The following is a 55,055-nucleotide window of genomic DNA, read 5'->3' as shown; positions in this document are numbered from 1 at the left end:
TTCGGTGTCGTTTGCAGTCGCTAGCGCCTCTTCATAATCCTTCACGCGAATGACCGCAGCCACTGGCCCGAAGATCTCTTCGCGCGCAATCCGCATCGAGTTGGTCGCTTCGGTAAAGAGCGTCGGCTGCAGGAAGTAGCCTTCCGTGTCCTTGGTGACGCGCTCGCCACCAGCGGCAATCTTGGCACCCTCTCCTTTGCCGATCTCGATGTAATCGGTGTCCTGCTTGAGCTGGCCGGGATCGACCACCGGCCCGATTTCCGTATTTTTATCAAGGGCATCGCCCACGCGCAGGTTGCGCGTGCGCTCGGTAAGCGCCTCGACGAACTTGTCGTGGATGCCTTCCGTCACGATCACGCGGCTCGACGCCGTGCAGCGCTGGCCGGTCGAGAAAAATGCCGACTGCGCAACGCTTTCGACAGCGACCTTGAGATCGGCATCGTCGAGCACGATTGTTGGGTTTTTGCCGCCCATTTCGAGCTGGAACTTGCGGCCAACCTTGACCGAAGCCTCGGCAACGCGCTTGCCCGTCCCCACCGAACCGGTGAAGGAAATCGCGTTGACATCAGGGCTATCGAGCATGGTCTGGCCGACCACCGAACCCTTGCCCATCACGAGGTTGACGACGCCCTTGGGCAGGCCGGCGCGCACGAGAATATCGACGATCGCCCAGGTCGAACCCGGCACGAGGTCGGCCGGCTTGATGACGACCGTGTTGCCATAGGCCAGAGCCGGCGCCATTTTCCAGGATGGGATGGCGATCGGGAAATTCCACGGCGTGATGATGCCGATAACGCCAACGGGCTCACGAGTGATTTCGACCGTCAGACCCGGACGCGCGCTGGGGAGAATTTCCCCCGCAAGGCGCAGCGTTTCGCCGGCAAAGAAGTCAAAAATCTGCGCAGCGCGTGTCACTTCGCCAATGCCTTCAGGCAGCGTCTTGCCTTCTTCGCGGCTCAGCAACTCGCCCAGTTCCTGCTTGCGCGCGAGGATTTCCTGGCTTGCCTTGGAGAGGATTGCGTGGCGCTCAAGGATGCCCGAGCGCGACCAGGCCGGGAAGGCGGCCTTGGCGGCAGCAATGGCCTGTTTGGTTTCTTCGGCAGTGGCGCGCGCATACACGCCAACCACTTCGTTGATATTGGACGGATTGATGTTTTCGACACCATCGGCGCCGACCCACTCACCATTGATCAGGTTCTTGTGCAGTTCGCTCATATCGAGGCCTTTCGGGTTATTCAGGTTGTGCCGGCAGAAACGCGGCAGCTAGAGGAGGTCAGCGCGGGCAAGATCCCGCAGCAGATGGCTGGTGCCATAAGTCCAGGGCGGACACTTGGTGGAGAGGTTGACGGTATTGGTCAGCGTACCGAGCGAAGGCGTCGAAATGGAGACAATGTCCCAAATCTTGTGGGTAAAGCCCTTGCCCGCCCCGTCGCGATCCTTCACCGGCGCAAACATCGTGCCGAGGTAAAGCACCAGCCCGTCCGGGTATTGATGGTGGCTGCCGATCGTCGCTGCCACCAGCGATTCCGGCGTGCGCGAAATCTGCGCCATGTTCGACGCACCCTCAAGCACGAAACCATCCGTGCCTTCGACGCGCAGCGCGATCTCAGAATTCTTGACGGTCTCGAGCGTAAACTCGCCATCGAAGAGCCGCACGAGCGGCCCGAGCGAAGCCGAGGCATTGTTGTCCTTGGCCTTGCCCAATAGCAGTGCCGAGCGCCCTTCGACGTCGCGCAAATTGACGTCATTGCCGAGCGTCGCGCCGACGATTTCGCCCTTGCTCGTCACCAGCAGCGCCACTTCCGGCTCGGGGTTGTTCCAGCTCGAAATGGGATGCAGCCCGACCTCGGCACCAAAGCCGACCGAGCTCATGGTCTGGCTCTTGGTGAAAATCTCGGCGTCCGGCCCAATCCCCACTTCGAGATACTGGCTCCAAACGCCCTTATCGATCAGCGCCGCCTTGACCTTCATCGCCGGCTCCGAGCCCGGCACGAGCTGGGACAGATCGGTCCCGATCAGGTCGAGAATTTCCGTCCGCAGCGCATCGGCGCGCGACTTATCCCCGCGGGCCTGTTCTTCGATTACTCTCTCGAGCAGCGAAACGACGAACGTAACCCCCGAAGCCTTGATGGCCTGGAGATCGATGGGAGAAAGCAAAATCGGCAAATTTTCACTGGTCTGACCAGTGCGCGAATTTTCAACGATCGCATCGACAGCGCCGAGCGTCTTGCCGCTCGCCGCGCGAACATGCTCGGCCGCGCGGCCACTCTCGGCAATATCGCGCACCGTCGCCATGCCCTTAGTGGTAATATCAACCAGCTGACCATCGCGAACCGTGACGATCCTTGGCTCGGTAAATCCGGGGACTTTGGCACGCCCAAGCAGAATACCTTCGGGAATGATAGTCACGTTCATCGTGCCGCCCTCTGCTGAGATCATGGCTGTGACTACCCCGTCAGAACAGCAGGGCGCAACCCTTGAGAAACAAATAATCATACTTATTGGCAATGCCAAGGGGCGCGGCGGGTTTAAGCGATAGCTTTCGACCGACTGAACGGAAAGCTTTGGACAGGTTCAAGTCCCGTTCATCTGCGCCGCAATACTGACGCATTGGCTGGGGTATGGATGACCCCACCGAACACTCAGGAGTTTGCCATGCGTTTCGCGACTGCCCTTGCCCCCTTCGCCCTTTTTGCCGCTGCCGTCCCGGCCTATGCCGGCACCATCACCATCGAAGGTCGTGGCGAGGTCCGCGCAGCTCCGGACATGGCCCTCATCAATTCCGGCGTCACGACCCAGGCCGAAACCGCCCGCGCTGCGCTTGATGCCAATACGGCTGCCATGGCCGAGCTGATCTCGACCCTCAAGGAAGCCGGCATCGAGCCGCGCGATATCCAGACCTCGGGCTTCTCGGTCAATCCGAATTACGTCTATTCGGAAACCCGCGACGACATGGGCTACACCCTCCCGCCCAAGATCAATGGCTACCAGGTGTCCAACACGGTCACCGTTGCCGTCCGCGATCTCAAGGAACTCGGCAATATCCTCGATAAGGCCGTCAATGTCGGCGCCAACACCATCAATGGCGTGAACTTCTCCGTCGCCGACCCGACCGAGCTTTACAACGAAGCCCGCAAGCAGGCCTTCGCCGATGCCCGCGAAAAGGCCGAGCTCTATGCCACTGCCGCCGACGCGACGCTCGGCGAGCTCGAAGCCATCTCGGAAAGCCAGAATATCAACAGCCCGCTTCCGATGCCGATGTACGCCCGTGCTGATGTAGCACAGGCTGCCGTGCCAGTCGAAGCGGGCGAAATGACCTTCGAAATCGGCGTCAACGTTCAGTGGGAACTGGACAACAAGACCAACTAATATTCTCAAAGGCCTTGAACCGGCCACCTTGATCACCGACGTCCATCCTGAACCGGCGCCACCGGTTCAGGCTTTCGAGCCTTTGAGGCGTCGAGTTTTCCGGGCTCCTCTTTTTGCGGGGCTTGGACGGTGGGGGCGGCCCCAAACCGTAGTCACCCGCCCCCACCAGTCTATCCTGCCAGCACTTTCCAGAGCATGTTGAGCCCCACGACGACGAGGAAAGCGGCAAAGACATATTTAAGCGTCCGCTGGTCCATCCGGTGCGCCAGCGCCGCGCCCAAAGGCGCAAAGGCGGCGGCCGTCACCCCGACCAGCACCAGCGCAATGCCGTTGACATAGCCGAGGCTGAACGGCGGCAGTTCGGCCCTGCCCCATCCCGAAATGACGAAACCCAGCGTGCCCGAAAGCGCGATGGCTACACCGATTGCCGCCGACGTACCGACCGCAGCGTGCATCGTTTTGCCGAACGCCACCAGCGTCGGCACGGTCAGCGAGCCGCCGCCCACGCCCATCAGCGACGAGATATAGCCCACGATCGCCGCCGCGGTCCGGTGCACGGGCTTTGATTCCTTGAGGTGCCCCATCAGCCTCGTCTGGAATGAGAAGATGATATTGGCCGCGATGAGAAAGGCCATCACCGCAAAGACCACGCGCAACACGTCGCCCGAGTACAAGCCAGCCATCAGCCCGCCGATAAACGTGCCAGCCACAATGAACGGCGTCCAAAGCTTCAGCACCGCCATATCAAGCGCCCCACGTTTCTGGTGCGATCGCGCACTCATGATGCCCGTGGGGATAATGATAGCCAGCGACGTCCCGACCGCCACATGCTGCACCACGTCGGAATCATAGCCCATCAGCGACAGCGCCGTACTGAGCGCTGGCACGATCACGGCACCGCCGCCGATGCCGAGCAAACCCGCCGCAATGCCCGAAACGACGCCAGTCGCGAGCATGCTCAAAACGAAGGGCCAATAGCTGGCCAGTATTGCCCAATCCATGCTCATCCCCCCAAAATATGCAACACGACGTCCCGGCTATGGGGCCGGCGCCTGTGCTCAAAAAGATAGATGCCCTGCCAGGTGCCAAGCACCGCGCACCCATCGACAATGGGGATGGCAATCGAGGTCTGCGTCAGCGCCGATTTGATATGCGCCGGCATATCGTCCGGCCCCTCGAGCGTATGGACCAGCCAGTCCATGCCTTCCGGCACCAGCCGGCGGAAGTAACCCAGAAGGTCGACCTGCACATCCGGATCGGCATTTTCCTGGATCAGCAGCGAACAGGACGTATGGCGCACAAAGGCCGTCACCAGCCCCGATGCAATGCCCGCCTTTTCGATTGCTGCCTGCATCTGCCGGGTGAACTCGTAAAGAGCCTGCCCGTCGGTTCTGATTGTGAGATGTTCGATCGTCTGATGCATGCAAGCGGGCCTAGCACGAAGCGGCTGGGACCGCGAGCGCTCCCGCTTCGACCGGCTATTCCATGCCGCAATCCAGCCAAAATCTGCCACGCGCAACTTCATCATTCGATCTGCGGAACCGTCCGGAAACCTCCGGCGTTTGGGGCTTTGCGGGGATGCTGGGCCGCGGGATGAAGCTCGGCTGATCATTCAGCCTCCGTTCAGATAGCTCCCACGATGCTCAGCACAACGTGGCACACACGACGAAGGATAAAATAATGCGCCTCAGAAATTGGCTCTTCGCCGGCACCAGCATGACGCTGATCAGCATGGTCCCGAATGTGGGCTTTGCACAGGATGCGCCTGCCGAACTGCCCCAGGTCTGTATCGACCAGGGCTTTGCAACGCTGGAAGAATGTATCGCCGCTCAGCCCGCTGGTGCCGCCCCCGCTGCACCGGAAGAAGCTGCCCCGGCTCCTGAAGCTCCGGCTGAAGAAGCTGCGCCCCCCGCAGCAGAAGAACCCGCCCCCGCTCCGGAAGAGGCAGCCCCTGCCCCTGAGCCGCAGCCTGAAGCGGCACCCGAACCAGAACCGCAGCCCGAGGCTGCTCCCGAGCCGGAACCCCAGCCTGAGGCCGCTCCTGCCGAGCGCGCGCCAGCGCCGGAAGCTGCTCCTGAAGAGCCGGCACCTGCCGAAGTCGCACCTGAGCCAGAAGCTCAGACCATGCAGACCGAAGCCGAACCTGAAGCAGCACCAGAAGCTGCTCCAGAGCCCGCTCAGCGCCAGGTAGCCCCTGAAGCTGAACAGGCTCCCGAAGCTCAGCCTGAATCCCCTGTTGAAGCGCAGCAGCAGGCTCCGGAAGAAGTTGCTCCTGCCGCCGAAGAACGTGCGCCAGAACAGCCCGCTCCGGCTGCCGAAGAACGCGCCCCTGCTCCTGACATCGCCGCCCAGCTCACCGCTCAGGTCGATGCCTATAATGCTGCCGTTGCCGAACTGTCCGCAGGTGGCGATGCCGCCGGTGCCCAGTCGCGCATCGACGCAGCACTCGCCGAGATCAATTCGATCTGTTCCAACGCCGGCCTGCCCGATGTTGACTCGTGCCTTGCTCCGCTTGGCCTGAGCCTCAACCCGCTGCCCGACGTGCAGGACCTGACCCCAGCGGCTCCGGTCGAAGGCCAGCCTGCTGATCAGACTGCCCCTGCTGACGGCACGGTCGATCCCAACACAGCGCCTGCTGCCGAAGGTGAAGTCACTGTCGATGGCCAGCCTGCCGAAGTTATCGAAGATCTTCCAGAAGGCGTAACGCAGGACCAGATCGCTCCGGTTCTCGATAGCGCCAAGGATGTTGTGCTATCGCCCGATGGCCAGGCTCCTGCCGAGCCGGCAGTCGATGCGAATGCCGAAGCCACGACCGACGCCAACGCGTCGGCCCGCATGGCTGTGCCTGAAAATGATCAGGCCGCTCAGTCCGAAGAAATTCGCACCATGGCTGTCGACGCTGCTGCCATGTCGGCCACTGCCGAACAGGGTACCGAAGTCACGGCGACTGAGAACACGACGGTCAACCAGACCGTGGTGAACAACTACATCACCAACATCACCAATATCACCAACAACAATTCCGGCACGACGAACAACACGACAATCAATAACAACACGACGGTTGTGGACAATTCGCAGACCAATATCGGCCAGCAGAACAACATCACTGTTGTCGAGCAGGTGCCGGTGCGCGAAGCGACTGCCGGCGATCTGGTGACCCAGGTGATCCTGCAGGTTGGCACCCAGCTGATCGTCAATTCGATCGGCCAGGATACCGACCGCTTCTATGATCCGCAGCAGGACGAAGTTTACTACGAAAACCTCTCCAATGGCCGCGTCCGTGAAGTCGTATCACGCCCTGATGGCAGCCAGGTCGTAACTGTCCGCAACCGCAACGGCGACATTCTGCGTCGCTCGCGCATCACGCCCGATGGCCGTGAAATCGTCCTTGCATCGTTCGACGATCGCTATGACGAGCAGCTGCTGTCCTGGCGTGACCCGGGCCTTGACCTGCCCCCGCTGCGTCTCAACATCCCGGCCCGTGACTACGTGCTCGATGCCGCCTACGCAGATGAGAACGAAGTTTCTAGCTTCTTCCGTCAGCCGCCGGTGGAACAGGTTCAGCGCCTCTACTCGATCGACGAAGTCAAGCGTTCGGCTCGCGTTCGTGACAGCGTCCGCCGTCTCGAAGTCGGTAATCTGACCTTCGATACCGGTGCTGCCACCATCGATCGCAACCAGGTTGCTTCGCTCTCCAACGTTGCCAAGGGCATGCTGGATCTGCTGGCCGCCAACCCGGCCGAAACCTTCCTGATCGAAGGTCACACCGATGCCGTCGGTTCGGACATCTCGAACCTGCGCCTCTCGGATTTGCGTGCCGCAACCGTCGCCCGCATCCTGACGGACTTCTATGGCGTCCCAGCCGAAAACCTGGCCACCCAGGGTTATGGCGAGCGCTACCTGAAGATCCGCACGGAAACGGCCGAGCGCGAAAATCGCCGCGTCACCATCCGCCGCATCACCCCGCTTGTGACTGTGGCAAGCAACGGCTAAGCATCCCACTTACCGCGAAGGGGCCGGACGCAAGTCCGGCCCCTTTTTTATGGCTGCGTCATTGAGGCTGCTTGCCAGCCGTCATGGACTTGATATCCGTGCGCGGTCCTCCTGGAGCGCGCCATGAAACGCCTGGAAATCTTCGTTGAAAGCCTCATCCTCGCGTCGCGCTGGCTGCTGGTAGTCTTCTATATCGGCCTCGGGCTCGCCCTTGCCCTCTACGCTGCGACATTCGGCTTAAAACTCTGGGATTTTGCCACCCATCTCGTCGGCATGGACGAAACTGAGGTGATCCTCAAAATCCTCGGCCTTATCGATGCCGCGCTGATTGCAAGCCTCGTCGTGATGGTAATCATCTCGGGCTACGAGAATTTCGTCTCGCGCTTCGACAATGAGCGTGATGTGCACTGGCTGGGCCAGATCGATGCCGGATCGCTCAAGATCAAGGTAGCCTCGACCATCGTCGCCATCTCCTCGATCCACCTGCTCCAGATCTTCCTCAACGTGCCGCATTACACCAATGAGCAGATTTTCTGGTACACCGTGCTGCACTGCACCTTCATACTATCGGCGCTATTTCTCGCGCTGATCGACAAGATTTCGAAGAAAGATAGCAAGTCCAAAGAGCTCGATCTCTAATAGGCCATAGCAACCATCTGATCTTTCGAGGTCTTTTCAGCGCCACAATTGTTTTTGGTTTGTGATCACGGAATGGGGAACTGACTGCGAACTGCGGGCGTTCTTCACCCAGAATTTCACTTGCAAGGAGCAAATGATGGCTACCCCAGAACGTGATACTATCTATACCAACGACGGTAACCGCACTGTCTACACCCGCGAAAGCAATGGTACGGGTTGGTTTGTCGGCATCATCGTCGCCTTGGCTCTGCTCGCCATTGGCTATCTGGTCTTCTCGGCCAACTCGGGCCCGTCCACTTCGGTTGACGTGAACAGCACGACACCAGCCGTTGAGACCACCGCGCCGATGACTGAAGCTCCGGCCGCAACGCCTAGCGCTGCCCCAATGACCGAAGCTCCAGCCGCTACTCCTGCCCCGGCAACTGAAGCCGCTCCTGCTGTTGAAGCACCAGCTTCGACAACCACGACGACGGCCCCAGCCACGACGCCGGCCAACTAATAAAGCACCTAACGGCCTCGACCCCCTCCCCTTGAGGCCCTTCGAGCCCCGGTTCACGCAACCGGGGCTTTTTGCTGCCTGCGGCACAATGGCATCCGCGCCAAACTTGCAAGGCACATCGCTGATACCCATTTCCAGTCCAGCAACACGGGAGCGCCAATGTTCAATATCGATCAGATTATCAAAGCCATTCAGACCGATCCCAATAGCAAGCGCACCGCAGTGACAGGTGCGGCGGGCCTCGCGGCCGGCTTGCTGATGTCCGGCGGAAAGCCTACCAAGCTCCTAGGCAATGCGGCCAAGCTCGGCGCGCTCGCGGCCGTCGGGGGCCTCGCCTACAAGGCTTGGCAGTCCTATCAGGCCAACCAGACCAATCAGAGCGGTGGCGCCGCGCAACCCGTGCGCGAAGACGCCTTCATTCCGGCTCCAGGCAATGAGGCCGCGCAGGAAGAGCTCGGCAAAACTCTGGTGCGCGCGATGATCGCTGCGGCCAAGGCAGACGGCAAGATCGATGCCGAAGAGAAAGATGCCATTTTTGAACGCCTGAAGACCATGCCGCTTTCCGCAGAGGAAAAGGCCTGGGTCTTTGACGAACTCTCGACCCCGCTCGACATCAATGCCGTCGCCGGCCGCGCCGATACGCCTGAGCACGCGGCCGAAATCTATGCAGCCTCGCTTGTCGCCATCACGGCTGACACTCCGGCAGAGCAAGCCTACCTCGAAGCTCTTGCCGCCAAGCTGCGCTTGGATCCCGCTCTCGTCACCGAGATCCATAAGGCTGCAGGCGAAAAGGCTCCTCAGCCGGCACCAACCCCGCCGCAGCCTTGGGCCTACACACCCACGACGGTCAACCGCTGACCATCGAGATACCGCGCCTCCACGGGCGCGGTATCACCCATGTGCGTTCTTGATGCTCGACCGCAGCGCCGCCATGTCTTTCCGCAAGGAGAATGCCATGGAACTCGGACTTTATTCTTTCGCTGAAAACACCCCCGATCCCCTTAACGACGGACACGTCCAGTCGCCCGCCGAACGTCTGCGCGATCTGATCGAAGAGATCGAGCTCGCCGATCAATTGGGACTGGCTTTCTATGGCCTTGGCGAACATCACCGCCCCGATTATGTCGCGTCCTCGCCCGTCACCATCCTCGCCGCTGCGGCCGCACGCACAAAGTCGATCAAACTCTCGACCGCCGTCACGGTGCTCAGTTCGGAAGATCCCGTCCGCGTCTGGCAGCAGTTCGCAACGGTCGATCTCCTGAGCAATGGCCGTGCCGAGATCATGGCAGGCCGCGGCTCGTTCATCGAAAGCTTCCCGCTCTTCGGCTACGATCTCAACGACTACGACGATCTCTTCGAAGAAAAGCTCGAAATGCTGCTGACCCTGCGCAAGGGCGGCAAGGTCAACTGGGCCGGCAGCAAGCACACCCAGGCGATCAACAATATCGCTGTCTACCCCGAGCCCGTGCAGAGCCCACTACCGCTCTGGATCGCCGTCGGCGGCACACCGAATTCGGTGGCCCGTGCCGCCTATTATGGCCTCCCGCTCATGATCGCGATCATCGGTGGACGCCCGCGTCAGTTCGCGCCCTTGGTCGACCTCTATCGCGACACCGGCAGCAAGATGGGCCACGACGCCTCGCTCCTCAAAATTGGGGTCTCTGGCCACGGCTTCATCGCCGAAGACAGCCAATCGGCGCGCGATATTGCTTTTCCCGCCCACAGCGCCACCATGAGCCGCATCGGCGCCGAACGTGGCTGGCCGCCGACCACCCGCGCCCAGTTCGATGGCGGCGCAACGCCGGAAGGCGCCTACTACATGGGCTCGCCGCAGGAAGTGATCGACAAGATCCTGATGCAGCACGAGTGGTTCAAGCACGACCGCTTCGGCCTGCAACTCAGTGTCGGCACCCTGCCCCATGATAAGATCATGAAGGCAATCGAGCTTTACGGCACAGTCGTGAAGCCCGCCATCGACAAGGCGCTTGGCGCATAAAATGGACGCGGCGCTCTACGCAGAAATCGTCGAGCGCCGCCGTCAGTTTTCCTGGCCCGGTTACCAGAGCTATGCCGACGCTGGATTGGAAGGCGACTGGATCACGCCCTACCACCTGTCCTCAGCCAGCGTCACCGGTCCGGTGCTACTGACCTACAATTTCCTCGACGCCCCGACTGCCATAGCCGAACGCTGGCGCTTGCGCGAAACTGGCTATCTCGCCGAGATGCCGTTCAATCGTGTGCTGGATTTGGGACTGGCGCTGGCCGGCCTCAAGCGCAGCGAAATTTACGTCACCCACGCGTTCCACCTCCTCGCCCGCCAACGCTCGGAGCGTATTCCCAACGCAGCGCTGGACGCCTCGTTCGACGCCATCGCATGTCATGAGCTCGTGGATCGTCGGGTCATTGCCCTGGGTGACGCGGCCAGCCGCCAATGCAGCCGCCACGCCATTCCTCATCAGCGCACCCCGCATCTCAGCGCCCGAGGCCTCAGTTTTGCCGAGCGTGCCGAACAGCTTGCAGCCGCGCTTAAGTCTGCTCTCTAGCCGCGGCCGCGATAGGGCGGAACGCCCTGATCGGGCAACCAGACACCGTCGGGCACTGGCCCAGTCTGCCAGAACACATCAATGGGGATGCCGCCGCGCGGATACCAGTAGCCGCCGATCCGTAGCCAGCGTGGCTTGATCGCCGCGACGATCCGCATGGCCACATCGATCGTGCAACCTTCATGGAAGGCGCCGTGATTGCGGAACGAGGTCAGAAACAGTTTAAGCGACTTTGACTCCACCAGAAACTGATCGGGCACATAGTCGATGACCAGATGGGCGAAATCAGGCTGCCCCGTCACCGGACAGAGCGAGGTGAATTCCGGCGCCACATAGCGCGCGACATAATTCACATCCGGATGCGGATTGGGCACCGGGTCCAGCACAGCCTCGTCCGGATGCTGCGGCACCTCCACATCCTTGCCAAGCTGCAGGGTTTCCGAATTCATCTTACTTGCCCGAGCGCTTGATCGACTTGATCGCCAGCGGCGGCATGCCGGACTTTTCGGAGATGGCGCGGTCCTGCTCTTCGATCGCAGCCTTGGCTGGTTCGTCGCCATCAAGCCCACCCAGCAGATTGGCATCCACCTTGCGGTTTGAGCGCTGCGAGCCGTCTTCATAGACGATGTCGAACATCACGAATTCACTGCGGGCGGTTGGCTTCTTGGCCATGACGACAATCCTTCAAAAACAGGACCGCGAGCCGATTGGCCCGCGGTCATAACTAAAAATCCTGGCTCGGCTTAGCGGTAGATGCCGTCGCCTTGTTCGTCGATGATCTGGCGGCCTTTGTTGAGAGCCAGCGCGATAAGATCATCTTTCGATCCCATACGGTCGGCGCGAATGAACTTGTAGCTCTTCTGCTCGCCGCCGATTTCTTTCTCGATCGTCCCGGCCAACTGATATTCGCTGCCGACGCGCATCTCGATGGCCTTGATCAGATGCCCCTTGTAGCTTTCTTCGCCGAGGGACTTGTCGCCGGCTGGTGTCGCCTCGTCAGCGCCGCCACCACCAAAAAGCTTCTTCCAAAACGACATCGAAAACTCCCTTAACTTCGTCTCGGCGGCCGGGGCCGTACCAACTCGCCGCGCTTGTCCATCTCCTCCTGCAGCCATTGCGGTGAGATGTCAAAATAGTTTGGCCAGATGGGCGTGCCATTGGCGAGCTCCACCTTGGCAAAATAGGCCCGATCCCGCAGCGGCTCCGTCCCCTCTCCGCGCTCAGCCAGCATGGGCGCGGCGTTGAACACGCCATGCGTCCCATCGGAAAAAGTCACCGCCAGCTTGAACGGAACAGACGCGCGAATAGCCGTTATCTTGAGGCGAGGAGCAGCCATGAGCTGCTCCTAGTTGTCGAGGAAGCTCCGCAGCTTGCGGCTCCGGCTCGGGTGCTTGAGCTTGCGCAGGGCCTTCGCTTCGATCTGACGGATACGTTCGCGGGTCACCGAGAACTGCTGTCCGACTTCTTCGAGCGTGTGGTCGGTGTTCATGCCGATACCAAAACGCATACGAAGCACGCGCTCTTCACGCGGCGTCAGCGAAGCGAGAACGCGCGTCGTCGTTTCACGCAGGTTCGACTGGATCGCCGCATCGATCGGCTGGATCGCATTCACGTCCTGAATGAAATCGCCGAGGTTGGAATCTTCCTCGTCGCCGATCGGGGTTTCGAGCGAGATCGGTTCCTTGGCGATCTTGAGCACCTTGCGGACCTTGTCCAAGGGCATCTGCAGCTTTTCGCTGAGTTCCTCTGGCGTCGGTTCGCGGCCGATCTCGTGCAGCATCTGGCGCGAGGTCCGGACGATCTTGTTGATCGTCTCGATCATATGCACCGGGATACGGATGGTGCGCGCCTGATCGGCGATCGAGCGGGTGATCGCCTGACGGATCCACCAAGTCGCATAGGTCGAGAACTTGTAACCGCGACGATACTCGAATTTATCGACGGCCTTCATCAGGCCGATATTGCCTTCCTGAATAAGATCAAGGAATTGCAGGCCACGGTTCGTGTACTTCTTAGCGATCGAGATCACGAGGCGAAGGTTCGCTTCAACCATTTCCTTCTTGGCGATAGCAGCTTCGCGCTCGCCCTTTTGCACCTTATGCACGATGCGGCGATATTCAGCGATATCGAGACCGGTCTCGGTCGCAAGCGTCGCGATCTCGTAACGGATGTCACGAACGGTATCGACTTCGCGACGTGCGAATTCAGCCCAGCCCTTGCCATCGAAACCATCGAACGTCGTTTCCCAGGTCGGGTCCAGTTCGCGGCCATAATAGTTCTTGAGGAACACTTCGCGCTTGACGCCATAGCTCTCAGCCAGGCGCAGCAGACGACCTTCAAGACGCACGAGGCGCTTGTTGATGTCGTAAAGCTGTTCGACGAGGCTTTCGATACGGCTATTGTTGAGCGAAAGCGACTTCACGTCGGCAATCACTTCACCGCGCAGCACTTCAAGCTTCTTGCTTTCCGCGTCGGAAACCGTGGCGGTGCGATCTTCGGCATGCCGATCCTGCATGACGCGCATCTGGCCATAGGCCTCGGCGATACGATCGAACGTCTCGACGACCTGCGGCTTCAGTTCGGCTTCCATGGCCGACAGCGACAGCGCGTTGTCGAATTCGTCATCGTCGTCTTCTACCGGATCCTGCGGCGCCTGCGGCTCCTCAGGCACGTAGTCGTCGTCGCTATCCGAAGACGCAGCGCGGCGCGGCGCTGGCTTTGCAGCAGCCTTTACCGGCTCCTGCTCCACTCTCGGCGCCGGCACGGGGATTTCAGGCGCCGCTTGCTTGGCGTCGGGGCCAGCATAGGTCGCTTCGAGATCGATAATGTCGCGGAGCAGAATCTCGCCCTCGGCGAGCTGATCGCGCCAAATGATGATGGCCTGGAAGGTCAGCGGCGATTCGCAGAGGCCTTCGATCATGGTCTCCCGACCGGCCTCGATGCGCTTGGCGATGGCGATTTCGCCCTCGCGGCTCAGCAGCTCGACCGAACCCATTTCGCGCAAGTACATGCGTACCGGGTCGTCGGTACGATCCGAGCCAGATTTGGTGTTGGACGTATTGGCCAGAGCGGTGCCGCCGGAAGGCGCAACTTCGCTGCCGGTTTCTTCCTCGTCCTTCTCGACTTCGGTCTCTTCGACCTCGTCTTCGTCGACGACGTTGATGCCCATTTCCGAGAACATGGACATGAAGTCCTCGATCTGCTCGGAGCTGGTTTCGTCAGCCGGCAGAACGGCATTCAGTTCTTCATAGGTCACATAGCCGCGCTTCTTGGCGACCTTGATCAGCTTCTTGACCGCAGCATCGTTCTGGTCGATCAGAGGACTGTCATTGGAGGCCTCCGGAGCCCCGGATTCGGGCTTCTCGGTTTCCTTGCTGGCTTTGTTCGCTGCCTTGGTGGCCATATGCTACTCCTCGGGACCCGCGGGCATCTCGGGCGCCGGACTTGTCATAGGTGGTGACAGCTCAAGACAAGGTAAAGGTTTGGTCACCAAGGCGTTAACACCTCAGCATCATGATGGTTCGCTTCGGGACGACATGACGTAACCGCCATATGCGAAATCGCGCGTCTTCGCCGGTCTTTAGAGTTTTCTCTAAAAACTGCGAGTCGCGCGTCCAGATAGCGAACCAAATCCTTCGATCAATGCCTCTGTGCCATCGACAGTGGTAATCTGGTTCTTGATGTCTCGCAGCCTTTCAAAGGTTTCATCGCTCGGGTCTTCGCCCAGCGCCGCTTCGGCTGCGTTGAGTTCCCTATTTAGCTGAACTTTCTTGTTATGCAAGGCCAGCGCATGACTTAATCCTGTTTCTGCGTCAGTGAGCGCCGTATCCGACCCCACCTGCCAGACCCCCTGCCGCACCAGTGTCTCGGCCATTCTCGCCAGCGTCGGTCCATGCCCGCGCACGCCAAGCGCGTCCTGCAAATCAGGCGCCGAAATATCGTGATGCCGCACGACAAGGGCCAGTATGTCACTCAAAACCTTCTGGGCAGTCTGCGTTTCACAGTCGAGCGCAGCAAGGATTTCGAACTTGTCTTCGACGAGAGCCGGATGGTTGACCAGGGTCTGGATGATTGTCGCCTCGCGCGGCGTTGCTTCCATCCCGGTTGAACCGCGCATCAACCGCGAGTTCCTCAGCGTATCCGACACGACAAGACGCGGCGTCCCACGCGCGGGAAATCCGTAAGCGCCGCTCTGACCATAGTTCGGCCGCCCGGCGCGCTGCCCGTCCCAAGGCTTCCGGATCGGCGCAAAGAATGCTTTCAGCTTTTCATCAAACGCCTGCTGATAGTGAAAGCGGACAGTCTGGTCCTGGATCGAATTGGCCCGCTCCCGCAGCCGCGCTTGCAAAGCGGCGCGCTCTTCCGGCGCATCGGGCACCAATCCGCCGGTCTCGAGGCTCCAGAGCATATCGGAAAGGCTGCGCGCCTTCTCGATCACGTCGGCAAACGCCTGCCGGCCCTGCGCCTTGATCAGATCGTCGGGGTCCTGCCCCTCAGGCAGTGTCGCGATCTTCACCGTCTGCCCCGGTTTGAGATGCGGCATGACCAGATCCATGGCCCGCTCGGCAGCCTTCAAACCCGCCTTGTCGCCGTCAAAGCAGAGAACTGGCACCTCCGCCATCCGCCAGAGCAACTGCAGATGCTCCTCGGTCAGCGCGGTGCCAAGTGGCGCCACTGTCCCTTCGAAACCCGCAGAAACAGCGGCAATAACATCGAGATAGCCTTCCACCACGATAACCGTGGCTCCGTCCCGCGCCGCCGCCCGCGCCGATTGCCCATTGTAAAGCGTCTGCCGCTTGGAAAAGAGGCTCGTCTCCGGCGAGTTGAGATATTTTGCCGGCACATCGGCGCTCAGCGCCCGGCCACCAAAGGCGATGATCCGGCCTCGAAAATCCATGATCGGAAACATCACGCGGTTGCGGAACCGGTCATAGGTCAGCGGATCGTCGTCACGACTGGTAACTAGCCCCGCATCGAGCATCGCCTGCGCCGAGACACCATTCGCGGCGAGATGCTCCTTGAGTCCATTGCGGCTATCGGGCGCAAAGCCGATGCGAAAGCGCGTCTGGCTCGTCGGCGACACGCCGCGGTCAAAGAGATAGCCGCGAGCCCGCGCGCCGATATTATGCGCCAGCGCCGCCTCGAAATATTTGGTCGCGAGTTCCATGACCTCGACGAGGCCCTTTTGCGCGGCCTCGCGTTTTTCGCTGCGCTCATCGCGCGCCGGCATCGGCACACCGGCCATGCCGGCAAGCTTTTCGACCGCCTCGGGAAAGCTCATCCCGGCTTTTTCGGTCAGAAACCGGAAATGATCGCCCGTCGCGCCGCAGCCAAAGCAGTGATAGATGCCGCGCCGGTCATCGGCATGAAAGCTCGGGCTTTTCTCGGCGTGGAAGGGGCAACAGGCCCACATGTCGCCCTTGCCCGGCTGCGATTTGCGCTTGTCCCAAAGCACGTGTTCGCCCACAACCTGCGTAATCGGCAGGCGCTGGCGGATTTCATCCAGGAACGTATCGGTAAAGCGCATGGGTGTTACCTAAGCACTCCCAGGGCCGAAGTCACCTCACGACCTAGGAGCTTATCCACAGCCATGCCCAAGACGACGAAAATGCCGATGGCCGTATTGCTGGCGCTGACCCTTGGGCCGGCTATCGCCATCGGCGCGACGCTTTGGTTCGTGGCAGCAGCCATTCCAGAGTGCTCGGTCAACGAAACCGAGCGCCTGCCCTCGCCCGATGGTCAATTTGACCTCGTCATTTTCTCCAGGGACTGCGGCGACACCGACCAAAATACCCAGGCAGCGCTGGTGCCACCGGGCGAAGACGTGCCATTCGACGCCGCAAGCTTCTATTCCGTCGGCGCAGGCGCTGATCCTGATCCCCGCTGGCTCTCGGCCACCGCAATCGAGATCACTGTGCCGCCCAAGGCAACGATCTATCGGAATGACGCGACCGTGGCCGGCGTCTCGGTGACCTACAAGCCCGCAACCTAAACCTTGCTCGACTGATAAAGCCGCCAAGCCCAACCAAAGAGGCCAATGGCAAAAAAGATCAGCAGGATGCCGCCAAGCATCACGCCCACCGCTGCGGTCAAAACCGGAAACAGCAGGAAGACCAGCCCGAGCAGCACATAGGACGCCCCGGACAGCACCACCGGCCAGATCCGCGCATAGCTCTCACGCTCGCGGACCACGACGAATATCTGCATGGCGCCTACGAAAAGTGCGGCGAGCCCAACGATCGTGCCGAGGAAAGTTGCCGTAAAGATCGTCGCGATAAACGGCTGGATAAAGAACAACACACCGAGGATCAGTGACGCCGCATTGGCGATGATATCGAACCAATAATTGCCGCTCTTGCCACCACCAAACGTCAGGCTCCAGAGCCCCAAGGCGCCATCGACGATCAGCAAAACGCCGCCGAACAGCACCAGAACCGTGAGCGCATCGCCCGGGAAGATCAGAGCATAGAGCCCCGCAACCAGCATCAGCACGCCGCGCAATGCTGTCGCCGCAGCAAAACGCCTTTTGGTACCCGAAGAAACCGCCATTTCACTTGCCCTCCATGGGACTCAACAGCCCGCCAAAGAGAACGTTAGCGCCAGCTCTGCGGTCACGCCAGCACCATGGGTTGAGCTTTTCTGAAATGGCCCGCGCAAAATATAGATTGTGCCACTTTCGGGCCTATGGAAAGACACGCCCTCCACCGAGGCCGCCTCCCGGCGAATACTGCATGTCCCTGCCCCTTATCGCGCTTTTCCTCGCAGCCTTTGCTTTTGGCACTGCTGAGTTCGTCATCGCCGGCATTCTTCCCGAAGTCGCCACCGGTCTAGGCGTAACCGTGCCAGTGGCTGGTTATCTCATCTCCGGCTATGCGATCGGCATCGCCGTTGGCGGCCCACTTCTCGCCGTTGCCACCAAGAAGATGACGCGAAAGTCGCTGATCCTGCTGCTGGGCGGCATTTTTACCCTGGGCCAAGTGCTCTGTGCCATTGCTCCGAGTTTTGAACTGCTGATGGCCGCCCGTGTCATCGTCGCCGTGGTCCACGGCACGTATTTCGGCATCGCAGCGATCGTGGCGGTCAGCCTCGTGCCGCCGGAAAAACGCGGCTTCGCGGTCGCACTGATCCTCTCGGGCCTCACCGTTTCTAATATCCTCGGCGTACCCGGCGGCACGGCCATCGGCAATGTTCTGGGTTGGCGCGCCACGTTCTGGACGGTCGGAATTATCGGACTGCTGGCGACGTTGACCGTGGCCTTTTTCCTGCCGCGCGGTGCCGCCTCCGCCACCACCGCTGGGGACTTCGCGCGTGAATTCAAAGTGTTGGGCCGGCAGCAGATCGTCGCCTCACTGCTCATAGTTATCCTGGTGATGATCGGCCAATATAGCCTCTTCACCTACATCACCCCGCTCCTGACCAATATTACCGGTCTGCCCACGGCGACCGTCCCATGGCTCTTGCTGCTCTATGGTGTCGGCTCGACCATCGGCGTCTTTGTCGGTGGCAGATTGGCCGATTGGAAGCTCATGCCCTCGCTGATCGCCATCCTCACGCTACAGGCCGTAATGTTTGCGACGATCTTCTTCGTGAGCCCCTACGCCATCGTCATGGCCATCGCCACGATCCTGTGGGGCGGCGTCAACTTTGCCTTCGGTTCACCGGTGCAGTCGCGCGTGCTCGCCTGGGCTGCCGATGCACCGAACCTCGCTTCGGCCCTCATTCCCACCGGCTTCAACATCGGTATAGCCATTGGCGCCATTCTCGGCGCCAACGTGATCGCATCCGGCCCCGGCTACGCCTACCTGCCGCTCATTGGCGCCATCAGCTCGGCGCTCGCCGCTTTTGTCGCGATCGTCTCCAACATGCTCGATAAACGCCAGGGTCTTTTGCCGCCCGTCGCTATCGCCGCGGAATAGAGCTTGGGGAAAAATACAGTCGATAGAATTCAAACGGAAATGTAAGGGAGCGTTGTCAAATTTGACTTTATGACTGCCCGACCGTCGTGGGGTGCACCATGATCATCGACAATGCAACTCTACTGATCGGCATCGGCTTTTCGAGCGCCTCATTGCTGCTCGCGCTTTTGATCGGCTGGTTCAACTCTCGCAGCGAGACCTATCTCGTTCTTGGCGCCACCGGCATGGCGCTCATCGTCGTCGCCCTTATGCTTATGGGCCTGCGCAACGGCGCCTACACGCTCTTCTTCCAGCTTGTGCCCTTCGCGCTGATCCTGATCGGTTTCAGTTGCGTCTACGCGGGCGCCCGTCGCTTCAGAAACAGCAAGGCGTCCCTTTGGCCCGCCGCTGTGGTAGGCGCTCTTTCGGCCATTGCGACCGCGGTACCCCTTCTTCTTGGACTATCGGGCCTGGGCACACTGATGCTTAATGCCACGGCCGCCGTTCTTATGCTCCTATGTGCCTATGAGCATATCCGCAGCGACGACCAGCTTCGCTTTGCGCTTGCCGCAATCGGCACACTTTACGTCGTCACCGCCATCTCATTCGCCTGTTGCGCCCTCATGCTGGCCCTTGACGGCAATTGGGTACTCTCCGCGCCGCCAAAGAACTGGGCTGAAGACTTCAATTCCATCATGTCGCTGGTGGGACTGACGGGCATCGGTGCCATCACCCTGACCCTTCACCACGCGCGCGCCGCCCACCACCATCACCAGGCAGCAAACACCGATTCCCTGACCGGCGTGCTCAATCGCCGGGCGCTTTTCGATCGCTTCAGCAACGCGCCGCCCGGCCGCAACAGCGCCGTGTTGATGTTCGATCTCGATCATTTCAAGCAGATCAACGACCGGCTTGGCCACGCCGAAGGTGATCGCGTCCTAAAACTCTTTTCCGATGTATTGCAGCGCGAGCTCGGACCTCTCGATGTCATTTCCAGGATCGGCGGCGAAGAATTCTGCGCTGTTCTGATCGACGTCGATCAGGAAAAGGCCAAGGCAGTTGCCGAACGCGTGCGCAGTGTCTTTGCCGATTTGACGCTCGTCATCGAGCAAGGCCAGCTGCACGCCACCGTCAGCGTGGGCCTTGCCATGTTCGAGGGCGATGAAGACTTCCCCGCCCTCCTCAACCGCGCCGACGCGGCGCTTTACCAAGCCAAGCACAATGGGCGAAACCAAGTAAAACTCGCCGCGCTTCGGCTTGTCGCGTAACGCCAAAAAAATCTCAGAAAAATAGTCGATCGCCTGTCGGCAGAGGCGTCGTCCTCACATCCGCATGGAGTAAGCTTGTGCAAAGCGAGCTCTGAAGAGGCGGCACTAGGAGGATTTTATGACTGAAAGAACGCTCTACTATACGCACAACATCAACCCGCGCGTCGCGGTCGCCGTCGCGCGCCATCTCAAGTCACCAGTCGACTACATCCGCTACGAGCCGATGGGCGCCGACCGCGAGAAATTCTTGCCGCTCAATCCCAATTCGCTTGCCCCGCTGCTCGTCGAAGATGGCAAGCCGCTGTGGGAAGCCGATGCCATTTCGCTGCGCCTTTCCCGCCTTGCCGGTGGTGCCTTCTGGCCCGATGAATTCGCTGTCGAGATTATGATGTGGGTGAGTTGGAGCGCCCACCATTTCACCAATGCCGGTGCGGCCCTCGTCTGGCACAACCACACCGCAAAGTCGTTCATGGGCGATCCGGATCCGCAGGTCGTTGAAGATACGACGAATGATTTCAAGCGCTCCGCCGCGATCCTCGATTCAACGCTTGCGGACCGCGATTGGCTTGTCGGCGGCAAACTGACCTATGCCGATTTTCGCGTCGCCTCGGCCCTGCCCTATGCCGAGCGCGGCCTGATCCCGCTCGATCTCTTCCCCAACATCCGCGCCTGGCACGATCGCCTCAACGAGATCGAAGCCTGGCGCGAACCATTCGCCGGGCTTTCCTGAAACGAAAAGGGGCGCCTCTCGGCGCCCCACATTCCATCAACCCTGCGCTGCAAGAGCGCTTCGCACCTGCTGGCTCACCTTCCCGAAGTCGATTCGTCCGGGATAGTTCGCCTTGAGCTCGGCAATCACCTTGCCCATGTCCTTGGGACCTTCGGCGCCGCTGGAAGAAATGGCCGCCGTGATGGCCGCAGCGACTTCTTCCTCGGTCAGTGGCTTGGGCAGAAACTCGTTGAGAATATCGATCTCTTCCTTTTCCACCGTCGCGAGATCGGCGCGGCCGGCCTGGGCATAGATGGCAAAGCTCTCTTCGCGCTGCTTCACCATCTTCTGAATCATCGCGAGGACTTCGTCGTTGGTCGCCGGCCCCTTGCCATCGCCGCGATTGGCAATATCGCGGTCCTTGATGGCCGCATTGATGGCGCGCAGCGTCGCCGTACGCCGCTGATCCCGGGCTTTTAGTGCGGTTTTGAGGCCTTCGCTGATCGTTTCGCGCATCTTGGTGTGCTCCTTGCCATGCAGATTCTTGCCCCCATATAGGCATGAAACGCGGACTGCGCCACTTGCGCTCTCCGGCTTGGCCTTCTAAGAGGAGGCCTCAACCGACATCCCTCGCACCCACTGTAGCGGCTCACCCCGTTTGCCTGTGCGCGCGAACCGACGAACCAAGCATGGAGACCGACCGTGACCGGCTGGCAGCAATCCCCCGCGACCGCAGTTCTTATTCTGGCTGACGGCACGCGCCTTGAGGGCCATGGCATTGGTGCAGTTGGCCATGCCGCAGGCGAAGTGTGCTTCAATACGGCGATGACCGGCTACCAGGAAGTCCTCACCGACCCCTCCTATGCCGGCCAGATCATCACCTTCACCTTCCCCCATATCGGCAATGTCGGCACCAACGATGAAGACATCGAAACGGTGAACATGGCGGCGCTTTCGGGCGTCCGTGGCGTTGTCCTCAAGGCCGACATCACCAACCCATCGAACTACCGCGCTGCCGAAAAGCTCGACGCCTGGCTCAAGAAGCGCAACATTATCGGCATTGCCGGTGTCGACACCCGCGCCCTGACGGCTCGTATCCGTGAAAACGGCATGCCAAACGGCGTCATCGCCCATGAGCCGACCGGACAGTTCGACGAAGGCTCCATCAAGGCCGAACTCAACGCGTTTCCAGGCCTTGAAGGCCTCGACCTCGCCAAGGAAGTCACCACGGCCCAGACCTACCATTGGGACCAGACGAGCTGGCAATGGAACAAGGGCTACGGCACAGTCGAGAAGCCAGATTTCCACGTCGTCGCCATCGACTACGGTGCAAAGCGCAACATCCTGCGCTGCCTCGCCGACCAGGGCGCCAAAGTCACGGTCGTTCCCGCCACGGCGACAGCGGCCGACGTGCTCGCGCACAACCCCGACGCCATTTTCCTCTCTAACGGCCCCGGCGATCCGGCCGCCACCGGCAAATATGCCGTCCCGACCATTCAAAAGCTAATGGAAACGGGCAAGCCCATGTTCGGCATCTGCCTTGGCCACCAGCTCCTCGGCCTTGCCCTCGGCGGCACGACCAGCAAGATGCACCAGGGCCACCATGGCGCCAATCACCCGGTCAAGGATCTGACGACGGGCAAGGTGGAAATCACCTCGATGAACCATGGCTTTGCCGTGGACACCGAAAGCCTGCCGGCTGGCGTCACCCAGACTCACATTTCGCTGTTCGACAATTCCAATGCCGGCCTCGCCGTCGATGGCAAGCCAATCTTCTCGGTGCAGTACCACCCTGAAGCCAGCCCAGGACCACAGGACAGCCACTACCTCTTCACGCGCTTCCTCAATCTGGTGCGCAAGGAAAAGGGCTTGGCAGAGCTGCCCGAGCACAAGGCACCCGGCGAAGCCGCCTAAAGCATTGAAAAGGGCAGCGCCAAAAGCGCTGCCCATTTTAATTCTGGTTGCTGCGTACGACTTCGAGCTCGGTCAGCCCGCACACTTCAAAGCCCCGATCCCGCGCCATGATGCCAAACGCCTCGGCGCCAAGGTGCAGCTTGTACGGCGTCTCCGCGAAGCGCACGCCCGCCTCGATTACCCTCCGCTCGATCAGGACAAAGCTCTCCCCAACTCCATCCAACGGCAAGACCGCAAACGCCTTCTGATGCCCAAGATAAGTCCGGAAAGCCAGGTCCCGGCGCACCGCGCCATCTCTGCCGCCATCTTTATACAGCACCTTAAAGGGCGCCGCTTTTTCATAGCGGAACAACTGGTCATCGCCCGGCGCCCCGGTCTCGTCGACGACATTGGCTGAGACCACCGGCCGCTCTGCGCCCAGCATTCTCTGGATCGCATCAGGCGGAAAGTCCTGAATAGATCCATCGATCAGCAGCACCCAATCGGCCCCTGGCCCATGGCTGTCCAAAATGTCATTGTCCCGCGCCACGACGCTTGCATAATCTCCCGCGACGATCACCGCATTCAGCCCCTTCTTGGCCACCAGCGCGTCCAGACCTTGCACATCGGCACGATCCGGAACATGCAGGGTGATGGTCAAGCGATCGCGCGGATAGTCGAGGCGCATCAAGGCGTTCGCCAATCCCTCCGACAGGACACCATCTTCGAGCCGAACAGCCACGTGAACACTCGGCCGATCCGCCGAGGGACCGATATTCTGGTCGATATAGAGCTGCAGCGGATCGGGAATGACCACCTTGGCCAACGACGGATTGGCCAACTGCCGAAACTGCCATTTGGCCCGCGTCGGCGCCTGAAACAATGCATTGAACCGCTTGCTCCGCTTGTGCCAAGCCACCCAAGTCGTCATCCAGACATGCGACACCATTGGCTCCGCCCTCGAAACCACTGGAGCGACCGGCTCGAGCAAGGCGACGGCTTCGGCATCCGTCTTTGTCTTCCGCCCATCAACGAGCAATGGCGACCAAACCCTTGGCGACAGCAATGTTGGCCGCTCGTCACGCGGCAGTCGCAAAACCGCTGCCGTCACCATCGACGGACCCGTGGAATAAAACGTCTCCTGATCCACCAGCGACGGCATTCTCTCGATCATATCCAGCCAAAGCCGATGCTCCGGGACCGAGCCCATAAAGGCATTGGTGATCAGGAACGGCACGCCCTGATGATGGCGATCGGGAAAGATGTGTTCGAGCGGTTCAATCCCAAGGAAACACTCATGCTGCAGCAGTTCATCGATGGGCCGGAATGGCTCGACATCGAGATCAGCATAAACGCCACCCAGCGCTCCAAGCACGAGATAGCGAAACGCGTCCGCCCGCTGGATCATCTTGGGATAGGCATAATAAGTAGCGAGAAAATCCGGATATGTTTCTTCAACGAAACCCCGCATGGTCTCGTCGGTCCAAAGCCGAATGTCCCAATCCGGATGCAGGCTGCGCCACGCATCGTAATAGGTCTGCATCTGCCGTGGCAGTTCAGTGGATTTCCAGGTGAAGTGCAGAATTTTGGGGATCATGACGGCCCATGCGTAAAACTAGGCAGGGTTTACCCAACCCTGCCCTACGCGGCCACCACTATCTCACGCCTTGACGGTCAACCGGCTAAAGCCAATCCTCTCAGCCATCAGGCTAGTCATACGTATCTTCATTCGCGCCAGCGGACAGCGGCCCCTCGGCGCCCGGTAAATCCTCGTCGCGCGATCCCGTCGCAGCCTTCTTGTCCTTGTCAGGCAATGGTCGGCGGTCAGCCTCGGCGCGATTGGTGGCATCGGCTTGAGCGGTATTCGTTTCTTTAGGTTTGCTCATTTGCAATCTCCTTCAGTCTGAAGGAAATGCTTGAGCCACCCAAAGCGGTCCATCACGAATGCGCTCCTAGTTCATCCCCATTTGCTCAGCAGCGGACCGGCCTGACCGCCTACCGGATCGGTTTTCGGCAAGGCCGCCTGGGCGATCCGTTCATCCGCCCCCGGCCGCTCGCCAGGCTCGCCCTTCAATAAATCGGCACTCATCCCCGGCGGGTAAGCACCCACCACCAGAAAGTCTGCGCTCGATCCGAGATTTTTGTGCCCGACGCCCGCTGGAAGAACGATGACATCGCCAGCCACCACCTCGAACACCCGCCCCTCCGGCCCGCCAAATTGCAGCCGCGCCGAACCGCGTGCCACGCCAAGACACTCATGCGCCGTCGAATGGAAATGGTGAAAATCATAAACGCCATAGCGCCAGGCGATCGGCCAGCCATTCTGATCGAAGAGCGCCTCCATCGCCTCCGGCGACGGCTCGGCGACCGCCCGCCGATAGATGATCACCGGCAGGCTGTTGTTGGGAAATGTCCCATCATCGGCAAAATGCTCGATGGCGATGTCAGCAAGATTGCCCTGCATTCAAAACTCCTTGGCCGAGGACGCAACGCGTCTCCCGGCCAAGGGTTCGCTTAGATATTGCCCGAGAACGTATCGCACTGGTTCGGCTCGCCCGACCGATAGCCACGCTCGAACCAGGTGCGGCGCTGCGCTGACGTGCCGTGCGTAAACGTCTTGGGCACGGCATAGCCCTGCATCCGCTCCTGCAGCTTGTCGTCGCCGATCTGCTCGGCAGCGTTCAGCGCTTCGTCAATATCGCCAGATTCCAGGAGGTTCTGCTCGCCGGCAAAGTTCGCCCAAACGCCAGCGTAGCAGTCGGCCTGCAGTTCCACGCGCACCGAATAGGCATTGGCTTCTTCTTCGCTCATGCTCTGCCGACGCTCGTTGAAGTCAGGCAGCACGCCGGTCAGGTTCTGCACGTGATGCCCGATTTCATGGGCAAGCACATAGGCCTGCGCAAAATCGCCGGGCGCGCCAAACTGCTGGCGCAGCTCATCGTAGAAACTGAGATCGATATAGACCTTGGAATCGACCGGGCAGTAGAACGGACCCATCCGCGAATCCGCAGTGCCGCAACCGGAATCCGTCTGGTTGGTGTAAAGCACCACCTGCGGCTCGGTGTATGTCTCGCCCGCAGCGGCAAACACCTGGTTCCAGAGATCTTCGTTCTCCTTGACGACGACGCCGACGAAATCGGCCATCTCGTCCTGACCTTCGGCCGGCAATTGGCGTGATGTCGTGCTCGATGGCGCGGCGCCCGAACTGCCGCCCAGCATGTCCATCGGGTTCTGTCCCGTGACCAGCCAGACGATGCCGAGCAACACAACGATCCCAATGATGCCACCGATGCCGCCGCGCGAGCCACCGCCGCCACCCGTCGGCAGTCGGATGCCACCACCACGGCCGAATGGCGAGCTGCCAAAGCCGCCGGAACTACCCGCCTGCCCGCGTCTGTCTTCGATATTGCTGCTGCGCTCGCGCCCACGCCATTTCATGGAGATTGCCCCTTCACAACGCTGTTATTGCTACCAACAAGAGACAAGGGTGGGAACAGGTTGCATCCTGTCGTTCGCTGTCATCGCAATGTCATAAATTGACCGCCTGGTAAAACAATCCTAGCCTCCCTCCGCCGCCGTCACGGCACCGTCACCGAACGGAGGCAAGAGCAGGTCTCGCCCTTTTTTGGGAGCGGCCATAGCCGGTTAACCGGCAACCGGAGGTGCACTTCCGGAAACAATGGCAAATACTTGGAGAAGTCGATGAATTTTCACCCGAGGATATCCCGCCGTACCTTTCTCGCCGGTTCCGCCAGTCTAGGAGCCATCGCGGCGATGCACCCCTTTGCCGTCCATGCGCAAGCCAATCAGGCCCATCTGCGCATCATCGAGACCACCGATCTACACGTCGCGGCACTTGCTTATGACTACTATGCCGACGCGCCCAATGACACGATGGGCCTCGCACGCACCGCCAGCCTGATCGAAGCCATCCGCGCCGAAGCCGGCAATTCCATGCTGCTCGACAATGGCGACATCATCCAGGGCAATCCGATGGGCGACTACATCGCCTATGAAAAAGGCCTCGATGGCAACGTCCACCCGATTATCGCTGCAATGAACACGCTGGGCTATGAAGCCGCGACCCTTGGCAATCACGAATTCAACTACGGCCTCGAATTCCTCGACAAGGCTCTCGAAGGCGCCGAATTCCCCTTCGTCTCCGCCAACCTTGTCCGTGGCGATCTCGCTGCCGATCCGCTCAGCGACGACACGTACATCACGCCCTATCGCATCGTCGAAAAGGAACTGACTGACGGTTCCGGCGCTACCAAGACCATCAAGGTCGGCCTCATCGGCTTCCTCCCGCCCCAGATCATGACCTGGGACGCGACGCACCTTGAGGGCAAGGTCAACACGCGCGACATCGTCGAAACCGCCAAGGCCTACGTGCCGCGCATGAAGGAAGAAGGCGCCGACATCATCGTCGCCCTCTCCCATTCCGGCATCGCCGCCGACCAGACCACTGGCGCCGAAAACGCCTCGCTGCAGCTTGCTGGCGTCGAAGGCATCGACGTGGTCCTGACCGGCCACCAGCACCTCGTCTTCCCCGGCCCCGATTATGAAGGCATCGAAGGCGTCGACATCGAAGCCGGCACGCTCGCCGGCAAGCCGGCCGTCATGCCCGGCTTCTGGGGCAGCCACATGGGCCTCATCGACCTGCTGCTAGAGCAGGATGCCGATGGCAAATGGACCATCGCTTCGCACACCTCCGAGGCCCGCCCGATCTCCGAGCGCGTCGATGGCAAGGTGCAGCCGCTCGTCGAAGACGAAGCCGAAATCGTCAGCGCGGTTGGCGATGAACATCAGGAAACGCTCGACTACATCCGCCGCCCGGTCGGCGAAACCGCCGCCCCGCTCTATTCCTATTTCGCCCTCGTTGCCGATGATCCGTCCGTCCAGATCGTGAGCCAGGCCCAGACTTGGTATATCGAGCAGATGATGAAGGGCACAGAATGGGAAAGCCTGCCGATCCTCTCGGCGGCGGCTCCCTTCAAGTCGGGCGGCCGTGGCGGTCCCGACTATTACACCGACGTCCCTGTGGGCCCGGTCGCCATCAAGAACGTCGCCGATCTCTATCTCTATCCCAATACGATCCAGGCCGTCGTCATCACTGGCGCCGACGTCAAGAACTGGCTCGAACGCTCGGCAGGCATCTTCAACCAGATCGAAGCCGGCGCCAAAGATGCCGAACTGATCAATCTCGACTTCCCGTCCTACAATTTCGACGTCATCGACGGCGTCACCTACAAGATCGACCTCACCCAGCCCTCGAAATACTCTTCCGATGGCAAGGAAGAACCGAACCCCGATGCCAACCGCATCGTCGATCTGATGTATGACGGCAAGCCGGTCGATCCAGCTCAGAAGTTTGTCGTTGCGACCAACAACTATCGCGCTGGCGGCGGCGGCACCTTCCCGAACATCAATTCGGACGTGATCGTCTTCAAGGGCCCCGATACCAACCGCGACATCATCGTGCGCTACATCATCGAAAACGGCACGATCGATCCCAAGGCAGACAGCAACTGGTCCCTGGCGCCCATCGCTGACACCACCGTCCTCTTCGCCACCGGCCCCAAGGCCGCCGAACACGTCGATGATGTCACCGCGATCAAGATCGAAGCGACAGGCGAAACCAACGAAGACGGTTTCGGCATTTATCGCATCACGCTCTAAGCCAACAAAAAAGGGGAGCCGCTGGCTCCCCTTTCGCTATCGCACAGCGGCGTCGAGCCGCTCACGCAGCGCATCCAGCTCTTGCCGGAGCGCGTCGATGCTTTCGAGCGATCCACCGGTCCCTTCGACGACCGCCAGCGGGATGGCCAATGCCTTGGCCTCCATTCCGCGCCCCTCGTCCGTCAGCTTGATCCGGACTTGGCGCTCATCGACCTTATCGCGCTCGCGGCTCACCAGCCCCCGCGCCTCAAGCCGCTTCACCAAAGGGGTGATCGTGCCCGAATCGAGGAACAATCGCTCGCCCATGGTCTTTACCGTGATGTCGTCCTTCTCCCAGAGCACAAGGAAGACGAGATATTGCGGATAGGTGAGATCGAGCGCGTCGAGCCGCGGTTTATAGAACCGCGTGAAGGCGTGCCCGGCCGAATAAATGGCAAAGCACAGCATCTGGTCGATCGTCGGCATCTTTTTAATAACCATGCGCCCTCTCCAACTTCGATCCAACCTATCCCACAAATTTCTATTGCGCGCAATTTAATTGTGCTCTATTGAATTCAGTGTCACGAGATTTCAGCCCTCTCACAGGAGCAAAACATGTCGATCAAGTCTGCAGTCTATACCGCCCACGCCCACACCACCGGCGGCCGCACCGGCACCAGCAAGACCGATGACGGTCGTCTCGCCGTAACGCTCGACACCCCCAAGGCCATGGGCGGCAATGATGGCCCGGGCACCAATCCTGAGCAGCTCTTTGCAGCCGGCTATTCCGCCTGCTTCCTCGGCGCGCTGAAGGCCGTCGCCCGCGGCGAAAAAATCAAGGTTCCCGACGAAACCACGATCGACGCTTCCGTTTCGTTCGGCGAAAACGCCAATGAAGGCGCCAAGGGCTTCAACATTGCGGTCGAGCTCAAGGTCAACCTCCCCGGCTTTTCCAAGGAAGACGCAGAATCCTTGGTCCACAAGGCCCACGAAGTCTGCCCCTATTCCAACGCCACCCGCGGCAATGTCGACGTCACGCTGACTGTTGCCTAAAATACGAAGGGCGCCGCAAGGCGCCCTTTCTTTCTTCTTTCCGGCTGCAGCTAATTTTCAGAACAAAATGGCCAGCCCCATCATCGCCAGAATGACGATGAGACCGATGCCGAGCAGCATCAAAACGAAGATGATCTTGGCAAGGCCTGCCGCGCCAGCTGCGACGCCGGTAAAGCCCATGGCGCCCGATACGACGGCGACAACGATCAGAATAAGCAACAACTGCAACATGACGCTTCTCGCAGAATAGAACTCTGCAAAGAAGAACGCCGCGCACTGCGCGGCGTTCCAGCATGTTATCGTTCCTGAGCCGCAAAAGGCTCAGGAAAATAGAGACGCCACAGTCCTATGGCTTGAGGCTCATCGGTACTGGCGGCGCTGTCTTGATCACAGTGATCTTCACGCGCTCATTGGCCGCCATATAGGGATCGTTCGGGAAGAAGGGTTCATCCGTCGCCCGGCCGGACACCGACTTGATGCGATCATCGCTCAGCCCAAATTCACCCAACGTCGACCGCACGACATTGGCGCGATCGGCCGAAAGCTCCCAGGCGCCATAACGCGGATTTTCATAACGACCGCCAGCGGCCGTATATCCCGATATCGACATCTGCGCATTGAGCTGCTGCAGATAGGGCGCCATTGCAGCGATCGCTGCGCGCGTCGTTTCCAGCGGATATTTCGAACCCTCGGGGAACATGCGACGGCCCTGCTGGTCGACGATCTGGATATCGAGACCGTCTTCGGTCTCTTCGATCATCAGATTGTCCATGAACGGGGTCAGCTCAGGCATGGACTGCCAGGCCTGGCGAATGCTCGCTGCAGCCGAGTGGAATTCCTGCGAATCCACCGACTTGAGATTGAATTCGGAATCGCTCGTCGCCTGCAATTCGCTACCATTCTCTTTGGCCTGCCCGCCCACAGCCTTCTCGGCTTCACCCGTGGTGGCGTCAGACGGCGATGCCGGCTCCTTGGCCGTGATGTCGGAAGCCGAGCCGGACATGCTCGCGCCTTCATTGTCCATGGCCTGCCCGCCCATGACCCCGCCTGCCCCGCTCGAGGAAAGGCTGATCGATGGTGGCGAGAAGTAGTCGGCGAGACCCTGCTTTTGCTCCGCCGTCGTCATGTTGATGAGCCACATGAGGAGGAAGAAGGCCATCATGGCCGTCACGAAGTCGGCATAGGCGATTTTCCAAGCCCCGCCATGGTGGCCGTGACCACCCTTCTTGACCTTCTTGATGATGATTGGCTGTTCGAAATTGGCCATGGCCGCCCCGCAGAAAACTACTGCGCCGCCCCTCGGGGCGGCGCGTTACTCGAAAAAATCAGATCAGGTCGCAGCCGGGAGGGCCGCAGTAGCCTCTTCGACCTCGTTGAAGGTCGGACGCACATCGCTCATCAGAGCCTTGCGGGCAAATTCGACAGCCATCACCGGCGGCTGGCCGCTGATATGGGCCAGAAGGCCAACCTTCATGGAAAGGAAATACTTCGATTCAGCTTCAAAGATGCCGCGCAGCGACTGCGCCATCGGGCCAAAGAAACCGTAGGCGACGAACACGCCAAAGAAAGTACCGACGAGAGCGCCGCCGATGAGGTGGCCGAGAACTTCCGGCGGCTCGGTGATGGCGCCCATGGTCTTGATAACGCCGAGCACGGCGGCCACGATGCCGAGAGCCGGCGTACCGTCCGCCAGCGCCTGCATGGCGCCGACGAGCTGTTCCTGCTCCTGGTGATGGGTTTCGAGTTCCTCGTCCATCAGCGCTTCCATCTCATGAGCATTGTTCGTGCCCATGGTCACCATGCGCAGATAGTCGCACATGAATTCCACTGCGTGGTGGTTCTTGGCAAAGGTTGGGAAGCGATTGAACAGCTCGGAATCGTGCGGGTTTTCGATATGCGGCTCGATCGCCAGCACACCCTTGGCCTGGATCAGCTTGTAAAGGCTGAACTGCAGGCCAAGCAATTCTACGTAGGCCGCCTTGTTGTAGCGCGGTCCTTTGAACAGCGTACCGAAAATGCCGATGGTCGACTTCAACACCCGGCCACTATTGCCGATGATGTAGGCGCCGATCGCGGCACCCAGAATGATGACGAATTCGAAGGGCTGCCAGAGAACTTCGACGTGCCCGCCCATTGCGGCATAGCCGCCGAGAACGCAGGCAAAGACAAAGATAACACCGATAATGAGACGCATCGAACCCGACCTGACGCAATACTGAAACTCGCGGGGGGAGCAGACCAGGCCTGCCATCTCCGACAGGGCCATAATGGCGGTCTACGCTTAACGGGCGGTATATTTTGCCGCCCGTCTTGTAGTCGCCGCGATTTGAAGCAAATCTGCCGCACCCAGCCGATATAGGTCCCGGAGAACAGTTTATGCGCCTTGCCATCGCGGCTCTAGCCCTGCTTATTGCCAGCCCAGCCTTTGCCAGCGAAGAGCAGGTTTATGCCGACATCGAGAATATTCACGGCAATGCCGACGGATTTTTCGAGCTTTTCTCGGACGTTCAGCAGGCATCTACCTATAATCCGGTCGATTTTGCCGCCTTCGCCATCTATCCGCTGACCATCAATGCCAATGGCGAAACTTACGACATCCTCAGCCAGCAGGATTTCGAGGACAACTTTGACACCCTCGTCACCCAGGAAACGATCGACGGCGTCGCGTCTCAGGATGTCGATGATCTGATCGTCACCAGCGAAGGCGTCGGTCTCGCCAACGGCGCCATGTGGATCACCAATGTCTGCCTCGATGATTCCTGCGCGGATACGCAGTGGGGCATTTTCTCGATCAACAACTGAGCCCATTGCGGCCAAGGGATGGGCAAGCTAGGTCAGACGGATGACCGCCAGCTTCCCCATCTATCTCGTTTCGACTCCCGGCCTTGAAACGCCTCTTTGCGAAGAGGCGCTCGAAAATGGCTTCGACTCGGCGCGCGTCACCGATGGCGGCGTCACCTTCGAGGGCACCTGGGCTGATGTCTGGCGCGCCAATCTCGTCCTCCGCGGCCCCACCCGCATCCTTGCGCGCTTCGCTGAATTCCGCGCCATGCACTTGGCTCAACTCGACAAACGCTCGCGAAAAATCCCCTGGGGTGATTTCCTCAGCCGCGACGTTCCCCTCCGTGTTGAAGCCAGCTGCAAGCGCTCGCGCATCTATCATGCCGGCGCCGCTGCCCAACGTGTCGCCACCGCCATTACCGAAGAGTTCGGCGCGCCGATCAACGAAGACGCCGCCCTCCGCGTCATGGTCCGCATCGAAGACGACCTCGTCACCCTCAGCATCGACACCACCGGCGAGTCGCTCCACAAGCGCGGTTTCAAGGAAGCGGTCAACAAGGCGCCCATGCGCGAAACCATGGCGGCCATGTTCCTCCGCCAATGCGGCTTTGAGGGCGCCGAGCCTGTTCTCGATCCGATGTGCGGCTCCGGCACCTTCGTCATCGAAGCCGCCGAAATCGCCTCGGGCCTCATCCCCGGTCGCCAACGCAACTTCGCCTTCGAAAGTCTCCCCTCCTTCGACGCCAAGGCCTTCGCCGCACTGCGCACCGATAGCCCTGCCATCACGCCGACCGTTCTCTTCCATGGCTCGGACCGCGACGCCGGCGCCGTTCGCATGGCGACCGAAAACGCCACGCGCTCCGGCGTCGACGCCATCACCCGCTTCGAGCAAAAATCCATCGAAGAACTTGAGCCACCGCCCGGTCCACCGGGCTTTGTGATCCTCAATCCGCCCTATGGCACGCGCATTGGCGACAAAGCCCCGCTCGTCAGCCTTCACCGCACCCTTGGCAAAGTGCTCAAAACACGCTTTGCTGGCTGGCGCGTCGGCATCATCACCGCCGACAAGTCCCTCGCCCAGGCGACGGGCCTAAAATTCGAGCCGGCCTTGCCCCCGGTGCTCCATGGCGGCATTCGCGTAGCACTCTATCGATCGCAGCTCTAAGTAGAGCGTCAAGTTCAATTCGATACGGTTTTAGTAAAATCCTAACCATACTGACAGCCATGCTATCACCGCATGCAACGTTCAGCTTTCCACGGGCTTCCCTTTATGTCTGTGCGAGAGGGGAAGCCGATGTCGAATCTTTCCAAGATCCTGGTAGTCGAAGACAGTCCACTGCTTCTGCTTGATCTGTGCGATCAGCTTGAGGAGATGGGTTACACCCCGGTATCGGCGACGACCGCTGCAACTGCTGCGCGTCTGGTCGATGATACGATCACCGCAATGATCACCGATATCGAACTCGGGCTTGGCCCGGATGGTCTGGCTCTCGCCCGGCTCGCCGCGCAGGCGCGACCTGGCCTGCCGATCGTGGTCGTCTCAGGCGGCGTTATCCCGACAGCGGCCGATCTGCCTTCGGGCGCTATTTTCGTGCCCAAGCCCTATAGCCTCGATGCCGTTCTTGCCGCCTTACACAGCCAGAAAATGGCGACAGCAGCCTAAATAAGCAAAAGCCCCGGCCGAAGCCGGGGCAAATGGGAAGCCGCTTACTGGGAAGCTGGCGGTGTCGCCGGCGTCGTTGCCGGAGGCGTTGCTGGCGTAGTCGCCGGTGCTGGAGTGGTCGTGGTGTTCGACGGTGCATCTGCAGGCGGCGGAGCATCCCCACCACAAGCCGCAAGAGCCATAGCCGTGACAACAGCCAGAGCAGCAAATCGCAAGTTCTTCATATATACCTCATACAATGAATGATCGACTTTTGATCACGCCCATGTGAGGCGCCTAACAAGGCAGGTATTGGACCACTCTTGGGTCATTCTTGGGCAAAGATTAGGCAGGGATGACAGAAGCTAATCTCGCTGGTCGTGCAAATCCTGCACATAGAATTCTCGATTTGCCGCTAAGGTGGACCGCAACACGCAGTTTGATTGCGCTCCCCAATCGCCCCGCAGTTTACATTCTCCACGCCACACGTGGTGAGCAATGGACAAACGCACCGCAAAGCACTCCGCCCCTTCCCTTCCCGCGACTCTTCGGTTAGACAGCCCACCTAACCACCATGTTCGGTCTTCTTCCCCGCGTTGCAGCGCTCAGTTGCCGTGCGGGTTTCGCGCGGACAGGTGTGTCCGGGCGATTCCTCCCCTCGCCCGCTTCCAAATTGTTAGAGAGCGAGCGCCATGCCAAAACGTACCGACATCAAATCGATCCTGATCATCGGCGCGGGCCCCATCATCATCGGGCAGGCATGCGAGTTCGACTATTCCGGCACCCAGGCCTGCAAGGCGCTGAAGGAAGAGGGCTACCGGATCATTCTGGTGAACTCCAATCCAGCGACGATCATGACCGATCCGGATCTGGCGCACGCGACCTATATGGAGCCGATCACCCCCGAAGTGGTCGCCAAGATCATTGAGAAGGAACGTCCTGACGCGCTCCTCCCTACCATGGGCGGCCAGACGGCGCTGAATTGCGCCCTATCGCTGCGCAAGATGGGTGTCCTCGAAAAGTTCGGCGTTGAAATGATCGGCGCGACCGCCGAAGCCATCGACAAGGCCGAAGACCGCGAACTCTTCCGCGATGCCATGAAGAAGATCGGGCTCGAAACCCCGCGCTCCATGCTCGCCCACAACACCATTGAAGCCCTGCAGGCGCTTGAGGTCATTGGCCTCCCCTGCATCATCCGCCCGAGCTTCACCCTCGGCGGTACGGGCGGCGGCATTGCCTACAATCGCGAAGAATACCTCGCCATCGTCGAAAGCGGTGTCGATGCATCCCCCACCAACGAAGTCCTCGTCGAAGAATCCGTCCTCGGCTGGAAGGAATACGAGATGGAGGTTGTCCGCGATAAAAAGGACAACTGCATCATCATCTGCTCGATCGAGAACATCGATCCCATGGGCGTCCACACCGGCGACTCTATCACTGTCGCCCCGGCCCTGACCCTCACCGACAAAGAATACCAGATCATGCGCGACGCCTCACTGGCGGTCCTGCGCGAGATCGGCGTTGAAACCGGCGGCTCCAACGTCCAGTTCGGCATCAACCCTGCCGATGGCCGCATGGTCGTCATCGAAATGAACCCGCGCGTCTCGCGCTCCTCGGCTCTGGCCTCGAAAGCCACCGGCTTCCCTATCGCCAAGGTCGCCGCCCGCCTCGCCGTCGGCTACACGCTCGACGAATTGGAAAACGACATCACCGGCGGCGCCACCCCGGCATCTTTCGAGCCGACCATCGACTATGTTGTCACCAAGATCCCGCGTTTCGCGTTCGAGAAATTCCCCGGCGCTGACAACCGCCTGACCACTTCCATGAAGTCGGTCGGCGAAGCCATGGCCATCGGCCGCACCTTCCAGGAATCGCTCCAGAAGGCCCTTCGCTCGCTCGAAACCGGCCTCACCGGCCTTAACGAGATCGGCATTCCCGGCCTCGGTGAAGGCGAAGACAAGAACGCCATCAAGGCCGCCCTCGGCACCCCGACGCCAAACCGCCTCCTCCACGTCGCCGAAGCCATGCGCCTTGGCCTTTCCAACGAAGAAATCTTTGAGGCCTGCAAGATCGACCCGTGGTTCCTCGAACAGATGCGCGGCATCGTCGACATGGAAGCCAAGGTCAAGGAGTTCGGTCTCCCGCAGGACGCCGCTAACCTGCGCCAGCTTAAGTCCATGGGCTTTTCGGACTCCCGTCTCGCCCAGCTCGCTGGCGTTAAGACGTCCGACGTCCGCAAGCTGCGCCACAGCCTCGAAGTGCGCCCGGCCTATAAGCGCATCGACACGTCTGCTGCCGAATTCGCGTCACCAACTGCTTACATGTACTCGACCTACGAAGCCCCCTTCGGCGGCAAGGTCGAAGACGAATCCCGTCCTTCCGACCGCAAGAAGGTTGTCATCCTCGGCGGTGGCCCCAACCGCATCGGACAAGGCATTGAGTTCGATTATTGCTGCTGCCATGCAGCCTTCGCGCTGGCTGATGCCGGCTACGAAACCATCATGGTCAACTGCAATCCGGAAACCGTGTCGACCGACTACGACACGTCCGACCGCCTCTATTTCGAGCCGTTGACCGAGGAAGACGTCATCGAAATCCTGCTGCGCGAAAAGCAGAATGGCACCCTCCACGGCGTCATCGTGCAGTTCGGCGGCCAGACCCCGCTCAACCTTGCCGAGGCTGTGCAGAAGGCCGGCGTGCCGATCCTCGGCACCCAGCCCGACTCCATCGATCTCGCTGAAGACCGCGATCTGTTCATGAAGCTGCTCAACCGCCTCGAGTTGACTCAGCCCAAGAACGGCATCGCCTACAGCCTTGAACAGTCTCGCCTTGTTGCCGAGCGCTTGGGCTATCCGCTGGTCATCCGCCCGTCCTATGTCCTCGGCGGCCGTGCCATGGCGATCGTGCACAGCGCCAACGAGTTCGAGCGTTACATTCAGGATACCCTCACCGGCCTCGTGCCGCCCGATATCCTGCAGCGCTACCCCAATGACCGCACCGGCCAGATCAACTCTGTCCTCTCCGACAATCCGCTGCTGTTCGATGCCTACCTCTCCGGCGCCATCGAAATCGACGTCGACGCCCTCTGCGACGGCAAGGACGTGTTCGTTGCCGGCATCATGGAGCACATCGAGGAAGCCGGCATTCACTCCGGTGACTCCGCTTGCTCCCTGCCCCCGCGCAGCCTGCCGCCGGAAGTCATCGAAGAACTCAAGCGCCAGACCCGCGAACTCGCCTTCGCGCTCAAGGTCGGCGGCCTGATGAACGTCCAGTACGCTTACAAGGACGGCACGATCTACCTGATCGAAGTGAATCCGCGCGCCTCACGCACGGTGCCCTTCGTCGCCAAGGTCATCGGGGAACCCATCGCCAAGATCGCCTCGCGCGTCATGGCTGGCGAAAGCCTTGCAAGCTTCAATCTCACCGAGAAGAAGCTCAAGCACATCGCCGTCAAGGAAGCCGTCTTCCCGTTCAACCGCTTCCCCGGCGTCGATACGGTTCTCGGCCCTGAAATGAAGTCGACCGGCGAAGTCATCGGCCTCGACAACAATTTCGCCATCGCCTTCGCCAAGTCGCAGATGGGCGCCGGCCAGAAGGTGCCAACCTCAGGCAAGGCTTTCATCTCGGTCCGCGACGACGACAAGCAGTACATCGTGGATATGGCCCGCCATCTCGTCGAAGCGGGCTTCGAAATCCTCGCGACCGGCGGCACCCAGCGCTATCTCGTTGACAACAATGTGCCAGCGACCAAGATCAACAAAGTGCTCGAGGGCCGTCCGCATATCGTCGATTCTATGAAGAACGGCGGCGTGCAACTGGTGATCAACACCACCGATGGCCTCAAGTCGATCTCCGACAGCCGCGACATCCGCCGCACCGCGCTCTACGCGAAGATCCCCTACTACACGACCATCGACGGCGCCCTCGCGGCCGTAGAAGGCATCGTCGCCCTCCGCCAAGGCAGCCTCCAGGTCCGCGCACTGCAGGAATATTTCGCAGTTTGATCCAGCCTTGATCGTGCCTCCCCCTACCTGGGGGAGGTAGCGACGCTAGGCCCGAATGGGCTTAGCAAAGCTAGGCGGGGGTCCAACCTCGGACGCCGCGTTAATTCGCCGGACAATCTTCCGTCGTCGTCTGCGACGTCAGCTTCCCATTGACAACGCTGACGACGCTGGCCTCAATGCTCCGCTGCCCCACACTGGCATCGCAACTATCGATATAGACATCGGGCAGCGTCTGGATCACCTCGGGCGCGTCGCCGAGCTTGACCGCACTGAGCCCGATCGCCATCGTCCCCATATTGTAAAAGCTCCCCTCGCCCACGAGCTCATCGATCCCGTCCCCGTCGAGATCAACGGCCACCACGGGCCGCGAGAACGCCGCATCCTCGGGCAATGCCCAATCGGCCACCTGTTCGTCGCCAGCAAACACGACGAGACGCTGATCGAGCTTCGGGAAGGGATCAGTCGCAGCCGGCGATCCATTGCTCACGAGATAACCGATCTCGTCCGCCCCGGCCTTGGTGAAAGCCCCCTTCACCTCACCAAGCACCTCGACACCGCCCCCAATCTTTTTGGCAATCGGGCTCCATTGCGCCGTATCGGCAATATCGAGAGCATTGCCGTCATTATAGTCGATCACAACCTGGTCCTGTGCCAAGGCTGGCCCGGCCAACAGACCAGCCGCTACAATGATCGTCGTCGCACGAAACATCATTTTGCTACTCCCTATCTTTCGCTCAGCTTTGAGGACCCGCACGGCAAAACCAAGGCTAGCCTGGAAAACTGGTGGCGAGCACGATCAGCCAGCTCACGACGGCGCCAATCCATAAAATGAGAAGATAGGTCAGTCGCCGCGGCCAATCCCCGACGCCCCGCTGCTTGAGCGCATAGCCAACGGGACCCGCCAAAAGAAAGCCAAACGGCCAGATCAGCCCCACCGCGATCAGCACCGGCCAGACCCAGGGCCCGTTCCAGTCATCAAGCGGCGGATAAAACATCGAGACTACCGGAAACGCGACGCCATAAAGCGCCATGCCCAGCATGCCGAGGCTTGCAAAACCGCCGATCAAAAACAGCAAGAAGGCCAGCACCGACCATTTGATCGCGCCGATATAGCCAAGAACAGACCTGAGCATGGGCAGCTCCTCCGTGCTCCCCTAATGGCAGACCGCACCCACTGGTTGCCGCCAAACCCGTTTGCCATCAGGCGAAAAACCGATCCACCAGCGCCAAAGCGCCATCGATATCTTCATCGGTGACATCGAGATGCGTCACCCAACGCTGCTGTCCATAGCGCCCCGTAATGCCGACGCCATTCTCGCCAAGATAATGGCTAAGCCGATCGCCCAATTCGGGCTCCGCCTCCACCCAGAGAATATTGGTATCCGGCATCGTCAACTTCAGCGCCTTATGCCCTGCCAGCCCCTCGGCCAGCCGCTTTGCCCGGCGATGGTCTTCGGCCAAGCGCACCACATTGTTCTCGATCGCATAGAGCCCCGCCGCCGCCAGCATCCCTGCCTGCCGCATACCCCCGCCCAGCATTTTCCGGTGCCGCCGTGCCGTGTCGATCAGATCTTTGCGCCCAACGAGGACCGATCCAACCGGCGCCCCCAACCCTTTGGAAAGGCAGATGGAAACCGTATCGAACGGCGCCGAAAACTCGGCGATCCCCAAGCCCAACTGCGTCACGGCATTGAACGCCCGCGCGCCATCGAGATGCAGCCCCAACCCATGCTTACGCGCAATGCCGGCGACCTCGTCCATATAGTCGACGGTAAGCACACGGCCGCCGAAGGTGTTTTCTAGTGCGATAACGCGCGTGACCGCGAAGTGGCTATCGCCCGGCGCCTTGATCGCTGCCTCGATTTCCCTGGGGTTCATCGTGCCGTCGGCCCGGTGCGCAATCGGCTGCGGCTGGATCGAGCCCAGCACAGCCGCGCCGCCCGCCTCATATTTGTAGAGATGGGCATTCTGCCCAGCGATAAACTCCTCGCCACGCCCGCAATGGCTCATCAGGGCGAGAAGATTGGACATCGTCCCCGAAGGCACGAAAATAGCGGCCTCCTTGTTCAAGAGACCCGCCATTTTCTGTTCGAGCAGATTGACTGTCGGATCATCGCCAAAAACGTCGTCGCCTACTTCGGCCGCAGCCATGGCGGCGCGCATGCCCTGGCTTGGCCTTGTCACTGTGTCGGAACGAAAATCGTGGCGAATGCTATTCATGGGAGCCTCCAGTCGGACGCTCCCCTTGTGCCAAGGCGAGAGAGATTTGGCTAGGCGGCGACGTGGTCGCCGGCTTCGCCGTCATTGGCGGCGGTCAGTTCGATCATCGGCTTCTGCGCTACGACCAGGATGCCCGTAATCGGCGCTCCCCGGTCCATCCGCAAGACCGCGGTCTCAAAGCGAAGGATATCGAGTCCCGCCACCACCAGCGCATCGCGCGTCGCGGCAACGCCATGGGCATAGCGAAGGCTTGGGCGGAGGAAGAGCGCTTCCTCCCCATCATGCGCCTCGAGCGAAAAAGCGACGAGCCCGCCGGGCTTCAGCGCCGGCACCAAGGCCGACAACACCGGCTGCAGCGCGCCGCAATAGATGAAGACATCTGCCGCCGTCATCAGGTCAGCCTCGGCGCGCCGCGTATTCAGCGCGGCCACCAGCTCTGCCTTCTGCAGGCTGTCATAGATCCCCTTGCGCGCAGTTTCGGCAATCATCGCTGCAGAAATGTCGACGCCTTCGAGGAAATCGACCTTCTGCCGCAGCCGCTCGCCCATCAGGCCCGTGCCGCAGCCAAGGTCCACCGCCTTGGCAAAACGGGCGATCCCCAGACGCCCCATTTCCTCGACCACCATAGCGTCGAGAATTTCCGGCACCCGGTAGCCCAGCTTGCCGACCAGCGCATCTTCGAACTGCGGCGCATATTGGTCGAACAGCGCTTCGACATAGCTCGTCGCCGTGCCCTCACCAGCCGCACCTGCGTCATGAGCCGCGAGCTTCAGCCGCGCGCCGAACACACCTTCGTCATCGAGCGCTTCGAGCCGACGCCAGGCAGAAATCGCGCCCGAAACATCGCCGGTCTTCTCGCTATAGGTCCCGAGCAGGTCCCAGCCGGCTGCCCATTCCGGCGCCAGTTCCAGCGCCTGCCCCATCAGTTCGGCCGCTGCGGCGTAGTCGCCACCTTCGGCCAGCATGCGGGCATAGTCCGCCCGTCGGTCGGCAATGACATCGCCGGAGGAGTAAAACGCCTTGGTCAAGACGAGGAACTTTCGAGAAAACCGCCAACCTTGCGCGGCGCGCGGGGTGTGCCGGAAAAGCCGGGTCTTGGCAAGATAAATGCGCGCAACATCGTCGTGATTGCGTGCGTCGAGGCTTTCTATCGGCACGGCTCTAGGCTACAACACGCCCAGTTTGGGGAGCCCTCCTCAACCTCTCCAGGCGCGCCAGCCTCCCTGACGTCCTGGATTGCTCCGCTGAAACCGGAGCGTTGCGGCATTGATATCGATTGCAGCCTGGCAGAAATTCAATTCTGCTGGGCCATACTTGTTGGAAAAACCACATATTGTCGCAAGGTTTGTTTCACGCTAGGGTGAACGGATCGAATATTGCGGCCGACTGATTTAACGACGCGAATGCCATTCGCTAATGCTGACGTCACTTTCCGAACATTCGATATCGTCTAGATCCCGGTCGGGTGCATCGATTGGGGTCATATTGCAGCGACTGCACGAGGGAACGCGCATCATGGCAACGGGCACCGTTAAGTGGTTTAATGGCCAAAAAGGGTTTGGCTTCATCCAGCCGGATGAAGGTGGAGCGGACGTTTTCGTCCACATTTCCGCCGTCCAGCGTTCAGGCCTGAATGGCCTGGATGAAGGCCAGAAGATCACCTACGAAATCGTCAAGGACAAGCGGACGGGCAAGTCTGCCGCCGACAATCTAGTGGCCAGCTAAGCCAAGGTTCGTCCAATCGATGGAGCGCGTCCGCATGCGGGCGCGCTTTTGTTTTGGGTTGATGGAAGCCTATTGCCCGTCGGGCGCCACGCGGATCAGCCTGCCGTTTTCAGCGTCGGTCAGCAGATAAATCGCGCCATCTCCGGCCACACGCACATCACGGATGCGCCCGAGTTGTCCTTCGAACAGCCGCTCTTCGCCCACCACGGCATCGCCATCCATATCGAGCCGCACCAATACCTGCCCGCTTAAGCCGCCGAGTAGCAAGTCACCCTCCCAATCAGCCAAAAGCGTGCCTTCATAGAAGTCGAGGCCCGACGGGGAAATGGATGGATCCCAATAGTGGATCGGCTGCTCCAGCCCCTCCTTCTCGGTTCCCTCGCCGATGGACAGGCCCGAATAGTCGACACCATAGGTGATGATCGGCCAGCCGAAATTGTCGCCCGCCGTGGGCCTGTTGACCTCATCCCCGCCGCGCGCCCCGTGCTCCACGGTAAAGAGTGCACCGTCCGATGGCCTGATCGTCGCGCCCTGCGGATTACGATGTCCGATGCTCCAGAATTCTGGCGCCCACCCTTCTGGTTTCGGATTGTCCGCTGGCACCGACCCATCGGGTGCGATCCTCACCACGCCACCCGCGAGATCCTCAGCATCCTGCGCCCGGTCCATCGTTCCGCGGTCGCCAAGCGTAACGAAGAGGTTGCGGTCCTGCCCGATGGCGATACGCGAACCGAAATGCCGTGTCGAATTGTCAAAGTTGTTCATGCGGAAGATCACTGACTGATCCCCCAACCGCGCTGCGCCATCCTCCAAGACAAGATTCGCCGCTAACACAGCCGTCCCCGTTCCCCGCTGCAAACCCGCTGATTCTGCAGGCTCTGAGAAGGTCATGAACAGCCGGCCACTCGTCTCGAAGTCCGGCGCCAGAACGACATCCAGCAAGCCGCCCTGCCCGCGCGCCACGACTTCGGGCACTCCATCGACGGTGATCCGCCCACCGGCATCGTCGAGGACCAGCAACTGCCCGCTTCGCTCGGTCACGAGAAACCGCCTATCAGGCAGGAAGGCCAATCCCCATGGATGCTCCAAGCCATCGGCCACCACCGTCGCAGTGAGCGATCCGGCGCTACTGTCCACAGTCTGTGCCTGTGCGTTCGATGCGACCGAAAGCATCAGGGAGAGGGTAACAAGCGGCAGAACTGGCAGGGAATGTCGCATGAGGCATAGCCTTTCTGGTGTTTTGCGGAATGTGCCCTTGAACAGTGGCATAAAGCGAATATCTCACTACACACACTGGCTTGACCGCAACGCGTCGCGCGGGCAAGTTGGCCTCATCTCCCTCAAAACTTATCGTGAAGCTTTGGCCGAACGGCGTTTGGCGGGAGACATCATGCAGGGTCGCGATCGCACTGGTCGGACCCAACCTACAACCTGATCAAGGCGCGCGGTGGCGTTTCCATATGGAATCGTCAGGGCGCGCCGGATTCATTTGCCTGAAGCCCATTGGAGGCGAGACGATATGGATAAGGTCCCGATGACCGTCCAGGGACACAAGGCCCTGACTGCAGAGTTCGAGCACCGCACCAGCAACGAGCGCCGTCGCATCATCGACGCCATCGCTGAAGCCCGCGCTCACGGGGACCTTTCTGAAAACGCCGAATATTCGGCGGCCAAGGAACAGCAGAGCCTCAACGAGGGCCGCATCAAGGAGCTCGAAACGCTCCTCGCGCTCGCCGACATCATCGATGTCAGCAAGCTTTCGGGCTCGTCCGTCAAGTTCGGCGCGACCGTGACCTATGTCGATGAGGATACCGAAGAGGAAAAGACCTATCAGGTCGTGGGTGACCCTGAAGCCGATGCTTCTGGCGGCCGCATCTCCATTTCCTCGCCCATCGCCCGCGCAATGATCGGCAAATCCGAGGGCGATTCGTTCGAGGTTGCGGCGCCGGGCGGCTCGCGCAGCTATGAGATCGTCAAGATCAAGTACGTCTGACGCGGTTTTTGCGGGCTGAGGCCCAATATACTGTGTCTTTCCAGCACTTTCACGGGCCCCGAACGGGGCCCGTCGTCATAGTGCCTTGAAACCGAACCTCATCGGCTCTTAATTAGGCCCTGAGGGAGTTTTCCTTTTTTATTTGAGAGGCGTCGCGATGCACGCGAAAGTCATCATCATTGGCTCCGGTCCTGCCGGCTATACCGCCGCGATTTACGCTGCGCGCGCCATGCTCGAGCCGGTGATGATTCAGGGCCTTCAACCGGGCGGCCAGCTCACCATCACCACCGATGTCGAAAACTATCCCGGCTTCGCCGACGTCATCCAGGGCCCCTGGCTCATGGACCAGATGAAGGCACAAGCCGAGCATGTCGGCACCAAGATGGTCAACGACATCATCACCCATGTCGATTTCGACCGCCGCCCCTTCGTCCTCACCGGCGATAGCGGCGATACCTACACCGCCGACAGCATCATCATCTCCACCGGCGCCCAGGCCAAGTGGCTGGGCCTGCCGTCCGAGCAGAAGTTCCAGGGCTTTGGCGTCTCTGCCTGCGCCACCTGCGATGGCTTCTTCTATCGTGGCAAGCAGGTGCTCGTTGTCGGCGGCGGCAACACGGCTGTCGAAGAAGCCCTCTTCCTCACCAATTTCGCCGAGAAGGTGATCATGGTGCATCGCCGCGGCGAATTCCGCGCCGAACGCATCCTTCAGGAACGCCTCTTCAAGAACCCCAAGATCGAGGTGCGCTGGCACCACGAGATCGCCGAGGTCAACGGCACGCCCATGCCGCCATCGGTCAATGCGGTCACCCTCAAGGACAACGCCACCGGCCGCGTCTATGAGCAGCCCATCGACGGTGTCTTCGTCGCCATCGGTCACGCGCCTGCCACCGCCATCTTTGCCGGCAAGCTCGACATGAAGCCGGGCGGCTACCTGCAGGTCAAACCCGGCAGCACCGAAACCAACATTCCGGGCGTCTTTGCCGCCGGCGACGTGACAGACGATGTCTATCGTCAGGCCGTCACTGCCGCCGGCATGGGCTGCATGGCCGCGCTCGACGCGGAACGCTTCCTTGCCGAACACGAACTTGCCGAAGCGGCTGAGTAGGCTGCGTCAGTATGTTCTGTGAAAAAGACACGACCGTCATAATGAATGCCCGACTTTTGGCTAAGCCGGGTCTGCTGCAGCTCACCGGCTGACCGTTAACGAGAAAGCGTCATGAAAATGCTCGATTGGGACAAGCTTCGGATTTTCCACACGGCCGCCGAGTCGGGCAGTTTCACCCATGCCGCTGAAAAGCTTGGCATGAGCCAGTCGGCCGTTAGCCGGCAGATTTCAGCGCTCGAGGACGATCTCGGCCTCAAACTCTTCATTCGTCACGCGCGCGGCCTGGTGCTCACCGAAGTCGGCGAGCAGCTCTTCCGCACAGCCCACCGCATGCATTGGGAACTGCAGCAGGTGGAAACGCAGATGTCCGAAAGCCAGGACGAGCCCACCGGCCCCCTGATCGTCACCACGACAGTCGGCATCGGCTCCACCTGGCTCTCCTCGCGGCTCGATGAGTTTTTGAAACTCTATCCGCTGATCCAGCTCGAAATTCGCCTCAACGATTCCGAACTCGATCTCGCCATGCGCGAGGCCGACGTGGCCATCCGCCTCCACCGCCCCAATCAGTCGGAAATGATCCAGCGCAAGCTGTTCACGGTCCACAACTACTTCTACGCCAGCAATTCCTATATCGACGAACACGGCATGCCGCGCTCGCTCGACGATCTCGACAATCACCGCATCATCAGCTTCGGCGAGCCCGTCCCGTCCTATCTCGGCGACATCAACTTCCTCGAGCGCATGGGCCGTTCGGAATCGAGCCCGCGTCGTGCCTCGCTCAAGGTCAATGCCATCTACGGCATGATGCAGGCCTGCCGCGCCGGCATCGGCCTCGCCATGCTCCCGGCCTATGTGACCGAAAAGGAAGATGGCCTCGTCCAGGTCCTCCCGGAAGTCGAACTCCCGGCCTACGAAGCCTATTTCGTCTACCCACCCGCCCTCAAAAACTCCAAGCGCGTCGGCGTCTTCCGCGATTTTTTGGTCTCGAAGGCGAGAGAGTGGAGCTTCTAATCCTCCCAAGCGGCAATTCGCCCCTATGGAGCGATTTGAGATCAAAAGGGCATGATGGCTACTGGATCCGCGGTTATGACACAGGCACTTTACCCCCTTGACCGTCACCCCGGCGAAGGCCGGGGCCCATCCCGAGAGACGCAAGTGAACCTCGGGCCCCCGCCGCGAGCTCATCTCGGAAAACGGATCCCGACCACGTCGCGCTAAATTGGTGACCCAGCAATGCGCCACAGTCTTGCCCTGACGATCGCCCTCTGCACCCTCGCGACCCCGGCCCTCGCCGCGCCCTTCTATACCGTCCCCTCGTCCTCGATGATGCCCACCCTCGGCGAAGGCGACACCTTCCTTGCCATCCCCTACGCGGCCGATAAGCAACGCGGCGATATCATCGTCTTCTCCATGGGCACCGAAGTCCATGTCAGCCGCATCATCGGCGTTCCCGGCGACACGGTCACCGTCATCGGCGGTATTGTCTTTCTTGACCGGACACCCTTAGCGCAGACCCAACTCGCCACGCCCATCGAAGCCGGCTGCCCAGATCTCAGCCCTCCCGCGAAGAAATGCGCCTTTTATCGCGAAGCGCTCCCCGAAGGTTCCAGCCACGTCATCATCAGCACTGCGACCGACGCCCATTTCGACAACACGCAAGCGCAAAATGTCGGCGAAGGTCAGTACTTCGTCCTCAGCGATAACCGAGACAATGCCGTCGATAGCCGCTTCTTCGGCCCCATCGACGAGAGCGCCATTCTCGGCATTGTTCATAACCTGACCTTCAGCCCTCGGCCCGGCTCGCGGACCGACCGCCTCGAAGGCTTTCCAGACGCGAAATGAACCCACCCCGCATCACCACGATCGCCCTCGATGCCGACGACACGCTCTGGCAAAACGAGCAGTTCATCCGCCTCACCGAACAGCGCTTCATCGATCTTCTCAAGGATTATACCGACGCGCCTAATCTCAGTGAGCGCCTCCTCGCCTCGAGCGCCAAAAACCTGCAGTTCTATGGCTTCGGCATGAAGGGCTTTACGCTCTCGATGATCGAGACCGCGCTTGAAATCACCGAACACCGCGTCCCCGCTACGGTGATCGCCGAGCTCCTCGCCGCCGGACGCGAACTCCTGACCTACCCCATCGAAACCCTGCCCTATGTCGATGCCGCCTTGGCCGATCTGCAGCAGAACTACCGCCTGATCCTTGTGACCAAGGGCGATCTCTTCGATCAGGAGCGTAAGCTCGCCGCCTCTGGCCTCGCTGACTTTTTCTCCGCCATCGAAATCGTCGCCAACAAGGATGCGAAGACCTATGCGCGCATTTTCGATTCCCACACCGATGGCCCCGAACACACCGTCATGGTCGGCAATTCGCTCCGCTCCGATATTCTTCCCGCTCTCGAAGCTGGCGCTTTCGCCGTCTACGTTCCGCATGACCTGACCTGGTCCTATGAACACGCCAAAGAGCCGGCAGATGAAGCGCGCTACGCCCGCATTCCGCACCTTGGCGAGTTGCACGCCGCCATCGCCGCCTTCGAGCAAATGCGCTAGGTTTGGCGCCGCCACGCCAAGCGGAGTTCAATCATGCTGCGTCTTGTTCTCACCGCCATGGGCCTGTTGCTGACCACTGGAGCAGCCATGGCAACATCTCCCACGCCCGCTGACTTCGGCGAGGCTTTTTGCCGCGCGAGTCTTGATGGCGATATGTCGCCGATCGAAGACGCACTGTCTCCGACCTTGTCCGTCATCGTCGTCGACGCCTGGGCCAAGAGCGATGCACTGCAAGCAGCCGCGCCCGACGAAAAACCGCCCCTCGGCGATGGCCTCCCGTGGCGGAGTTGGCAGGACTATGCCGATGGCTGCGATGTGGGTGCAATCGAGAGCAATGCAGATACTGCAAAGGTCGAGATCAGCTACAGCTTTACCAGCGATTCCTCCGCCAACTATTCCGACCGTCTTAATCTCATAAAGACCGACAAGGGCTGGGTTCTGGACGATATCGAATACGACACCGGCGACACGCTGCGCACTTCGTTGGCAGCGTCCTTCGCCGATCAGCCCATAAAATAGGCTGCGTCAGCACGCCGCAGATTGAGGCTTTGCCGTTGATTCAAATGAGAAATTCGGCGTGACATGCGCATATCGCATGCCTGACATGTCAGTACCCTGGTTGGCGAATGGGCAAGGCGCTCATATATCGAGCACATCACAGCGCGGATGTTTCTCCTCCTCCCTTGCAACGCGCTGCGTTCCCTCCTTCGGGCTTCGGCCCGACCCTCTAAGGCTTCGCTCTCCCCTCGGGCGAAGCCTTTTTCTTTTCCCCCTTCTGATTTCATAACGTGGCGCTTGTGGCTTTTGCCGGATGCACGCGTTTGCAATTTTTTCAGCAGCCTTGCAAAAATGCATGGCTGACATGTCAGTCGCCGTATTGCCGACTAAGTCAGTAGAGTACATATAGGTCGTGTCGCTGAGACGCGCTCCGAACTCCTCCTCCCTCGGACCCCGTATCGCGACACCGAGCTAAGGGTCTTTTCCTCCTCCCTAGACCCAAGGCTCACGGCAGATGGCATATCCTCCTCCCTTGCCTCTGCCCCACTTTCGATTTGGCTTCGGCCCAGTCATCAGGCTCCAACTTCGGTTGGAGCCTCTTTTTTTGCCCAAATGCATTTAGACATGCCAGCCACCTCGCTGGCGCTAGCCTCCTCCTACCGTTCCCATCTCGAACTCAATTGTCACCCCGGCGAAAGCCGGGCCCATACTGAGATGTCACCCAGCACGAACACTCTCCGTACAGTCCGGGGCCAACTCCCCTTTGTCCCTTCCGGCACTCAACTCTTCCACCCACCGAACTTCCCTCGGGCTTGACCCGAGGGCCCACGCGGAAGCCACGAACATCAGTGCCTAGCGGAGTGCCCCTCGGGTCAAGCCCAAGGGAAGCACGGTGGGCGGAGTGCGCCGGAGGCGGAAACACCCGCTCAAGGAGCTAGCGGCCTTCGCCCGACCCCACCTCTTCCATCGCCTCCGTCACACCCCTTCCATACAAGCTGCTCAAATTTTGGACAGAATGTCGCTGTGCCTATTGCATAGCTGACATGTTGGAACCCGTATTGCTGACCAAACGGTCAAAATCTATATTCGGTCTTGTCGATGCGACGCCGCTCCTTATCCTCCTCCCAAGGACCCGCGACGCCCGACACCGGGTTGTAACCGTATCCTCCTCCCTCGGTTATGGCCCACCGGTTTGGTGCAAATCCTCCTCCCTTGCATCGGGCCAACACTTGCGATTTGGCTTCGGCCCTATCATCGGGCTCCAACTTCGGTTGGAGCCCCTTTTTTTGCTGTAGCGATTCTGCATGGCAGCTCTTCTTATTGAGCGTTTGTCGTCAAACCGACAAAGTCAGATAGTCGGTCTTGAAGGTGGTGTACGTGGTGTACCACCCCTCCAAGGTCAGCGGCTCTGCCGAAGACCCCTGGCCCCACCCATCCCCTCGGGTGGGGCCTCTTTATTTCTCCCCTCCCTCGATACAATTTGCTCAGCGCACCCGGCAAAACATGCCGTCTGGCCAATTCGTCTATTTCTACATCGTTGATTTCAAACGTAAATTAAACGGCACAAGGTTTGCTTAACCATTGGTAGCAAGGAGAACGCTGCCATGGTCGCCATCACCAATTCCTATTACACCGCCTATTCGACCGCGACATCGTCGGGCAGCGCCTCCGCCGCAACGACGGCAACCGCCAGCGCCAAAACACAGACGACGACCACGGCAACCGCCACATCATCCTCTGCCACCTCCATCACGCTGTCAGACGCGGCAAAAGCAGCCCTCTCCGAGCGCTCCTTCGCCGCAGTCCTCGCCGATGCGCGCACCAAGCTGACCGAATTGCTCGAAGCCGCCGGCCGTAAATCGCCGCTCCAAAACGGCGAATTGGCGCTGGATATGTCGAGCCTTGATTCTCGCGAGCTTTATGCGATGGCGAGCGACAAGAGTTTTGCAGCCGACCAGAACGAAGCCGCCAAGCTCGAAATGCAGCGTCGCATGGAAGCGGCCCTCGCCGGCCCGCTGTCCATTGCCAAGGTCACCGGCAATTACACAGGCCTCTACAATGCCGCGGCGACCTTCCTCGACGCTCTCGGTCCCGAGGAGAAGGCCAGTGCCGATTGGCAGGCCTCACGCGCTGCGGTTACCGAAGGCCTCAAGCAGCTCCAGACCGATTCCAAGACCTTGCCTGAAGCTGGCGGGAATGATCCCGTCGCAACCTATATCAAGTTGCTCGAAACCCGCGGCGCGCTCGACCAGTCCATGGCGAGCCTTGCGACCAACGCCCGCACCACCATCGACAAGCGCTATGCCGACGCCACCGCCGCAGGCAAAATCCCGACCTTCAAGCCCAACGGCACCGGCGCCTTTATCGATTTGTCCGATCTATCGAGCCGCACGCTCTCGTCCATCGTCCTCGACAAGGAAGGCCAGTTCTCGTCCCAGGAAGTTGCGGCCGCAAAGTCCGAACTGCGCACGAAATCGAGCGCCGTGCTCATGGCCGGCCTCAAATCTGCGTCCAAATCCTCTGACCCCACCGCTTTCAGCCAGAATGTCATCTCGGCATTCTCCTCGCTCAGCGCCGAGGAACGCCAGGCCGCCGGCTGGTCCGACAAGCTTTATGAGGCTGCAGTCGCCAACTATTCTTCATCCAACAAGCTCATGGAAATGTTCAACCAGTTGGGCGCCAGCAGCGGCAGTGCCAGCAAGTCCACGCCAGGCTTCAGCCTCGCGGGTCTCCTCGGCTAAACCCCGAGACGTTTGAGCGTCACGATTGGGCTGAAACCCACAAGCTCGATCGTGCGCACCTCGGCAGCCTGTTGTGTCGGCCACATCGTATGCGCCAGCTCAAGCGCCGCATCCGCATGCCCCGCCGTCTGCAAGGTCGCATGCGGCACCCAGGCGTGAGGCCGATAGTGCGGCGCAATGGCAGCATCCCCCACCAGCGACGCGGCCTTGGCCTGTAGCTCCCGCAGCCCCGCCCCCTCGACGCCAAGCCACACGACATCGGTGTCGATAAACCGCCCCGGCGGCCCCAGCGTGAGATTGAGCCGCGCATCTTGCGCCAGATCCGGCAACGCCCTATCAAGCTGCCCCGCCAGCCCCTCATCCTCGACCACGATCAGCGTCAGATGCGGCGGGTAGTGCAGATCGAGCATGCTCGAACTGATCCCCAGTTCCGCCATCCGATGCCAGATTTCCCGCACCGAGGCGGTGGCAACCGGATCGAACAGCAGCGTTACGGCAACCGCCACGCTCAGGAAATTCCCGCGCAGAACTGCTGGATGCGCTTGATCGCCTCTTCCAGTTCCGCATTGCTCGCCGCATAGCTCAGTCGGAAATGCCCCGGCAGGCCAAACGCCGTGCCATGCACCAGCGCCACCCCGGTTTCCTCGAGCAGCGCCATGACGAAATCCTCGTCAGTCTCAAGCTTGGCCCCACCGACCGTAGTCTTCCCCAACAGCCGCTTGCACGACGGGAACACGTAGAATGCGCCCTCGGGCGTCAGGCAGTCGAGCCCGGTATTGGCATTGAGCCCCTTGACCACCAGGTCGCGACGCTCCTGGAACACCCGGCGCCAATCCGCCAAAAAATCCTGCTGCCCGTCGAGCGCCGCCACCGCTGCCCATTGCGAAATCGAGGTCGGGTTCGACGTCGACTGCCCCTGCAGCTTCGTCATCGCCGCCAACAGCGGCCGTGGCCCCGTACAATAGCCGATGCGCCAGCCCGTCATGGCATGCGACTTCGACACGCCATTCATCGTCAGCGTCCGCTCCTGCAGCTTAGGCTCCACCTGAGCCAGCGTCGCAAAGCTGCCGCCATCGTAAACCAGCACTTCATAGATATCGTCGGTGAGAATATGCAGCTGCGGATGCCGCAAGAGCACATCCGCCAACCTGCGCAATTCCGCTGCCGAATAAGCGGCGCCCGTCGGGTTCGACGGCGTATTAAGCAGCAGCCACTTGGTCTGCGGCGTGATCGCCGCCTCCAGCGCTTCCGGCGACAGCTTGAACCCCGTTGAAGCATCAGCCATGGCAAACACCGGCTCCGCCCCGCAGAGCCGCACGATCTCGGGATAGCTCACCCAATAGGGCACGGGAATGACGACTTCATCACCTGGATTAAGCGTCGCCATCAGCGCGTTGAAAATGATCTGCTTGCCGCCCGAGGATACGAAGCAATCCGCCGCGGTCACATCGAGCCCATTGTCGCGCTTGAACTTGCGCGCCACTGCTTCCTTCAGTTCGATAATGCCGTCGACATTGGTGTAGCGCGTCTTGCCCTCGTCCATGGCCTTCTTGGCCGCGTCGCGCACATGCACTGGCGTGTCGAAATCCGGCTCTCCAGCGGAAAGCGCAATAATGTCCCGCCCTTCCTGCGCCAACACGCGGGCTTTCTGGGTAATCGCCATAGTCGCCGATGTGGCGACGCGTCCCAGTGCGTCGGAAAGAAAAGCCATGTCTGCCTCCGGTCAATGCCGGCATGAATAAGCAAAGCCGCCGCGTCCGGCAACTGCCCACCGTACGAGAAATCGCTGCCGCATTTCGGACAGAAAATGGTCAAGCCATCATGGCGATCCGTCACACTCGAACCCCATTTGCGTGGTTAGCTTCCGCATCTTCACTGATGAGACGCCTATCCCATGCAAACTACTCCGTCTCGCGGTCGTAAGAGCCTCAAGATCAAGGTCGCAATCGCATCAGGTTTTGCTGTTGCCCTCGGCCTCTCCGGCGCCCTCCTCGCCGGTGTTACGCCCGCCTTGGCGGCCGATCTTGCGGCTCAACCCGATGCGCAGGTTGCCGTCTTCATGGTCCCGCTGACCATTCTGGTTTTGACCATGATGTTCGAAGTCAGCCGTTATGTCTGGCGCAACCGCATTCCTGCTTCCGTGCCGCCCCGTCGGCGCGTCACCAATTGGTCAGCGCCCAAACAACGCTGATCAGTGCCTGCCGCGAGTTGCCCTCTGCGCGGCTTTTCTCCAAAGTCCTCAGGCCGGCTCAGCCGGCCTTTTTTTTGCGCAGACGGTCGCGTCAATAGACGCGAATCGAGGAGAGATTGCGCACGAGATATTGGTCCATGACCGGCTGGCTCTCGATGATCCGCTCGCAATAGGACTGAAAGCCACGATCCCGGCAGGCCGCAACCGACACGTCACCGGTGATCTCGACCGAGCTGAACCGGTTATCATGGCCATAGAGCTTGAGATCGGTGAAGACCTGCCCCGGCCCCGCACACAGCGATGCGCCCGAAAAATTCCGCCCCTCATAGAAGCAGACGCTGCCTGGCCCACCAGCAGGGTAATTGGGCTGAATTGAAAACAACGGGCCTTCCGGCGTCTTGCCGAAGCCGACAGCCTGACGGCTCGTCCAGCCGCGCTCCGGGCCGCTATCGACGAGGCACCAGTTCACCTGGCAGCGCAGCACGCGGATAGCGGTATTTTCAGCAATGCTGCCGGCTGGGCCATACGCCGCGCCAGGACCCTTGGAGAGGGAAAGGTCGACCAGCGCCCAGCCATGCGATCCGGTATCGGAAAAAGCGGAGGCAGGCGTAAAGCTCGCCAGACCCATCAACACAGCCAGTCCTAACCCAAGCAGTCGCTTCATCGATTCTGTCCACCAATACTGTTTGGCCGGACACTAGCCTATTCGCCTGTGCCCAGCCAATTCCCAATAGAAAAACGGCGCCCTGTGTTTAGGGCGCCGTTGGTTCATTTAGCGGATGCGGATCGAAGCGACGTAATCGTCATAGTCGTTCAGGCTCGATGCGCTCGTCGTATAGGTCCGGCAATTGCGATAGTTCGGCTCCGAGCAGACCTGAACCGAGTAACCGCCTTCGTTCTGGATCGAGGAGATACGGTCGGTCCATTCACGCAGGTCACGGATGTTGTCGCCCGGTGCGAGGCAGAAGCTTGGGCCGCGATAGCGCGAGCCATCGTAGAAGCAGACGTCATCGCTGACCGGCTGCGGGCGCGGCGGCTGCACGACGGGCGGGGTCACCGGAGGACGCGGCGGCTGCTGGTTGCCGACACCGATATTGACGTTCGGGCCGTTGGGGCCAAGGTTGAAGCCGAAAGAAATGCCCGGCTGCTGTGGGTTCACGGCGCCGCCATCAGCGCTGAGATAGCTGGCGGAAATCCAGCCATCCGGACCCGGCTTGGCGATATAGCACCAGGAGCCCTGGCACTGTTGCACGTCAACAGCCTGGCCGCGGCGCACGGTGTCGACCACGGCGTAATTGGTGCCGGGACCGGACCGCACATTGACATTGCTCGTCACGGTACCTGGGGCAGCCTGCGCGGCAGGCAGGAAAACGACAAGTGCTGTTGCACCCACTGCAACGGCAGTGGTCACATTGAGCAGCATTTTGCGGGTGTGGCGGTTCATGGTGAGTAGTCCCTGTGTGCCGCGTCCCGGGTGACGCAGTGCCCCGGTGCGGAATTGTTATGAGCTAGAAACGGAGTGGCCTGAAAAAGAGTTCCGGAGCCGAAATCGGAATCCGAATGCTAGTAAACCTCTAGCGAGCGGACGCGACGGTCGAGCCCAGAGGGCAATCGCGAGGAATCCGAGCGCAGCGTCACGCAGCGTCCATAAAGGTCGCTGTCAGTGCATAGATCGACCTCCGCATCGCCGAAAACTTCGACCGAGCGGATACGCTGATCCCAGCCGCGCGGCAGGCGCGGATATTCCTCGCCCACATCGACGCAGAACGAGTCGCCGCGGAAATTGCGCTGTGCGTAAAAGCACGCGCCGGCATCTTCATAGTCCGGCGGCGGCACTGGCTGTGGCCGGGGCGGTTGCGGAACAGGCTGTGGGCGTGGCGGCTGCGGCTGATAGCCTCCAAAAGCCAAGGCGCCCTCTTCCACCCAGCCGATGAATGGCCCGCTTGGCCCATTGCCATTGACCTGGCACCAGCCGCGTCCAAAGCAATTGGCATCCACCGTCAGGCCGCGATTCATATAGTAGCCCGTCGCACCATACTGCCAACCGGGCCCGCTATAGACTTCCACTGTCGTGGTCG

The 55,055-nt window shown here is 60.5% G+C and carries 57 protein-coding genes (2 of these 57 cut by a window edge); 27 read left to right on the top strand and 30 right to left on the bottom strand.

Features of this window, described 5'->3' with window-relative positions; translation table 11 throughout:
• Both ASE94_RS19445 and ASE94_RS19440 read right to left on the bottom strand, forming a co-directional pair.
• Positions 1–1,215: the 5' portion of an aldehyde dehydrogenase family protein gene (locus tag ASE94_RS19445; RefSeq protein ID WP_062631698.1), read on the bottom strand. The gene continues 225 nt to the left of window position 1, outside the view; 1,215 of the gene's 1,440 nt are visible here — the first part of the coding sequence; its start codon is at positions 1,213–1,215; its stop codon lies off the left edge, out of view.
• Positions 1,216–1,263: 48 nt separating this feature from the next.
• Positions 1,264–2,415, bottom strand: coding sequence for a fumarylacetoacetate hydrolase family protein (locus ASE94_RS19440; RefSeq protein ID WP_062631836.1), 1,152 nt, complete (start codon positions 2,413–2,415; stop codon positions 1,264–1,266).
• 240 nt (positions 2,416–2,655) lie between these two features.
• On the opposite strand from ASE94_RS19440, the gene ASE94_RS19435 reads away from it, so the two are divergent.
• A complete protein-coding gene (locus ASE94_RS19435; protein WP_062631697.1) occupies positions 2,656–3,369 on the top strand; it encodes an SIMPL domain-containing protein in 714 nt (237 codons plus the stop codon).
• 170 nt (positions 3,370–3,539) lie between these two features.
• On the opposite strand, the gene ASE94_RS19430 is transcribed toward ASE94_RS19435, so the two are convergent.
• Together ASE94_RS19430 and ASE94_RS19425 are read right to left on the bottom strand one after the other, a co-directional pair.
• Entirely contained in the window at positions 3,540–4,370 is an 831-nt protein-coding gene (locus ASE94_RS19430) for a sulfite exporter TauE/SafE family protein (RefSeq protein ID WP_062631696.1), read from the bottom strand.
• A 2-nt stretch (positions 4,371–4,372) separates the two neighbouring features.
• Positions 4,373–4,792: a secondary thiamine-phosphate synthase enzyme YjbQ gene (locus ASE94_RS19425; RefSeq protein ID WP_062631695.1), complete on the bottom strand. Its 420-nt coding sequence runs from the start codon at positions 4,790–4,792 to the stop codon at positions 4,373–4,375.
• Positions 4,793–5,049: 257 nt separating this feature from the next.
• On the opposite strand from ASE94_RS19425, the gene ASE94_RS21600 reads away from it, so the two are divergent.
• From ASE94_RS21600 to ASE94_RS19395, 6 genes are all read left to right on the top strand, one after another.
• On the top strand, positions 5,050–7,365 hold the full coding sequence (locus ASE94_RS21600; protein WP_082461329.1) for an OmpA family protein: 2,316 nt from the start codon (positions 5,050–5,052) through the stop codon (positions 7,363–7,365).
• 123 nt (positions 7,366–7,488) lie between these two features.
• Entirely contained in the window at positions 7,489–8,004 is a 516-nt protein-coding gene (locus ASE94_RS19415) for a TIGR00645 family protein (protein WP_061910727.1), read from the top strand.
• A 136-nt stretch (positions 8,005–8,140) separates the two neighbouring features.
• Positions 8,141–8,503: a hypothetical protein gene (locus tag ASE94_RS19410; RefSeq protein WP_061910725.1), complete on the top strand. Its 363-nt coding sequence runs from the start codon at positions 8,141–8,143 to the stop codon at positions 8,501–8,503.
• Between the two features lie 159 nt (positions 8,504–8,662).
• Positions 8,663–9,361, top strand: a complete 699-nt coding sequence (locus tag ASE94_RS19405; RefSeq protein WP_082461328.1) for a tellurite resistance TerB family protein — start codon at positions 8,663–8,665, stop codon at positions 9,359–9,361.
• Between the two features lie 97 nt (positions 9,362–9,458).
• Complete coding sequence (locus ASE94_RS19400) at positions 9,459–10,499, top strand: LLM class flavin-dependent oxidoreductase (RefSeq protein ID WP_062631835.1); 1,041 nt, start codon at positions 9,459–9,461, stop codon at positions 10,497–10,499.
• Position 10,500: 1 nt separating this feature from the next.
• Positions 10,501–11,046, top strand: coding sequence for a hypothetical protein (locus ASE94_RS19395; RefSeq protein ID WP_062631692.1), 546 nt, complete (start codon positions 10,501–10,503; stop codon positions 11,044–11,046).
• On the opposite strand, the gene queF is transcribed toward ASE94_RS19395, so the two are convergent.
• The 6 genes from queF to dnaG form a co-directional block, all read right to left on the bottom strand.
• Positions 11,043–11,495 carry a preQ(1) synthase gene (gene queF, locus ASE94_RS19390; protein WP_061910721.1) on the bottom strand — a complete coding sequence of 151 codons (453 nt, stop codon included), beginning with the start codon at positions 11,493–11,495 and terminating at the stop codon, positions 11,043–11,045. The genes ASE94_RS19395 and queF overlap by 4 nt on opposite strands.
• A gap of 1 nt (position 11,496) precedes the next feature.
• On the bottom strand, positions 11,497–11,718 hold the full coding sequence (locus ASE94_RS19385) for a hypothetical protein (RefSeq protein ID WP_061910719.1): 222 nt from the start codon (positions 11,716–11,718) through the stop codon (positions 11,497–11,499).
• Positions 11,719–11,789: 71 nt separating this feature from the next.
• Positions 11,790–12,083 carry an HlyU family transcriptional regulator gene (locus tag ASE94_RS19380; protein ID WP_062631691.1) on the bottom strand — a complete coding sequence of 98 codons (294 nt, stop codon included), beginning with the start codon at positions 12,081–12,083 and terminating at the stop codon, positions 11,790–11,792.
• An 11-nt stretch (positions 12,084–12,094) separates the two neighbouring features.
• Positions 12,095–12,382 carry a DUF2442 domain-containing protein gene (locus ASE94_RS19375; RefSeq protein ID WP_062631690.1) on the bottom strand — a complete coding sequence of 96 codons (288 nt, stop codon included), beginning with the start codon at positions 12,380–12,382 and terminating at the stop codon, positions 12,095–12,097.
• 9 nt (positions 12,383–12,391) lie between these two features.
• Entirely contained in the window at positions 12,392–14,449 is a 2,058-nt protein-coding gene (gene rpoD / locus ASE94_RS19370) for an RNA polymerase sigma factor RpoD (RefSeq protein ID WP_061910713.1), read from the bottom strand.
• Positions 14,450–14,638: 189 nt separating this feature from the next.
• Entirely contained in the window at positions 14,639–16,573 is a 1,935-nt protein-coding gene (gene dnaG / locus ASE94_RS19365) for a DNA primase (protein ID WP_062631689.1), read from the bottom strand.
• A gap of 63 nt (positions 16,574–16,636) precedes the next feature.
• Between dnaG and ASE94_RS19360 the strand changes: the two genes are divergently transcribed.
• Positions 16,637–17,038, top strand: coding sequence for a hypothetical protein (locus ASE94_RS19360; RefSeq protein WP_062631688.1), 402 nt, complete (start codon positions 16,637–16,639; stop codon positions 17,036–17,038).
• Here the strand turns inward: ASE94_RS19360 and ASE94_RS19355 are convergent.
• Positions 17,035–17,595 (bottom strand): DUF308 domain-containing protein, encoded by a 561-nt coding sequence (locus tag ASE94_RS19355; RefSeq protein WP_062631687.1) that lies wholly within the window; start codon positions 17,593–17,595, stop codon positions 17,035–17,037. The two genes, ASE94_RS19360 and ASE94_RS19355, sit on opposite strands and share 4 nt — an antisense overlap.
• A gap of 182 nt (positions 17,596–17,777) precedes the next feature.
• Here ASE94_RS19355 and ASE94_RS19350 point away from each other — a divergent pair, with 182 nt between their 5' ends.
• From ASE94_RS19350 to ASE94_RS19340, 3 genes are all read left to right on the top strand, one after another.
• The gene (locus tag ASE94_RS19350; protein ID WP_062631686.1) at positions 17,778–18,962 is read left to right on the top strand and encodes an MFS transporter; all 1,185 of its coding nucleotides are present in this window, start codon (positions 17,778–17,780) and stop codon (positions 18,960–18,962) included.
• 98 nt (positions 18,963–19,060) lie between these two features.
• Positions 19,061–20,209 (top strand): GGDEF domain-containing protein, encoded by a 1,149-nt coding sequence (locus ASE94_RS19345; protein WP_062631685.1) that lies wholly within the window; start codon positions 19,061–19,063, stop codon positions 20,207–20,209.
• A gap of 118 nt (positions 20,210–20,327) precedes the next feature.
• Entirely contained in the window at positions 20,328–20,939 is a 612-nt protein-coding gene (locus ASE94_RS19340; RefSeq protein WP_062631684.1) for a glutathione S-transferase family protein, read from the top strand.
• Between the two features lie 36 nt (positions 20,940–20,975).
• Here ASE94_RS19340 and ASE94_RS19335 read toward each other — a convergent pair whose 3' ends face one another.
• Positions 20,976–21,434, bottom strand: a complete 459-nt coding sequence (locus ASE94_RS19335) for a GatB/YqeY domain-containing protein (RefSeq protein WP_061910693.1) — start codon at positions 21,432–21,434, stop codon at positions 20,976–20,978.
• A 186-nt stretch (positions 21,435–21,620) separates the two neighbouring features.
• Between ASE94_RS19335 and carA the strand changes: the two genes are divergently transcribed.
• The gene (carA, locus tag ASE94_RS19330; protein ID WP_062631683.1) at positions 21,621–22,832 is read left to right on the top strand and encodes a glutamine-hydrolyzing carbamoyl-phosphate synthase small subunit; all 1,212 of its coding nucleotides are present in this window, start codon (positions 21,621–21,623) and stop codon (positions 22,830–22,832) included.
• A gap of 37 nt (positions 22,833–22,869) precedes the next feature.
• Here the strand turns inward: carA and ASE94_RS19325 are convergent, their stop codons facing one another.
• The 4 genes from ASE94_RS19325 to ASE94_RS19315 all read right to left on the bottom strand — a co-directional run bounded on the left by ASE94_RS19325 (position 22,870) and on the right by ASE94_RS19315 (position 26,249).
• Positions 22,870–24,408, bottom strand: coding sequence for a glycosyltransferase (locus ASE94_RS19325; protein WP_062631682.1), 1,539 nt, complete (start codon positions 24,406–24,408; stop codon positions 22,870–22,872).
• A gap of 112 nt (positions 24,409–24,520) precedes the next feature.
• Positions 24,521–24,697, bottom strand: a complete 177-nt coding sequence (locus ASE94_RS21075; RefSeq protein ID WP_156352230.1) for a hypothetical protein — start codon at positions 24,695–24,697, stop codon at positions 24,521–24,523.
• 71 nt (positions 24,698–24,768) lie between these two features.
• The gene (locus tag ASE94_RS19320; RefSeq protein ID WP_062631681.1) at positions 24,769–25,275 is read right to left on the bottom strand and encodes a cupin domain-containing protein; all 507 of its coding nucleotides are present in this window, start codon (positions 25,273–25,275) and stop codon (positions 24,769–24,771) included.
• A 50-nt stretch (positions 25,276–25,325) separates the two neighbouring features.
• Positions 25,326–26,249, bottom strand: coding sequence for a neutral zinc metallopeptidase (locus tag ASE94_RS19315; protein ID WP_061910685.1), 924 nt, complete (start codon positions 26,247–26,249; stop codon positions 25,326–25,328).
• A gap of 264 nt (positions 26,250–26,513) precedes the next feature.
• On the opposite strand from ASE94_RS19315, the gene ASE94_RS19310 reads away from it, so the two are divergent.
• Entirely contained in the window at positions 26,514–28,490 is a 1,977-nt protein-coding gene (locus ASE94_RS19310) for a bifunctional 2',3'-cyclic-nucleotide 2'-phosphodiesterase/3'-nucleotidase (RefSeq protein ID WP_062631680.1), read from the top strand.
• Between the two features lie 36 nt (positions 28,491–28,526).
• On the opposite strand, the gene ASE94_RS19305 is transcribed toward ASE94_RS19310, so the two are convergent.
• A complete protein-coding gene (locus ASE94_RS19305; RefSeq protein ID WP_062631679.1) occupies positions 28,527–28,970 on the bottom strand; it encodes a MarR family transcriptional regulator in 444 nt (147 codons plus the stop codon).
• A gap of 114 nt (positions 28,971–29,084) precedes the next feature.
• Here ASE94_RS19305 and ASE94_RS19300 point away from each other — a divergent pair, with 114 nt between their 5' ends.
• Entirely contained in the window at positions 29,085–29,522 is a 438-nt protein-coding gene (locus tag ASE94_RS19300; RefSeq protein WP_061910679.1) for an organic hydroperoxide resistance protein, read from the top strand.
• Between the two features lie 57 nt (positions 29,523–29,579).
• On the opposite strand, the gene ASE94_RS20765 is transcribed toward ASE94_RS19300, so the two are convergent.
• From ASE94_RS20765 to motA, 3 genes are all read right to left on the bottom strand, one after another.
• The gene (locus ASE94_RS20765; protein WP_082461327.1) at positions 29,580–29,753 is read right to left on the bottom strand and encodes a DUF1328 family protein; all 174 of its coding nucleotides are present in this window, start codon (positions 29,751–29,753) and stop codon (positions 29,580–29,582) included.
• A 115-nt stretch (positions 29,754–29,868) separates the two neighbouring features.
• A complete protein-coding gene (locus tag ASE94_RS19295) occupies positions 29,869–30,789 on the bottom strand; it encodes a flagellar motor protein MotB (protein WP_061910677.1) in 921 nt (306 codons plus the stop codon).
• A gap of 63 nt (positions 30,790–30,852) precedes the next feature.
• Positions 30,853–31,716, bottom strand: coding sequence for a flagellar motor stator protein MotA (gene motA, locus ASE94_RS19290; RefSeq protein ID WP_061910835.1), 864 nt, complete (start codon positions 31,714–31,716; stop codon positions 30,853–30,855).
• A 182-nt stretch (positions 31,717–31,898) separates the two neighbouring features.
• Between motA and ASE94_RS19285 the strand changes: the two genes are divergently transcribed.
• The 4 genes from ASE94_RS19285 (at position 31,899) to carB (ending at position 37,949) form a co-directional block, all read left to right on the top strand.
• Positions 31,899–32,324: a hypothetical protein gene (locus tag ASE94_RS19285; protein WP_062631678.1), complete on the top strand. Its 426-nt coding sequence runs from the start codon at positions 31,899–31,901 to the stop codon at positions 32,322–32,324.
• 40 nt (positions 32,325–32,364) lie between these two features.
• Complete coding sequence (locus ASE94_RS19280) at positions 32,365–33,468, top strand: RNA methyltransferase (protein WP_062631677.1); 1,104 nt, start codon at positions 32,365–32,367, stop codon at positions 33,466–33,468.
• Between the two features lie 129 nt (positions 33,469–33,597).
• Positions 33,598–33,966, top strand: coding sequence for a response regulator (locus ASE94_RS19275; protein WP_062631676.1), 369 nt, complete (start codon positions 33,598–33,600; stop codon positions 33,964–33,966).
• A gap of 671 nt (positions 33,967–34,637) precedes the next feature.
• Positions 34,638–37,949 (top strand): carbamoyl-phosphate synthase large subunit, encoded by a 3,312-nt coding sequence (carB, locus tag ASE94_RS19270; RefSeq protein WP_061910668.1) that lies wholly within the window; start codon positions 34,638–34,640, stop codon positions 37,947–37,949.
• A gap of 100 nt (positions 37,950–38,049) precedes the next feature.
• Here the strand turns inward: carB and ASE94_RS19265 are convergent, their stop codons facing one another.
• From ASE94_RS19265 to ASE94_RS19250, 4 genes are all read right to left on the bottom strand, one after another.
• Positions 38,050–38,661, bottom strand: coding sequence for a hypothetical protein (locus ASE94_RS19265; RefSeq protein ID WP_062631675.1), 612 nt, complete (start codon positions 38,659–38,661; stop codon positions 38,050–38,052).
• 55 nt (positions 38,662–38,716) lie between these two features.
• Complete coding sequence (locus tag ASE94_RS19260) at positions 38,717–39,082, bottom strand: hypothetical protein (protein ID WP_062631674.1); 366 nt, start codon at positions 39,080–39,082, stop codon at positions 38,717–38,719.
• A gap of 67 nt (positions 39,083–39,149) precedes the next feature.
• Entirely contained in the window at positions 39,150–40,169 is a 1,020-nt protein-coding gene (ltaE, locus tag ASE94_RS19255) for a low-specificity L-threonine aldolase (protein ID WP_062631673.1), read from the bottom strand.
• Positions 40,170–40,219: 50 nt separating this feature from the next.
• On the bottom strand, positions 40,220–41,197 hold the full coding sequence (locus ASE94_RS19250; protein WP_062631834.1) for a methyltransferase: 978 nt from the start codon (positions 41,195–41,197) through the stop codon (positions 40,220–40,222).
• A gap of 487 nt (positions 41,198–41,684) precedes the next feature.
• Here ASE94_RS19250 and ASE94_RS19245 point away from each other — a divergent pair, with 487 nt between their 5' ends.
• The gene (locus tag ASE94_RS19245; protein WP_061910660.1) at positions 41,685–41,894 is read left to right on the top strand and encodes a cold-shock protein; all 210 of its coding nucleotides are present in this window, start codon (positions 41,685–41,687) and stop codon (positions 41,892–41,894) included.
• A gap of 69 nt (positions 41,895–41,963) precedes the next feature.
• Here ASE94_RS19245 and ASE94_RS19240 read toward each other — a convergent pair whose 3' ends face one another.
• Positions 41,964–43,112 carry a PQQ-dependent sugar dehydrogenase gene (locus ASE94_RS19240; RefSeq protein WP_062631672.1) on the bottom strand — a complete coding sequence of 383 codons (1,149 nt, stop codon included), beginning with the start codon at positions 43,110–43,112 and terminating at the stop codon, positions 41,964–41,966.
• A 301-nt stretch (positions 43,113–43,413) separates the two neighbouring features.
• Between ASE94_RS19240 and greA the strand changes: the two genes are divergently transcribed.
• The 7 genes from greA (at position 43,414) to ASE94_RS19205 (ending at position 50,786) form a co-directional block, all read left to right on the top strand.
• Positions 43,414–43,887 carry a transcription elongation factor GreA gene (greA, locus tag ASE94_RS19235; RefSeq protein ID WP_062631671.1) on the top strand — a complete coding sequence of 158 codons (474 nt, stop codon included), beginning with the start codon at positions 43,414–43,416 and terminating at the stop codon, positions 43,885–43,887.
• Between the two features lie 157 nt (positions 43,888–44,044).
• On the top strand, positions 44,045–44,995 hold the full coding sequence (trxB, locus tag ASE94_RS19230) for a thioredoxin-disulfide reductase (RefSeq protein WP_062631670.1): 951 nt from the start codon (positions 44,045–44,047) through the stop codon (positions 44,993–44,995).
• 111 nt (positions 44,996–45,106) lie between these two features.
• A complete protein-coding gene (locus ASE94_RS19225) occupies positions 45,107–46,006 on the top strand; it encodes a LysR family transcriptional regulator (RefSeq protein ID WP_061910653.1) in 900 nt (299 codons plus the stop codon).
• 222 nt (positions 46,007–46,228) lie between these two features.
• A complete protein-coding gene (gene lepB, locus ASE94_RS19220; protein ID WP_062631669.1) occupies positions 46,229–46,837 on the top strand; it encodes a signal peptidase I in 609 nt (202 codons plus the stop codon).
• Entirely contained in the window at positions 46,834–47,547 is a 714-nt protein-coding gene (locus ASE94_RS19215; protein ID WP_062631668.1) for an HAD family hydrolase, read from the top strand. The genes lepB and ASE94_RS19215 overlap by 4 nt, the downstream gene beginning before the upstream one ends.
• Before the next feature lie 33 nt (positions 47,548–47,580).
• Complete coding sequence (locus ASE94_RS19210) at positions 47,581–48,066, top strand: hypothetical protein (RefSeq protein ID WP_062631667.1); 486 nt, start codon at positions 47,581–47,583, stop codon at positions 48,064–48,066.
• A gap of 1,583 nt (positions 48,067–49,649) precedes the next feature.
• A complete protein-coding gene (locus ASE94_RS19205) occupies positions 49,650–50,786 on the top strand; it encodes a hypothetical protein (RefSeq protein ID WP_062631666.1) in 1,137 nt (378 codons plus the stop codon).
• On the opposite strand, the gene ASE94_RS19200 is transcribed toward ASE94_RS19205, so the two are convergent.
• A complete protein-coding gene (locus tag ASE94_RS19200) occupies positions 50,783–51,292 on the bottom strand; it encodes a 2'-5' RNA ligase family protein (protein WP_062631665.1) in 510 nt (169 codons plus the stop codon). The two genes, ASE94_RS19205 and ASE94_RS19200, sit on opposite strands and share 4 nt — an antisense overlap.
• A 2-nt stretch (positions 51,293–51,294) precedes the next feature.
• Positions 51,295–52,497, bottom strand: coding sequence for a pyridoxal phosphate-dependent aminotransferase (locus tag ASE94_RS19195; RefSeq protein ID WP_062631664.1), 1,203 nt, complete (start codon positions 52,495–52,497; stop codon positions 51,295–51,297).
• Positions 52,498–52,680: 183 nt separating this feature from the next.
• Between ASE94_RS19195 and ASE94_RS19190 the strand changes: the two genes are divergently transcribed.
• The gene (locus ASE94_RS19190) at positions 52,681–52,977 is read left to right on the top strand and encodes a hypothetical protein (protein WP_062631663.1); all 297 of its coding nucleotides are present in this window, start codon (positions 52,681–52,683) and stop codon (positions 52,975–52,977) included.
• 91 nt (positions 52,978–53,068) lie between these two features.
• Here the strand turns inward: ASE94_RS19190 and ASE94_RS19185 are convergent, their stop codons facing one another.
• From ASE94_RS19185 to ASE94_RS19175, 3 genes are all read right to left on the bottom strand, one after another.
• A complete protein-coding gene (locus tag ASE94_RS19185; protein WP_156352229.1) occupies positions 53,069–53,641 on the bottom strand; it encodes a peptidase inhibitor family I36 protein in 573 nt (190 codons plus the stop codon).
• 108 nt (positions 53,642–53,749) lie between these two features.
• Positions 53,750–54,421: an SH3 domain-containing protein gene (locus ASE94_RS19180; RefSeq protein ID WP_061910634.1), complete on the bottom strand. Its 672-nt coding sequence runs from the start codon at positions 54,419–54,421 to the stop codon at positions 53,750–53,752.
• 119 nt (positions 54,422–54,540) lie between these two features.
• Positions 54,541–55,055: the 3' portion of a peptidase inhibitor family I36 protein gene (locus tag ASE94_RS19175; RefSeq protein ID WP_156352228.1), read on the bottom strand. Its footprint extends 82 nt past the window's final position; 515 of the gene's 597 nt are visible here — the last part of the coding sequence; its start codon lies beyond the right edge, outside the window — the gene reads right to left on this strand; the stop codon is at positions 54,541–54,543.

It is taken from the genome of Devosia sp. Leaf64, from assembly GCF_001421945.1.
In the GTDB taxonomy this organism is placed as follows: Bacteria; Pseudomonadota; Alphaproteobacteria; order Rhizobiales; family Devosiaceae; genus Devosia.
The sequence above is the reverse complement of the archived record's forward strand: the minus strand, read 5'-3'. Positions and strand labels throughout refer to the sequence as shown.

Bases quoted from the DNA above. Each gene is read 5' to 3' on its own strand.
- ASE94_RS19440 (WP_062631836.1), bottom strand. From the start codon at position 2,415: ATGAACGTGACTATCATTCCCGAAGGTATTCTGCTTGGGCGTGCCAAA.
- ASE94_RS19435 (WP_062631697.1), top strand. From the start codon at position 2,656: ATGCGTTTCGCGACTGCCCTTGCCCCCTTCGCCCTTTTTGCCGCTGCC.
- ASE94_RS19430 (WP_062631696.1), bottom strand. From the start codon at position 4,370: ATGGATTGGGCAATACTGGCCAGCTATTGGCCCTTCGTTTTGAGCATG.
- ASE94_RS19425 (WP_062631695.1), bottom strand. From the start codon at position 4,792: ATGCATCAGACGATCGAACATCTCACAATCAGAACCGACGGGCAGGCT.
- ASE94_RS21600 (WP_082461329.1), top strand. From the start codon at position 5,050: ATGCGCCTCAGAAATTGGCTCTTCGCCGGCACCAGCATGACGCTGATC.
- ASE94_RS19415 (WP_061910727.1), top strand. From the start codon at position 7,489: ATGAAACGCCTGGAAATCTTCGTTGAAAGCCTCATCCTCGCGTCGCGC.
- ASE94_RS19410 (WP_061910725.1), top strand. From the start codon at position 8,141: ATGGCTACCCCAGAACGTGATACTATCTATACCAACGACGGTAACCGC.
- ASE94_RS19405 (WP_082461328.1), top strand. From the start codon at position 8,663: ATGTTCAATATCGATCAGATTATCAAAGCCATTCAGACCGATCCCAAT.
- ASE94_RS19400 (WP_062631835.1), top strand. From the start codon at position 9,459: ATGGAACTCGGACTTTATTCTTTCGCTGAAAACACCCCCGATCCCCTT.
- ASE94_RS19395 (WP_062631692.1), top strand. From the start codon at position 10,501: ATGGACGCGGCGCTCTACGCAGAAATCGTCGAGCGCCGCCGTCAGTTT.
- queF (WP_061910721.1), bottom strand. From the start codon at position 11,495: ATGAATTCGGAAACCCTGCAGCTTGGCAAGGATGTGGAGGTGCCGCAG.
- ASE94_RS19385 (WP_061910719.1), bottom strand. From the start codon at position 11,718: ATGGCCAAGAAGCCAACCGCCCGCAGTGAATTCGTGATGTTCGACATC.
- ASE94_RS19380 (WP_062631691.1), bottom strand. From the start codon at position 12,083: ATGTCGTTTTGGAAGAAGCTTTTTGGTGGTGGCGGCGCTGACGAGGCG.
- ASE94_RS19375 (WP_062631690.1), bottom strand. From the start codon at position 12,382: ATGGCTGCTCCTCGCCTCAAGATAACGGCTATTCGCGCGTCTGTTCCG.
- rpoD (WP_061910713.1), bottom strand. From the start codon at position 14,449: ATGGCCACCAAGGCAGCGAACAAAGCCAGCAAGGAAACCGAGAAGCCC.
- dnaG (WP_062631689.1), bottom strand. From the start codon at position 16,573: ATGCGCTTTACCGATACGTTCCTGGATGAAATCCGCCAGCGCCTGCCG.
- ASE94_RS19360 (WP_062631688.1), top strand. From the start codon at position 16,637: ATGCCCAAGACGACGAAAATGCCGATGGCCGTATTGCTGGCGCTGACC.
- ASE94_RS19355 (WP_062631687.1), bottom strand. From the start codon at position 17,595: ATGGCGGTTTCTTCGGGTACCAAAAGGCGTTTTGCTGCGGCGACAGCA.
- ASE94_RS19350 (WP_062631686.1), top strand. From the start codon at position 17,778: ATGTCCCTGCCCCTTATCGCGCTTTTCCTCGCAGCCTTTGCTTTTGGC.
- ASE94_RS19345 (WP_062631685.1), top strand. From the start codon at position 19,061: ATGATCATCGACAATGCAACTCTACTGATCGGCATCGGCTTTTCGAGC.
- ASE94_RS19340 (WP_062631684.1), top strand. From the start codon at position 20,328: ATGACTGAAAGAACGCTCTACTATACGCACAACATCAACCCGCGCGTC.
- ASE94_RS19335 (WP_061910693.1), bottom strand. From the start codon at position 21,434: ATGCGCGAAACGATCAGCGAAGGCCTCAAAACCGCACTAAAAGCCCGG.
- ASE94_RS19325 (WP_062631682.1), bottom strand. From the start codon at position 24,408: ATGATCCCCAAAATTCTGCACTTCACCTGGAAATCCACTGAACTGCCA.
- ASE94_RS21075 (WP_156352230.1), bottom strand. From the start codon at position 24,697: ATGAGCAAACCTAAAGAAACGAATACCGCTCAAGCCGATGCCACCAAT.
- ASE94_RS19320 (WP_062631681.1), bottom strand. From the start codon at position 25,275: ATGCAGGGCAATCTTGCTGACATCGCCATCGAGCATTTTGCCGATGAT.
- ASE94_RS19315 (WP_061910685.1), bottom strand. From the start codon at position 26,249: ATGAAATGGCGTGGGCGCGAGCGCAGCAGCAATATCGAAGACAGACGC.
- ASE94_RS19310 (WP_062631680.1), top strand. From the start codon at position 26,514: ATGAATTTTCACCCGAGGATATCCCGCCGTACCTTTCTCGCCGGTTCC.
- ASE94_RS19305 (WP_062631679.1), bottom strand. From the start codon at position 28,970: ATGGTTATTAAAAAGATGCCGACGATCGACCAGATGCTGTGCTTTGCC.
- ASE94_RS19300 (WP_061910679.1), top strand. From the start codon at position 29,085: ATGTCGATCAAGTCTGCAGTCTATACCGCCCACGCCCACACCACCGGC.
- ASE94_RS20765 (WP_082461327.1), bottom strand. From the start codon at position 29,753: ATGTTGCAGTTGTTGCTTATTCTGATCGTTGTCGCCGTCGTATCGGGC.
- ASE94_RS19295 (WP_061910677.1), bottom strand. From the start codon at position 30,789: ATGGCCAATTTCGAACAGCCAATCATCATCAAGAAGGTCAAGAAGGGT.
- motA (WP_061910835.1), bottom strand. From the start codon at position 31,716: ATGCGTCTCATTATCGGTGTTATCTTTGTCTTTGCCTGCGTTCTCGGC.
- ASE94_RS19285 (WP_062631678.1), top strand. From the start codon at position 31,899: ATGCGCCTTGCCATCGCGGCTCTAGCCCTGCTTATTGCCAGCCCAGCC.
- ASE94_RS19280 (WP_062631677.1), top strand. From the start codon at position 32,365: ATGACCGCCAGCTTCCCCATCTATCTCGTTTCGACTCCCGGCCTTGAA.
- ASE94_RS19275 (WP_062631676.1), top strand. From the start codon at position 33,598: ATGTCGAATCTTTCCAAGATCCTGGTAGTCGAAGACAGTCCACTGCTT.
- carB (WP_061910668.1), top strand. From the start codon at position 34,638: ATGCCAAAACGTACCGACATCAAATCGATCCTGATCATCGGCGCGGGC.
- ASE94_RS19265 (WP_062631675.1), bottom strand. From the start codon at position 38,661: ATGATGTTTCGTGCGACGACGATCATTGTAGCGGCTGGTCTGTTGGCC.
- ASE94_RS19260 (WP_062631674.1), bottom strand. From the start codon at position 39,082: ATGCTCAGGTCTGTTCTTGGCTATATCGGCGCGATCAAATGGTCGGTG.
- ltaE (WP_062631673.1), bottom strand. From the start codon at position 40,169: ATGAATAGCATTCGCCACGATTTTCGTTCCGACACAGTGACAAGGCCA.
- ASE94_RS19245 (WP_061910660.1), top strand. From the start codon at position 41,685: ATGGCAACGGGCACCGTTAAGTGGTTTAATGGCCAAAAAGGGTTTGGC.
- ASE94_RS19240 (WP_062631672.1), bottom strand. From the start codon at position 43,112: ATGCGACATTCCCTGCCAGTTCTGCCGCTTGTTACCCTCTCCCTGATG.
- greA (WP_062631671.1), top strand. From the start codon at position 43,414: ATGGATAAGGTCCCGATGACCGTCCAGGGACACAAGGCCCTGACTGCA.
- trxB (WP_062631670.1), top strand. From the start codon at position 44,045: ATGCACGCGAAAGTCATCATCATTGGCTCCGGTCCTGCCGGCTATACC.
- ASE94_RS19225 (WP_061910653.1), top strand. From the start codon at position 45,107: ATGAAAATGCTCGATTGGGACAAGCTTCGGATTTTCCACACGGCCGCC.
- lepB (WP_062631669.1), top strand. From the start codon at position 46,229: ATGCGCCACAGTCTTGCCCTGACGATCGCCCTCTGCACCCTCGCGACC.
- ASE94_RS19215 (WP_062631668.1), top strand. From the start codon at position 46,834: ATGAACCCACCCCGCATCACCACGATCGCCCTCGATGCCGACGACACG.
- ASE94_RS19210 (WP_062631667.1), top strand. From the start codon at position 47,581: ATGCTGCGTCTTGTTCTCACCGCCATGGGCCTGTTGCTGACCACTGGA.
- ASE94_RS19205 (WP_062631666.1), top strand. From the start codon at position 49,650: ATGGTCGCCATCACCAATTCCTATTACACCGCCTATTCGACCGCGACA.
- ASE94_RS19195 (WP_062631664.1), bottom strand. From the start codon at position 52,497: ATGGCTTTTCTTTCCGACGCACTGGGACGCGTCGCCACATCGGCGACT.
- ASE94_RS19190 (WP_062631663.1), top strand. From the start codon at position 52,681: ATGCAAACTACTCCGTCTCGCGGTCGTAAGAGCCTCAAGATCAAGGTC.
- ASE94_RS19185 (WP_156352229.1), bottom strand. From the start codon at position 53,641: ATGAAGCGACTGCTTGGGTTAGGACTGGCTGTGTTGATGGGTCTGGCG.
- ASE94_RS19180 (WP_061910634.1), bottom strand. From the start codon at position 54,421: ATGAACCGCCACACCCGCAAAATGCTGCTCAATGTGACCACTGCCGTT.